This is a genomic window from Streptomyces sp. NPDC093261 (assembly GCF_044753645.1).
Taxonomy (GTDB): Bacteria; Actinomycetota; Actinomycetes; order Streptomycetales; family Streptomycetaceae; genus Streptomyces.
In genome coordinates this window covers 1-53651 of the sequence record NZ_JBIVNO010000026.1, presented here as the reverse complement: position 1 = coordinate 53651, position 53651 = coordinate 1, and the positions used below count along the sequence as shown (strand labels likewise).

The 53651-nt window shown below is 68.8% G+C and carries 57 protein-coding genes and 9 pseudogenes (1 of these 66 running past the window's edge); 35 read left to right on the top strand and 31 right to left on the bottom strand.

Features of this window, described 5'->3' with window-relative positions:
- Positions 1-582, bottom strand: partial view of a class I SAM-dependent methyltransferase gene (locus tag ACIP94_RS34580; protein ID WP_402434749.1) — the 5' portion only. 93 nt of this gene lie to the left of the window's left edge; only the first 582 of its 675 coding nucleotides appear in the window; it begins with the start codon at positions 580-582; its stop codon lies off the left edge, out of view.
- Positions 583-1034: 452 nt separating this feature from the next.
- Here ACIP94_RS34580 and ACIP94_RS34575 point away from each other — a divergent pair, with 452 nt between their 5' ends.
- The 4 genes and pseudogenes from ACIP94_RS34575 to ACIP94_RS34560 all read left to right on the top strand — a co-directional run.
- The gene (locus ACIP94_RS34575; RefSeq protein WP_402434746.1) at positions 1035-1688 is read left to right on the top strand and encodes a hypothetical protein; all 654 of its coding nucleotides are present in this window, start codon (positions 1035-1037) and stop codon (positions 1686-1688) included.
- A 364-nt stretch (positions 1689-2052) separates the two neighbouring features.
- Complete coding sequence (locus ACIP94_RS34570) at positions 2053-2745, top strand: lysophospholipid acyltransferase family protein (protein ID WP_402434865.1); 693 nt, start codon at positions 2053-2055, stop codon at positions 2743-2745.
- 177 nt (positions 2746-2922) lie between these two features.
- Positions 2923-3360: a VOC family protein gene (locus tag ACIP94_RS34565; RefSeq protein ID WP_402434743.1), complete on the top strand. Its 438-nt coding sequence runs from the start codon at positions 2923-2925 to the stop codon at positions 3358-3360.
- A gap of 36 nt (positions 3361-3396) precedes the next feature.
- Positions 3397-3634: pseudogene (locus ACIP94_RS34560) on the top strand (IS1380 family transposase); the annotation flags it as partial.
- Between the two features lie 1132 nt (positions 3635-4766).
- On the opposite strand, the gene ACIP94_RS34555 reads toward ACIP94_RS34560, so the two are convergent.
- Entirely contained in the window at positions 4767-5198 is a 432-nt protein-coding gene (locus ACIP94_RS34555; protein WP_402434740.1) for a hypothetical protein, read from the bottom strand.
- Positions 5199-5513: 315 nt separating this feature from the next.
- On the opposite strand from ACIP94_RS34555, the gene ACIP94_RS34550 reads away from it, so the two are divergent.
- Positions 5514-6188, top strand: coding sequence for an LAETG motif-containing sortase-dependent surface protein (locus ACIP94_RS34550; protein ID WP_402434737.1), 675 nt, complete (start codon positions 5514-5516; stop codon positions 6186-6188).
- Between the two features lie 218 nt (positions 6189-6406).
- On the opposite strand, the gene ACIP94_RS34545 is transcribed toward ACIP94_RS34550, so the two are convergent.
- Complete coding sequence (locus tag ACIP94_RS34545; RefSeq protein ID WP_402434734.1) at positions 6407-7237, bottom strand: NAD(P)H-binding protein; 831 nt, start codon at positions 7235-7237, stop codon at positions 6407-6409.
- A gap of 82 nt (positions 7238-7319) precedes the next feature.
- On the opposite strand from ACIP94_RS34545, the gene ACIP94_RS34540 reads away from it, so the two are divergent.
- The 7 genes from ACIP94_RS34540 (at position 7320) to ACIP94_RS34510 (ending at position 14558) form a co-directional block, all read left to right on the top strand.
- Positions 7320-8261: a cupin domain-containing protein gene (locus ACIP94_RS34540; protein ID WP_402434731.1), complete on the top strand. Its 942-nt coding sequence runs from the start codon at positions 7320-7322 to the stop codon at positions 8259-8261.
- 280 nt (positions 8262-8541) lie between these two features.
- On the top strand, positions 8542-9060 hold the full coding sequence (locus tag ACIP94_RS34535; protein WP_402434728.1) for a nuclear transport factor 2 family protein: 519 nt from the start codon (positions 8542-8544) through the stop codon (positions 9058-9060).
- Positions 9061-9941: 881 nt separating this feature from the next.
- Positions 9942-10097 (top strand): DUF6131 family protein, encoded by a 156-nt coding sequence (locus tag ACIP94_RS34530; protein ID WP_086173352.1) that lies wholly within the window; start codon positions 9942-9944, stop codon positions 10095-10097.
- Between the two features lie 617 nt (positions 10098-10714).
- Positions 10715-11872 (top strand): PP2C family protein-serine/threonine phosphatase, encoded by a 1158-nt coding sequence (locus ACIP94_RS34525; RefSeq protein ID WP_402434724.1) that lies wholly within the window; start codon positions 10715-10717, stop codon positions 11870-11872.
- A 258-nt stretch (positions 11873-12130) separates the two neighbouring features.
- Positions 12131-12934 (top strand): alpha/beta fold hydrolase, encoded by an 804-nt coding sequence (locus tag ACIP94_RS34520; RefSeq protein WP_402434721.1) that lies wholly within the window; start codon positions 12131-12133, stop codon positions 12932-12934.
- Positions 12934-14223, top strand: a complete 1290-nt coding sequence (locus tag ACIP94_RS34515; protein WP_402434862.1) for a PP2C family protein-serine/threonine phosphatase — start codon at positions 12934-12936, stop codon at positions 14221-14223. The genes ACIP94_RS34520 and ACIP94_RS34515 overlap by 1 nt, the downstream gene beginning before the upstream one ends.
- The gene (locus ACIP94_RS34510; RefSeq protein WP_402434718.1) at positions 14220-14558 is read left to right on the top strand and encodes an STAS domain-containing protein; all 339 of its coding nucleotides are present in this window, start codon (positions 14220-14222) and stop codon (positions 14556-14558) included. Before ACIP94_RS34515 ends, ACIP94_RS34510 begins: the two co-directional genes overlap by 4 nt.
- 153 nt (positions 14559-14711) lie before the next feature.
- Here ACIP94_RS34510 and ACIP94_RS34505 read toward each other — a convergent pair.
- Positions 14712-14884: pseudogene (locus ACIP94_RS34505) on the bottom strand (CsbD family protein).
- A gap of 138 nt (positions 14885-15022) precedes the next feature.
- Between ACIP94_RS34505 and ACIP94_RS34500 the strand changes: the two are divergent.
- Together ACIP94_RS34500 and ACIP94_RS34495 are read left to right on the top strand one after the other, a co-directional pair.
- The gene (locus tag ACIP94_RS34500; RefSeq protein ID WP_402434860.1) at positions 15023-15193 is read left to right on the top strand and encodes a hydrophobic protein; all 171 of its coding nucleotides are present in this window, start codon (positions 15023-15025) and stop codon (positions 15191-15193) included.
- Positions 15194-15452: 259 nt separating this feature from the next.
- Positions 15453-16058 carry a DUF6461 domain-containing protein gene (locus ACIP94_RS34495; RefSeq protein ID WP_402434715.1) on the top strand — a complete coding sequence of 202 codons (606 nt, stop codon included), beginning with the start codon at positions 15453-15455 and terminating at the stop codon, positions 16056-16058.
- Positions 16059-16133: 75 nt separating this feature from the next.
- Here the strand turns inward: ACIP94_RS34495 and ACIP94_RS34490 are convergent, their stop codons facing one another.
- Positions 16134-17096, bottom strand: coding sequence for an alpha/beta hydrolase family protein (locus tag ACIP94_RS34490; RefSeq protein WP_402434712.1), 963 nt, complete (start codon positions 17094-17096; stop codon positions 16134-16136).
- A gap of 468 nt (positions 17097-17564) precedes the next feature.
- Positions 17565-18137, bottom strand: a complete 573-nt coding sequence (locus tag ACIP94_RS34485; RefSeq protein ID WP_402434709.1) for a dihydrofolate reductase family protein — start codon at positions 18135-18137, stop codon at positions 17565-17567.
- A gap of 466 nt (positions 18138-18603) precedes the next feature.
- On the opposite strand from ACIP94_RS34485, the pseudogene ACIP94_RS34480 reads away from it, so the two are divergent.
- Positions 18604-18744: pseudogene (locus tag ACIP94_RS34480) on the top strand (SpoIIE family protein phosphatase); the annotation flags it as partial.
- A 138-nt stretch (positions 18745-18882) separates the two neighbouring features.
- Here the strand turns inward: ACIP94_RS34480 and map are convergent.
- Complete coding sequence (gene map / locus ACIP94_RS34475) at positions 18883-19650, bottom strand: type I methionyl aminopeptidase (protein ID WP_402434706.1); 768 nt, start codon at positions 19648-19650, stop codon at positions 18883-18885.
- A gap of 59 nt (positions 19651-19709) precedes the next feature.
- On the opposite strand from map, the gene ACIP94_RS34470 reads away from it, so the two are divergent.
- Entirely contained in the window at positions 19710-19985 is a 276-nt protein-coding gene (locus ACIP94_RS34470; RefSeq protein WP_402434704.1) for a helix-turn-helix domain-containing protein, read from the top strand.
- A 214-nt stretch (positions 19986-20199) separates the two neighbouring features.
- On the opposite strand, the gene ACIP94_RS34465 is transcribed toward ACIP94_RS34470, so the two are convergent.
- Positions 20200-20442, bottom strand: coding sequence for a helix-turn-helix domain-containing protein (locus ACIP94_RS34465; RefSeq protein WP_402434701.1), 243 nt, complete (start codon positions 20440-20442; stop codon positions 20200-20202).
- A 111-nt stretch (positions 20443-20553) separates the two neighbouring features.
- Positions 20554-21477, bottom strand: coding sequence for an AraC family transcriptional regulator (locus tag ACIP94_RS34460; RefSeq protein ID WP_402434699.1), 924 nt, complete (start codon positions 21475-21477; stop codon positions 20554-20556).
- 107 nt (positions 21478-21584) lie between these two features.
- Between ACIP94_RS34460 and ACIP94_RS34455 the strand changes: the two genes are divergently transcribed.
- Together ACIP94_RS34455 and ACIP94_RS34450 are read left to right on the top strand one after the other, a co-directional pair.
- The gene (locus ACIP94_RS34455; RefSeq protein ID WP_402434696.1) at positions 21585-22505 is read left to right on the top strand and encodes an NADP-dependent oxidoreductase; all 921 of its coding nucleotides are present in this window, start codon (positions 21585-21587) and stop codon (positions 22503-22505) included.
- Between the two features lie 201 nt (positions 22506-22706).
- On the top strand, positions 22707-23129 hold the full coding sequence (locus ACIP94_RS34450; protein ID WP_402434693.1) for a pentapeptide repeat-containing protein: 423 nt from the start codon (positions 22707-22709) through the stop codon (positions 23127-23129).
- A 269-nt stretch (positions 23130-23398) separates the two neighbouring features.
- Here ACIP94_RS34450 and ACIP94_RS34445 read toward each other — a convergent pair whose 3' ends face one another.
- Positions 23399-24442, bottom strand: coding sequence for an alcohol dehydrogenase catalytic domain-containing protein (locus ACIP94_RS34445; RefSeq protein ID WP_402434690.1), 1044 nt, complete (start codon positions 24440-24442; stop codon positions 23399-23401).
- A 134-nt stretch (positions 24443-24576) separates the two neighbouring features.
- Here ACIP94_RS34445 and ACIP94_RS34440 point away from each other — a divergent pair, with 134 nt between their 5' ends.
- On the top strand, positions 24577-25470 hold the full coding sequence (locus ACIP94_RS34440; protein WP_402434687.1) for a LysR family transcriptional regulator: 894 nt from the start codon (positions 24577-24579) through the stop codon (positions 25468-25470).
- 354 nt (positions 25471-25824) lie between these two features.
- Positions 25825-26259 carry a VOC family protein gene (locus tag ACIP94_RS34435; protein WP_402434684.1) on the top strand — a complete coding sequence of 145 codons (435 nt, stop codon included), beginning with the start codon at positions 25825-25827 and terminating at the stop codon, positions 26257-26259.
- A gap of 78 nt (positions 26260-26337) precedes the next feature.
- Here the strand turns inward: ACIP94_RS34435 and ACIP94_RS34430 are convergent.
- A pseudogene (locus tag ACIP94_RS34430) lies at positions 26338-26436 on the bottom strand (IS5/IS1182 family transposase); the annotation flags it as partial.
- Between the two features lie 403 nt (positions 26437-26839).
- Positions 26840-27013 carry a CsbD family protein gene (locus tag ACIP94_RS34425; RefSeq protein WP_402434680.1) on the bottom strand — a complete coding sequence of 58 codons (174 nt, stop codon included), beginning with the start codon at positions 27011-27013 and terminating at the stop codon, positions 26840-26842.
- Positions 27014-27151: 138 nt separating this feature from the next.
- Between ACIP94_RS34425 and ACIP94_RS34420 the strand changes: the two genes are divergently transcribed.
- A complete protein-coding gene (locus tag ACIP94_RS34420; protein ID WP_030648148.1) occupies positions 27152-27322 on the top strand; it encodes a hypothetical protein in 171 nt (56 codons plus the stop codon).
- Positions 27323-28003: 681 nt separating this feature from the next.
- On the opposite strand, the gene ACIP94_RS34415 is transcribed toward ACIP94_RS34420, so the two are convergent.
- Positions 28004-28693: a VC0807 family protein gene (locus tag ACIP94_RS34415; RefSeq protein WP_402434677.1), complete on the bottom strand. Its 690-nt coding sequence runs from the start codon at positions 28691-28693 to the stop codon at positions 28004-28006.
- Positions 28694-29358: 665 nt separating this feature from the next.
- Here ACIP94_RS34415 and ACIP94_RS34410 point away from each other — a divergent pair.
- Genes ACIP94_RS34410 through ACIP94_RS34400 form a run of 3 tightly spaced genes read left to right on the top strand, consistent with a single transcriptional unit; the run spans position 29359 to position 31837 of the window.
- Positions 29359-29964: a DUF1453 domain-containing protein gene (locus tag ACIP94_RS34410; protein WP_402434674.1), complete on the top strand. Its 606-nt coding sequence runs from the start codon at positions 29359-29361 to the stop codon at positions 29962-29964.
- Positions 29965-30005: 41 nt separating this feature from the next.
- Positions 30006-31166, top strand: coding sequence for a sensor histidine kinase (locus tag ACIP94_RS34405; protein ID WP_402434671.1), 1161 nt, complete (start codon positions 30006-30008; stop codon positions 31164-31166).
- On the top strand, positions 31163-31837 hold the full coding sequence (locus ACIP94_RS34400; RefSeq protein WP_402434668.1) for a response regulator: 675 nt from the start codon (positions 31163-31165) through the stop codon (positions 31835-31837). The genes ACIP94_RS34405 and ACIP94_RS34400 overlap by 4 nt, the downstream gene beginning before the upstream one ends.
- A 705-nt stretch (positions 31838-32542) precedes the next feature.
- Here ACIP94_RS34400 and ACIP94_RS34395 read toward each other — a convergent pair.
- The 6 genes from ACIP94_RS34395 to ACIP94_RS34370 all read right to left on the bottom strand — a co-directional run bounded on the left by ACIP94_RS34395 (position 32543) and on the right by ACIP94_RS34370 (position 40661).
- A complete protein-coding gene (locus ACIP94_RS34395) occupies positions 32543-32890 on the bottom strand; it encodes an STAS domain-containing protein (RefSeq protein ID WP_402434665.1) in 348 nt (115 codons plus the stop codon).
- A 698-nt stretch (positions 32891-33588) separates the two neighbouring features.
- Positions 33589-34065 (bottom strand): (2Fe-2S)-binding protein, encoded by a 477-nt coding sequence (locus tag ACIP94_RS34390; RefSeq protein WP_402434662.1) that lies wholly within the window; start codon positions 34063-34065, stop codon positions 33589-33591.
- Positions 34066-34072: 7 nt separating this feature from the next.
- Positions 34073-36415, bottom strand: coding sequence for a molybdopterin cofactor-binding domain-containing protein (locus tag ACIP94_RS34385; RefSeq protein WP_402434659.1), 2343 nt, complete (start codon positions 36413-36415; stop codon positions 34073-34075).
- Positions 36416-36568: 153 nt separating this feature from the next.
- Complete coding sequence (locus tag ACIP94_RS34380) at positions 36569-37789, bottom strand: PucR family transcriptional regulator (protein WP_402434656.1); 1221 nt, start codon at positions 37787-37789, stop codon at positions 36569-36571.
- A gap of 506 nt (positions 37790-38295) precedes the next feature.
- Positions 38296-39297 carry an acyl-CoA desaturase gene (locus ACIP94_RS34375; protein ID WP_402434654.1) on the bottom strand — a complete coding sequence of 334 codons (1002 nt, stop codon included), beginning with the start codon at positions 39295-39297 and terminating at the stop codon, positions 38296-38298.
- A 479-nt stretch (positions 39298-39776) separates the two neighbouring features.
- Positions 39777-40661 carry an SDR family oxidoreductase gene (locus tag ACIP94_RS34370; protein ID WP_402434652.1) on the bottom strand — a complete coding sequence of 295 codons (885 nt, stop codon included), beginning with the start codon at positions 40659-40661 and terminating at the stop codon, positions 39777-39779.
- A 112-nt stretch (positions 40662-40773) separates the two neighbouring features.
- Between ACIP94_RS34370 and ACIP94_RS34365 the strand changes: the two genes are divergently transcribed.
- Positions 40774-41346 (top strand): TetR/AcrR family transcriptional regulator, encoded by a 573-nt coding sequence (locus ACIP94_RS34365; RefSeq protein ID WP_402434649.1) that lies wholly within the window; start codon positions 40774-40776, stop codon positions 41344-41346.
- 167 nt (positions 41347-41513) lie between these two features.
- Here the strand turns inward: ACIP94_RS34365 and ACIP94_RS34360 are convergent.
- Together ACIP94_RS34360 and ACIP94_RS34355 are read right to left on the bottom strand one after the other, a co-directional pair.
- Positions 41514-41813: pseudogene (locus tag ACIP94_RS34360) on the bottom strand (substrate-binding domain-containing protein); the annotation flags it as partial.
- A 21-nt stretch (positions 41814-41834) separates the two neighbouring features.
- Positions 41835-42020: a hypothetical protein gene (locus tag ACIP94_RS34355; RefSeq protein ID WP_402434646.1), complete on the bottom strand. Its 186-nt coding sequence runs from the start codon at positions 42018-42020 to the stop codon at positions 41835-41837.
- A gap of 668 nt (positions 42021-42688) precedes the next feature.
- Between ACIP94_RS34355 and ACIP94_RS34350 the strand changes: the two genes are divergently transcribed.
- From ACIP94_RS34350 to ACIP94_RS34340, 3 genes and pseudogenes are all read left to right on the top strand, one after another.
- On the top strand, positions 42689-43033 hold the full coding sequence (locus ACIP94_RS34350) for a MerR family transcriptional regulator (RefSeq protein ID WP_402434643.1): 345 nt from the start codon (positions 42689-42691) through the stop codon (positions 43031-43033).
- Between the two features lie 323 nt (positions 43034-43356).
- Positions 43357-43581 (top strand): annotated as a pseudogene (locus ACIP94_RS34345) (DUF899 domain-containing protein); the annotation flags it as partial.
- 52 nt (positions 43582-43633) lie between these two features.
- The gene (locus ACIP94_RS34340) at positions 43634-43780 is read left to right on the top strand and encodes a hypothetical protein (protein WP_402434640.1); all 147 of its coding nucleotides are present in this window, start codon (positions 43634-43636) and stop codon (positions 43778-43780) included.
- 9 nt (positions 43781-43789) lie between these two features.
- Here ACIP94_RS34340 and ACIP94_RS34335 read toward each other — a convergent pair whose 3' ends face one another.
- Together ACIP94_RS34335 and ACIP94_RS34330 are read right to left on the bottom strand one after the other, a co-directional pair.
- The gene (locus tag ACIP94_RS34335) at positions 43790-44269 is read right to left on the bottom strand and encodes a hypothetical protein (RefSeq protein WP_402434638.1); all 480 of its coding nucleotides are present in this window, start codon (positions 44267-44269) and stop codon (positions 43790-43792) included.
- Positions 44270-44665: 396 nt separating this feature from the next.
- Complete coding sequence (locus ACIP94_RS34330) at positions 44666-45085, bottom strand: GNAT family N-acetyltransferase (RefSeq protein WP_402434635.1); 420 nt, start codon at positions 45083-45085, stop codon at positions 44666-44668.
- Positions 45086-45418: 333 nt separating this feature from the next.
- On the opposite strand from ACIP94_RS34330, the gene ACIP94_RS34325 reads away from it, so the two are divergent.
- The 5 genes from ACIP94_RS34325 (at position 45419) to ACIP94_RS34305 (ending at position 48098) form a co-directional block, all read left to right on the top strand.
- The gene (locus tag ACIP94_RS34325) at positions 45419-45733 is read left to right on the top strand and encodes a hypothetical protein (protein WP_402434632.1); all 315 of its coding nucleotides are present in this window, start codon (positions 45419-45421) and stop codon (positions 45731-45733) included.
- The gene (locus ACIP94_RS34320) at positions 45730-46743 is read left to right on the top strand and encodes a WXG100 family type VII secretion target (RefSeq protein ID WP_402434629.1); all 1014 of its coding nucleotides are present in this window, start codon (positions 45730-45732) and stop codon (positions 46741-46743) included. The genes ACIP94_RS34325 and ACIP94_RS34320 overlap by 4 nt, the downstream gene beginning before the upstream one ends.
- Positions 46740-47429: a hypothetical protein gene (locus tag ACIP94_RS34315; protein WP_402434627.1), complete on the top strand. Its 690-nt coding sequence runs from the start codon at positions 46740-46742 to the stop codon at positions 47427-47429. Before ACIP94_RS34320 ends, ACIP94_RS34315 begins: the two co-directional genes overlap by 4 nt.
- A gap of 204 nt (positions 47430-47633) precedes the next feature.
- Entirely contained in the window at positions 47634-47912 is a 279-nt protein-coding gene (locus ACIP94_RS34310; RefSeq protein WP_402434624.1) for a hypothetical protein, read from the top strand.
- A 36-nt stretch (positions 47913-47948) separates the two neighbouring features.
- Complete coding sequence (locus ACIP94_RS34305; RefSeq protein ID WP_402434621.1) at positions 47949-48098, top strand: DUF6207 family protein; 150 nt, start codon at positions 47949-47951, stop codon at positions 48096-48098.
- Positions 48099-48150: 52 nt separating this feature from the next.
- Here ACIP94_RS34305 and ACIP94_RS34300 read toward each other — a convergent pair whose 3' ends face one another.
- The 6 genes and pseudogenes from ACIP94_RS34300 to ACIP94_RS34275 form a co-directional block, all read right to left on the bottom strand.
- The gene (locus tag ACIP94_RS34300; RefSeq protein ID WP_402434618.1) at positions 48151-48813 is read right to left on the bottom strand and encodes a hypothetical protein; all 663 of its coding nucleotides are present in this window, start codon (positions 48811-48813) and stop codon (positions 48151-48153) included.
- Positions 48814-48972: 159 nt separating this feature from the next.
- Positions 48973-49041, bottom strand: a pseudogene (locus ACIP94_RS34295) (hypothetical protein); the annotation flags it as partial.
- A complete protein-coding gene (locus tag ACIP94_RS34290; protein ID WP_402434615.1) occupies positions 49038-49334 on the bottom strand; it encodes a hypothetical protein in 297 nt (98 codons plus the stop codon). The gene ACIP94_RS34290 and the pseudogene ACIP94_RS34295, both read right to left, overlap by 4 nt.
- Positions 49335-49481: 147 nt before the next feature.
- Positions 49482-49934 (bottom strand): annotated as a pseudogene (locus ACIP94_RS34285) (IS5 family transposase); the annotation flags it as partial.
- A complete protein-coding gene (locus tag ACIP94_RS34280) occupies positions 49931-50782 on the bottom strand; it encodes a putative RNA methyltransferase (protein ID WP_402434612.1) in 852 nt (283 codons plus the stop codon). The pseudogene ACIP94_RS34285 and the gene ACIP94_RS34280, both read right to left, overlap by 4 nt.
- 316 nt (positions 50783-51098) lie before the next feature.
- Positions 51099-51812 (bottom strand): SAVMC3_10250 family protein, encoded by a 714-nt coding sequence (locus ACIP94_RS34275; RefSeq protein WP_402434609.1) that lies wholly within the window; start codon positions 51810-51812, stop codon positions 51099-51101.
- A 337-nt stretch (positions 51813-52149) separates the two neighbouring features.
- Between ACIP94_RS34275 and ACIP94_RS34270 the strand changes: the two genes are divergently transcribed.
- Entirely contained in the window at positions 52150-52425 is a 276-nt protein-coding gene (locus ACIP94_RS34270; RefSeq protein ID WP_402434606.1) for a hypothetical protein, read from the top strand.
- Between the two features lie 232 nt (positions 52426-52657).
- Positions 52658-52783: pseudogene (locus ACIP94_RS34265) on the top strand (transcriptional regulator); the annotation flags it as partial.
- Between the two features lie 68 nt (positions 52784-52851).
- On the opposite strand, the gene ACIP94_RS34260 reads toward ACIP94_RS34265, so the two are convergent.
- A complete protein-coding gene (locus ACIP94_RS34260) occupies positions 52852-53112 on the bottom strand; it encodes a hypothetical protein (RefSeq protein WP_402434871.1) in 261 nt (86 codons plus the stop codon).
- 313 nt (positions 53113-53425) lie between these two features.
- A partial coding sequence (locus ACIP94_RS34255) for an integrase core domain-containing protein (RefSeq protein WP_402434603.1) occupies positions 53426-53651 on the bottom strand: 226 nt, incomplete at its 5' end.

Sequence of the window (53651 nt, the reverse complement as noted above, 5' to 3'; positions counted from 1 at the left end):
CACCATCCGGGCTACCTCGGCCAACCCGGCCTTGCGCAGCATCCCGGCGAGGTGGCCCGGCGACCACCGATAGGCCGGCGCGACGGTGTGATCGAACACCTGCGTCGGCTGAGACGGATCATCGCTGGCCGAAAAGCCGACCAGAAGGTGGCCGCCAGGTGCCAGCACACGGTGGAACTCCGCCAGGATGGCGGGGAGTTCCTGCGGCGGAGTGTGGATGATGGACCAACGTGAGAGTACGCCGCCCAGCATGCCGTCAGCGATGTTCAACGCGGCCATCGAGCCCACGTCGAACCGCAGACCCGGATAGGCCCGTCGAGCCAACTCGATCATCATGGAAGAGGCGTCGACGCCAAACGGCGCCAGCCCCAACTCATCCAGGTGAGCGGTGATATGACCAGGCCCACACCCCAGGTCCGCGACCTGACGGACCCCACTCGCCCTCACGACCTCGGCGAAGGCACTCAAGATCGCGCGGTCCAGGGGCCTGTCACGCAACTCCTCGCGGAACCGCTGCGCATACATGGGGGCAGCAGCGTCGTAGGCCTCGCGGGTGACACTGAGGGCATCGTGTTCGACCATGCTCGCGACCGTAGTCCCCGGCGCCGAGGCGAGCCGAGAGAATCACGATTTCCCTCCCGACCGTTCGCCCGGACCATCGGAGGTCACTTCGGGCAGGAACCCAGGTGGATACAGTCGCGCGGGTTCGCGCGGCCGACCAGTGGGATCTTGCCATGACTTCCTTCCCCGCCCGCTGATCAACGTCAGCCCCGCCGGGCGCCGGGCACAGGCCCCGAGCGCTTGACTTCGCCACGGAGAAGTCACTGACTGGTTCAGTTGACCGCTCTGGCCGACTGAGCGGCCCCTCCCTCCTTGCGGAGGTGATTCCGGTCCTTGGTACGGCCGGAAGACCCACGGGGCCGGGCGGGAAGGCGGGAAGTACTCGCGCCGCGGCCCGCGCGAATCGATGCAGCCCCACCGGGTACCGGTGAGGCAGGAGGCCGTCGAACAGCGCCGCCGGACGGGAGGGTGCCATGTCGCCCGAGGTGCGGACCCATGGTTGGTCACTGGCCTCCCCCGCTGTCGCTGAGCAGCTGATCGAGGCGGTTTCGCATGTCCGGGTCCGCGATCTGGACACGTTGCGTCGGCACTTCCCCGGTCTGGGCCCGGAGGAGATTGCCGATCGCCTGGTCAGCGGGGCGGTGCGGGGCACCGAGGTCATCGGAGCGGGCGTGGGTTCTGCCGCGGCGTTGCCCACTCCTCCGGCGATGCCCGCCGAGCTCGCCGCAGGCATCCTCGGGACGGCGTCCGTCGAGCTGAAGCTCATCGCCGAACTTCACGAGGTATACGGTCTGCCTGCGACCGGAACCACTCGACAGCGCGCCGCACTGTATCTCGCGGAGTGGACGGAAGGGCACGGCCTGAACATCACGCAGCCGACCTCCGCGGTCAATCTCATGCTCAGCGTCCGGGTCAGAAAGGAACTGCGGCGACGGCTCCTCACGCTCGCCGTCCGCAAGATCCCCACGCTGACGCCCTTCATGGTCGGAGCGGCCATCGGCGCCTTGCTGAATCACTACGACACCACAAGGCTCGCCCGGCGTATCCGTTCCGACCTGAGCGCGCGGCAGGTCCCCTGGCAGACGCCGCCCGGGCAGGAGTCCGCATCCGGAGGCGCAGACTCCTGAGCCCCCGCCACTCGATGCACGACCCGATTTCCACCCTGTCGCACACGACATCCGACGCGCCTGGACACGCGAGCGCGCCCCAGGGCTGACAGCGACGCGGGCGGCGTAGGCCCGCGGCAAGCAGCCGGCGGGCTTTCTCCCCGGCTGAGGGACGGCGCTCGGACGGCGGAGATGTGGGTGAGGGGCCGCTCTGGCCGGCCACGGCAGCTTCAGTGCCCCGGCCGTCGGGTGGCTTGCCCGGGGCCAGGCCGGTGCGTGACTGGCGAGCCGCCACCGGCCGGGGGCTGTGCGGTCGGCGTGGGCGAGGAGGATGTGTCCGCGGGAGACTTAGCGGGGGGCCGATTCGGTAGTGGGGAGCCCGCTCGTGTTTTATTGCGTGCTCAAGTACATCCTTCTGGGGCCGTTGCTTCGGCTGTTGTTCCGGCCGAGGGCCGAGGGGCTGGAGCACGTTCCGGCGGAGGGCGCGGTGATCGTTGCCGGAAATCACCTGTCCTTCGCGGACCCCCTTCTCATGCCCGCGGTCCTGAAACGGCGCGTCACGTTCTTGGCCAAGGTGGAGTACTTCACGGCGCCGGGTCTCATGGGCCGGCTGACCGCGCTCGTTCTCCGCGGTGCCGGGCAGATTTCGCTGGACAGGTCGGGCAGAGCCGCGGGGCAGGGGGCGCTCCGGGAGGGGCTGGGGACGCTGGCGAAGGGAGAGGTGCTCGCGATCTATCCGGAGGGCACGCGTTCCCCGGACGGCCGGCTGTACAAGGGCAAGGTCGGGGTGGCGGTGATGGCACTGGCTGCGCAGGTTCCGGTGGTTCCGTGCGCGATGGTGGGGTCCTTCGAGATCCGGCCCGCGGGGCGTGTCCTGCCAAGGCTCAGGCCGGTCACGATCCGTTTCGGGGAACCGCTGGACTTCTCGCGCTTTGCGGGTGTGGCGGACCAGAAGCCGGTGCTGCGGGCGGTCACCGACGAGATCACATACGCGATCTTGCGGCTGTCGGGCCAGGAGTACGTGGACCGGTATGCGGCCGACGTGAAGGCAGGACAGGCGAAGGAGCGGCGGGAGTGAGGTCCTGCCACCCCCTGGCTGCCACCCCTTGACGGCCATCCGGTCCGGATGGCCGTCGGTTACCAACACGCTCCGGAGGCCGGTGGACAGGTCGCGGTCGACCTCGACGGTGCCCTGGCACTCGGCTGCGTCCTTGCCGGGAGCACCCGATCGGCCCGGCTCGATAGCATGCAACGCATGGCCATCAGACTTGAGAACGTCGGCATCTCCGTTCGCGACCTCGAAGCGGCGATCTCCTTTTTCACCGACCTCGGCCTCACGGTCGTCGGCCGTGACACGGTCAGTGGTGAGTGGACCGACACCGCCGTCGGCCTTGATGGCAATCACGCCAAGATTGCGATGCTCCAGACGCCAGACGGTCACGGTCGCCTCGAGCTCTTCGAGTACATCCACCCCGAAGCGATCGAGTCGAAGCCCACTCGTCCCAACGAGATTGGCATGCATCGCGTCGCCTTCTCGGTCGACGACATCGACAAAGCCCTTGAGGCAGCCGCAAAGCACGGATGCCGTCCGCTTCGGGGCGTGGCCACCTATGAGGACGTCTACAAGCTCACGTACGTCCGCGGGCCCAGCGGCATCATTGTGATGCTCGCCGAGGAGCTGAAGAAGAACTGACGGCTGATCGGGTCAATTGGCCTCGCGCCTACCCAAGGCGGGCTGTCCGACTGGTGGCCAAGAAAGCAGAAAGCACGATGGCTGTCCTACTCGGTCGGCATGGTCATCACCGAACAGATTCACCAGCACTTTGCGAAGATCCCGGCGTGGCCTGGGCGCCAAGGCCGTCGAGGCCGACGGCACGGTCCGCGACGGGGCCTGGGCCGCCGAGGTCACCGGCAAGCTGCTGGACGGCCGGCCGAAGGGCATGCGGTTGATCGTCCGCAAGGAACGAGCGCGGTTCGCACCCTCACGCCGCAAGCGGGGTGACCACTCGCCGAACTGACGGGGGCTCAGCCCGGTGAACGGAGCTGTCCAGGACGGCTCCGAAGCCGTGATCACGAGCCACGACAAGATCATCTCACCCGCGACCGGCAGTTACGGGACAGCCCTTGGCCTCGCGCTTTCACGAACGGGACGTTCGAAGGAGATAGAGTGTGTAGTTCCGGGCCGCCCCGTTAACAAGAACGTAGCCGCGAGCATTTTCATACGCACCCGTGCCGCCGGTGATAGCCGTTTTCCATGGCGGTGGAGTCCCCTGACGCGTGACGGAGAGCGTGTTTTGCCAGGTCACCTGCCCATTGCTAAGGTTGTAAACGCCTGAACACAGCTGAGTGGTCGGACTCGCTGGGGTAGGATTCAACGACCCTCCGACCTGGGTGCACATTGTCGCCGAAAAACCGTCCTTTTTCCCGTTGCGGAAGAGCCTTTCGGTGATGAGGACCTGATTGCCTACCCCGGTTGTTCGATCTCCATCGTTGAGCCTCTTGTTCTGTGTCATCTCCCCGTGGAGGTGGACTACGTCGTAGGTCCCTCCTCCCGTATTGTCCTGAGCCTGGGGGTTCGAGGACGCAGCGGCGTAGCATCCGCTATTTGACAGTGCGAGCACCGAAGTGGCGGCCACCAGACACCATTTTGAAATAGGCATGACCGTTTCCTTTCTGGCAGTGATTGCCTACTGGGATGCGAGCAAGTGTCACCGTACACGGTGGGGTAAACACGCAAACGCAATTAGTGACGCTGAACCTTCGTGTCGTATTGGGCTGACGGCTCGACATCCGCTGCGGTTCCACCCGAAGGCGTGCGCTCCGCACAAGGGGCCGCGCTAACTACCCCGCCCTTTGGTGGCCGACAGGACATCGCGGCCTTGGCTCCCCTGATGGCCGACGGACCGGGCATGGATCGCCCATAGGCCTTCACCGAGTTTCTCCACCACCTCGACAGGCTCCTGCCGCCCGGCAAGAACATTCACGTCGTCCTCGACAACGGACCCTGGCACACCGCGAAACGCACCCTGGTGTGAATATCGTTCGTCCCGACCTGGTCCGTCTGCACGGTCTTCGGGTCAGGGGTGCAGTGATCCTTGATCACCGGGCCGGCGTGGCGGTGGGAGTCGGGTCGTACGTGCAGCCGTCGTAGAGCGTGTCGGTGGAGCTGTCCAGGAACCACTGACCGCTCGTCAGAAAGCCCCGGGCGCCCTGGATCCTGGCCGGCGGCTGCGAGGTGGACATCGACGGCGGGCCGCCGCTGCCCTGGCTGAACGGGGCGATGTCGGTGACGTTGGTCCAGCAGGGCTGGTCCATGACCAGCGTGCTGCCGGACAGCCGTGCGACCGCGCACTTCGAGTCGGTCCACGCGCCGTTGCCGGCGGGATAGTCGAACTCGACCTGCGCCAGTTGCGCGGGCGTGAGGTGTGCGAACCAGTCCAGGGCCGCGGCGTCGTTCGACAGGTCGTACCCCATGGCCGACCCGGCCCAATTGCCCGTGAAGTGCGGGGTCGCCGGGGTGGCCTGGACCATGGGGGCTTCCCTGCCATCCACGTAGAGCGGTGGGCATGCCCCTGATCGGCGGTCCGTCGCCGCCTCGGAGCGGGTGACACCACCCCAGGGCCATCCGTTCGAGGGGGACAGTCATGCCGGCTCCAGAGGCCGGGAGCCCCACTGCGGGGCCACAGAGAAGGTAAGGGGGGCGGTGCGTTGGCTGATCGCCGGGATGCAATGATGAGCCGCTTCGACCGGGCCCTGCCCCTCGAAGCCTTCCGCGGGTGTGCGCCCGCGGCGAGAGGGGTCCCGGATCCGGATACCCCTCGTGGAAGCGCTCTCTGGGAGGGACCCGTGACATTCACGCGCGCCGCCACCGCTGCCGCTGCGGCCGCAACAGCTGCCGTGCTCCTGGCCTCCGGTGACGCCTACGCCTGCAGCATCAGCGACTTCACCGCAACGGCGACCTGCGACACCAGTACGGGCGAGGCCCGGGCCGCCATCACGGTGACGGACAAGGATCCCTCCGGCACGCCCGCGGACATCACCGTGCGGATGCGGATGGCGGTCGGCAGCGACGGCGAGACCGTCGGCACCGGGCACATCGGCCACCCCACCGCGGCAGGTGCGAGCACGACGATCCTGGTGCCGTGGCTCCAGGGGTACCAGTGGAACATCTACGTGACGGCGGGCAACCTCGTCGAAGAGCCGCTGACGAACCTGCCGATCTCCCCGGACACCCCCTGTGTGGCCGGCGGCTCCCACTCGTCCGGCACCCCGGCCACCCCGGCCCCTTCGATGTCGCCGACCGCCACCGCGACGCCGCCGTCTCCGGCTGCCACGCCGGCCACCTCGACGTCCCCGGTTCCCGCCACGTCCGCGTCCTCGCCCGTCACGGGGACCAAACTCGCTGAGACCGGTGGCGGCAGCGACGCCACTGTGATCGCCGGGTCGGCCGCCGTGGTGCTCGCCGCCGGCGCCGGCGTGCTGTTCGCGGCGCGCCGCCGCACGGCAGCCGGACGTCACTAGCCGCGAACTCGCGCCGGACCCCTGGGGCGTGCGCGTCCGACGATGCGTACGCCCCCTGCGCGTCGACCACAGGCTTGCACGGTTTCAAGCCGTAGACCGTGACAAGAGGTCAGCCGTAGCCATCACGGAGGTGCGGTCAGAAGCCGTCAGTCGGCCCGGTGAGCGCTTTGGCCGGTGACTTCGGGGCTCAACGTCGACGTGGAGGCGCCGGGGGAGCCTCAGGTCCAGTGGCCTGCGGCGGCGGCCTGGGCGACGAAGTCCTCAAAAGCCCGGGGCGGTCGGCCGAGGGCTCGTTCCACGCCGTCGGAGAGCGCGGCCCCCGAGCCGTCGCCGATGGCCGCGAGGACGTCGGCGAGCAGTCGCGCGACATCGGATGAGACGCCTGCCGCGACCTGGCGCTGGACGAAGACATCGGGATCGATGTCGGTGTGTCGGATCGTGCGTCCGGTGGCCTCGGCGATGAGGTGCGCCGCCTCACCGAAGCCGATCGCCCGTGGACCGGTCAGCTCGTAGGTGTGGCCGCTGTGGCGGTCTTCGGTCAGCGCCGATGCCGCGACCTCGGCGATGTCCTCGGCGTCGACGAACGGGGTGCGGCCGCCGCCGGTGGGCAGAGCCAGGGTTCCGGCGAGGATCCCAGGCAGCCAGGGGCCCTCGCTGAAGTTCTGTGAAAACCAGTTCGGGCGCAGGATGGCCCAGTCGACGCCCGAGCCGCGCACGGCCTGCTCGGCGGCGTGCAGGGGGTGAGCCGTTTCACCGGCGCGCGGGGCGGACAGCAGCACCAGCCGCCGTACGCCCGCGGTCACAGCCTCGGTCACGAACTGGGGGATGCGCGCCTGGCGGTCCTTGCTCATCCGCAGGTTGGGCTCCACCAGGTAGGCGGCGGTGACGCCGGCGAGCGCGTGCTCCCAAGTGGAGGGGTTGTCCAGGTCGAAGGGGATGTCGGCACTGGTGCGGGACGCCGTGCGGACGGGCCGGCCGGCGGCCTTCAGGCGCCGGGCGATGCGGCTGCCGGTCTTGCCGGTGCCACCGAGGATGAGGATGTTCTTCATGCCGTCCAGACAACTCCATGGGCGCGTAGACGTTCCATGAGAGAACGTCGAAACGACCTTTGTGATCGTCTAGCGTGGGGATGTGGATGTCCTGAGCGATCTGCTGCACCGGGCCCGTGCCAGGAACGCGTTGGTCAGGCAGCTGATCCAGCGTCCTCCGTGGGCGCTGACCTTCGCCGACACTCCACCGCTGACGGTCGTGACGACGCTCGCCGGCCACGCCTGCGTCCGGTTCGACGAGGCGGGCGCTGCACCGATACGCCTCACGGCCGGGGACATCGCCCTCATCACCGGACCTGGCCGTTACACGATCGCCGACGCGCTCTCCACCCCACCTCAGGCTGTGATCCACGGGCGGAACAAACACGTCGTCGACGGGAACGAAGCGGCACCGGGCATTGCCCGAAGCCTGGGCCCCCGTACTTACGGCGACGGTTTGCCCGGGGCCACGATCATGCTCCGGGGCGCCTACGAACTCCGCGGCGACGTGGGGGAGCGCCTGCTGGGCATGCTCCCGCCCTTGGCAGTCGTGCCCTCCGGGCCCGCGACCCGGGCGGCACTGGATCTCCTTGCCACGGAGGCCGCCCGCGACGAGCCGGGTCAGGACACTGTCCTCGACCGGGCGCTGGACCTCGTGCTCGTGCTGGCGTTGCGGGCATGGTGCGCCAGAGCGGAGGGAGGGCCCGCCTGGTACCAGGCGCTGGCCGATCCCGCGGTCGGCGTCGCGCTTCGACTGCTGCACGAGGCTCCCGCCCGCCGGTGGAGGGTCGCCGAGTTGGCCGCCGAGGTCGGTATGTCGCGGGCCGCTTTCGCCGCTCGCTTCACCGCGATGGTCGGGGAACCCCCGCTTACCTACCTCACCGGCTGGCGGATGACGTTGGGGGCGGACCTGCTCCGTAACACCGAGGCGACCGTCGCTGCCGTGGCTCACGCAGTGGGATACGACGATCCCTTCGCTTTCAGTGTGGCGTTCAAGCGCGCCCGGGGCGTCAGCCCCTCGATCTGGCGACGCCAGGCCCGTTGACTGCCGCGCGTAGAGGGGTTTGCGTCCCGAGGCCGGCCGTGACGCTCCGAGCGGACGGCTGAAAGCTGTTGACCGCGCTTCCGCGCTTCCGTGCGACCCGCGATGGGACGCAGCAGGGCGCCGACCAGGCCGCCGCTGCCGGCGATCACGCTGGCGTCGGGGTCGTGAGGTCCGTCCCGTCGCCTCACATTCCGACTGGCCGCGTTGTCGTACCCGACAGACGCACCTTCCGAACGGCTACTGCGTTGTCGTACCCGGCATACGGAACGAAAGGAAGCCGATGAGCGACTTTCAGGCAATCGTCGACCGCGTCGAGATCGAGGCACTGCGCGGTGAGTTCACCGACGCGGCGATGATGCGCGACGGCGTCCGCCTCGCGAAGCTGTTCACGCCGGACGGCGTGCTACGGATGCCCAACGTCTCCATCGAGTTGATCGGCCCGGAGGAGATCCGCACGGGTGGCGAGCGGCTCCAGGAGCAGTGGGACTTCTTCGTGCAGAACACGCATCCGGGAGCGATCCGCATCGACGGTGACACGGCGACCGGCCGCGCCTACATGCAGGAGATCGCTCGTGCGCGGGATGGCCGCCAGGGACTCAACTACGCCATCTACCACGACCGCTACCGGCGCACCGCGGACGGCTGGAGGTTCAGCGAGCGGGTCTACGAGGTCAGGTACCTCGACACCACCCCACTCGCGGGCTCTGCTCCGCGCATGGTGGGTGCGCCCGACGACCCGTCGGCCGGTGACCTCCGCGCCTCGCGCCCCGGCACACCACAGGCAACCCAGGAGGCATGATGACCATTTCGGCTTCGGCGACACTGTTCACTGATCCGGCGCCCGCGCTCTCCTCCTGCAGTTACAGGAGGGCTTGCTCATCGAACCCCTCGTGCATACGGCTTCGCCACTGGTCGAGCTGGACGCAAGTCCCCCCCTCGGCAGCATCACCAGGACTCGGCCTGCAGGAACAGCACGATCACCTCCGCGCAGAACCAGATTGCGAACACCAGACAGGCGAGCCACAGTCCCCACAGAACCCAGCGGATCTCTCGTCGTATGCGCATGAGCGGATCATGCCCCTCGCGGCCTTGGCGCTGCGCTGGGTCGGACACACGATCACCGCGATGGCCACCCCACGCTGTGGGGGCGTCAATTCTGCGCCACACCTGCCTGAGCTGCCCGCGGACAAACGGGGTCCATCGCGGTTCGGGAAAGAGTGGCTTTCGAGTACCCGTCTCGGCACACTTCGGTTTCTGACTGGACCGGGTGGAGGCGGGCTTTTGCCGGCACGGCGTCCCCGGTCGCCCCGGTGAAGTGCTGCACACCGTGCCCGGAGGGGGCGTAGAGAACAGGGCCGCCGCGGTGGGGTGAATGAGTGGCCCGCCTGTGACCTGTCGCTGACGGTGTCTGCTGCAATTCTCTCCGTGCAGCACTGTGTCCCCGGGGGAAGCCATGGGGGCAGCGGGCCGCAGGCCGCAGGCAGCACCGACACCAACGGTGTCTGCGCATTGGGCACCCGTGACGTGCGCAGATGGCCGGTGCCTGAGCCATCCACCGGCGTGGGACCAAGGATTCGTCCCGCGGTCACGCCTTGGAGCCCGGGCAGCAGACGCCGGTACTTCCCCAGCCGGGCGCTGCGGTCCATAGTGGAAGCAGTACTACTACGGCAGGAGGCGATCATGCTCCTCCTTGGCATAATCCTGCTCGTCGTCGGATTCGTCACCGGGATATCGATCCTGTGGACAATCGGGATCATCCTGGCGGTCATCGGCGCGATTTTGTGGATCATGGGCTCCATGGGGCACGCAGTCGCCGGCCGCCGACACTATTGGTGATCCGGCTCCCCACGCGGCCCTGCGCTGTCCTTCCGTACGCTGCCGCTACAGCGCTGCGTCTCGCCGCATCGGGACGAGCCGGCCGGTAGCCGCATTAGCGCGTATTTCGCTCCTGAACGAGCCGGACGGCAGCGTGGCCGGCCACTGCCCCGCCTGACGTACGCCCCCTCCGCCGCCGCGTGTACCCGGCCATGGCTGGGTCACCGCGCGCCCACCCAGGTCGCCTCCTGCGCACGGGAGGTCAGCGTGGAGTTCGACCGGGAGCGTCGCGAACGGGGCGGCGCCCTGCCCGCTTGATGATCTGCTCGGCGATCGAGGACAAGTCTCAACCGCCCTTGGCCTTCAGCCCATAGCCGATGGTGTCGGGGTGGGGGGCGGTCATGTTGGTTGGGGTGGGTTCCACCTGGGCGGCACGCCCCTTGCGGTAGGTGCTGCAGCAGTCCCTCGGTCTTGCAGAACGCGATCGTGCGGCCCCGGCAGGCGGCGCGGTGAGCTGGTGATGCCTGCGCGTCACCGTCGGTCACCGGGTTATTCGTGGGTGTGGGCGAACGGCGATAAAATTAGCCAGATCGCTGGCCTGGCTTTGGGGCCGGGGCTGCCGCTCGGCCTGTGCGATCTTGGAGCGGCACGGCCTGTGCGATCTTGGGAGCGGCACGGTGGCGAGGTCTCCTGAGGAACGCGGAGTGACGCACAGTGCTGGTGCGCGGGGCAGGTTGTTGCCCGTGCTGCCTGCTCTGCTGCTGTTCCTCGGCCTGTTCGTCGGCTTGGTCACACCCCGGGATGTCAGGCCGGATGCCTTCCTCGCCACGGCCATGATTTCTGCCGCCGCGTTGCTGCCCCTGTGGGGGACGGTGCTCATCGGAGTGGGCGCGTGCGCCGTCTTTGTCGGTCTGATGGTGGACTTTGGTTCGCTGCGGGATGTGACCGCCTACTCTGAGCTGGCCACCCTTGCAGCGATTGCGACATTCGCTGTCTTCTTCAACCGTCTGCTCGGCCGGCGCGCTCACCAGCTGGTTCAGGTTCGCTCGGTGGCCGAGGCCGCCCAGCTGGCGGTGCTGCATCCGGTACCGCGACACCTCGGGCACGTCAGGCTGGAGGGCCTGTACCTGGCTGCCGCGGCGGAAGCACGGATCGGCGGCGACCTGTACGAGGCGATACGCACCCCGCATGGCGTACGGCTGCTCATCGGCGACGTGCGCGGCAAGGGCCTGCTCGCGATCCAGACGGCCGCGACGCTGCTCAGTGCCTTCCGTGAGGCCGCCCACGACGCGCCCGACCTACCTCACCTCGCGTGCCGCCTGGAGACGAGCATGAGCCGCCACGCTTCCCAGTACCCGGGGGTCCCTGGCTCGGAGATCGCTGAACGGTTCATCACCGCTCTCCTCGCCGAGATCCCGGACGATGAACCGGTCGTGCGGACCGTCACCTGCGGCCACCCGCCCCCGTTGCTGCTGCACGGCGGCGAGGTCCGGGAGCTGCGACCCGCCGCTCCGTCGCCGCCGCTCAACCTGGGCATGCTGGTGAGCGACGGGTACCATGTCGACCTCGCCCCCTTCCACCCTGCAGACCAGCTCCTGCTGTACACCGACGGAGTCACTGAGACCCGCGACCGCTCCGGTGCCTTCTACCCCCTCGCCGAACGTATCCGCTCGTGGAGCGGCGAGGCGCCGCATCAGCTCCTCGACCATATCCACCGCGACCTGATCGCCTACAGCGGCGGCGAGCTCGACGACGACATCGCTGTCCTCATCGCCTGGCGGAGCGCGAGCCGCTGAGCCTGAGATGAGGCTCTGGCCTGCCAAGGTCTGCCGCAGGTGGTTCGAGGTTCCTGAAGCCGGGGCGCCCGTGCGCCGACTCGCCCCGGACGCCCGCTCCGTAGCTCCACCCGGCGCCCGCAGGCCGCGGGACAACGCGCACCTGGCGCGTGCTGGAACTGGCGGCAGGTTCCTCTCCACCGCAAGCCGGTTTGTGAAGGTTGTGGAGGATTAGGGTCTGGCTCGGAACACTGGGCGGGGCCTGAGAGACTGCCGGGTATGGATATCGCTCGCAGGAACAATGTCACCGTCACCGGCAACCCTCAGGGGCGGACGGTGGTGCTGGCTCATGGTTTCGGCTGCGATCAGAACATGTGGCGGCTGACGCTGCCTGCCCTGGTCGAGGACTACCGGGTGGTCCTCTTCGACTACGTCGGTGCGGGCCGCTCGGATGCGGCCGCGTTCTCGGAGGACCGTTACGCCTCCTTGGACGGGTACGCCCGGGACGCGGTCGAGGTATGCGAGGCGCTCGACGTGCGCGACGCGGTGTTCGTGGGCCACTCGGTCAGCGCGATGATCGGCGTGCTGGCCGCCGACATGGCTCCGGAGCGGATCGGGGCGCTGGTGATGGTCGCCCCTTCTCCGCGGTACATCGACGACGACGGCTACCGAGGCGGCTTCAGCGCCGAAGACATCGATGAGCTTCTGGCGTCGCTTGAGTCGAACTATCTGGGATGGTCGGCGGCGATGGCGCCGGTGATCATGGGGAACGCGGAGCGCCCCGAACTCGGCGAGGAACTGAAGAACAGCTTCTGTGCCACGGATCCGGACATGGCCCGTGTCTTCGCCCGGACCACGTTCCTGTCGGATTCGCGGGACGACCTGAAGAGCGTGAGGGTGCCGACCCTCGTGCTGGAGTGCACCCAGGACGTCATCGCCCCTCGGGAGGTCGGCGCCTTCGTCCACCAGGCGATCCCCGGCTCGACACTGGTCACTCTGGACGCGACCGGACACTGCCCGCACCTGTCCGCCCCCGAAGCCACCAATGAGGCGATACTGAGCTTCCTGGCGGACTCGCGATGATGTGCCGCGCCGGGCAGCAGTCCGATCCGTACAAGGCCGACGACGACAGAATCTCCAGCGCGGCGTTTGCCACTCTGCTGGAGGACAGCGCGGAGGAGCTGTACGAGAGCGCGCCGTGCGGCTACCTGTCCACGCTCATGGACGGCACCATCGCGAAGATCAATGCCACGCTGCTGAACTGGCTCGGTCTGGAGCGTGAGGCGGTGGTGGGCCGGATGCGGTTCAGCGACCTGCTGACCGTGGGCGGCAAGCTGTACCACGAGACCCACTTCGCGCCGCTGCTGCGCATGCAGGGCGAGATCAGCGGCATCGCCCTGGATATCAAGCAGACCGGCGGCGGCCGGATGCCGGTGCTGGTCTCCTCCGTGGTCAAGCACGGCAGTACCGGCGAGCCCCAGCTGACTCGCACCACCTTCTTCGACGCCCGGGACCGCCGCGCGTACGAAGAGGAACTCCTGCGCGGCCGGAAGGCGGCCGAAGAGGCACGCAAGCAGGCGGAGGCGGACCGGGCCCGGCTGCAGGACGCCCTCGCCGTGCTCCAGCAGTCGCTGCTGCCCGACACTCTGCCGCCGATACCCGGCGTGGAGACGGCCGCCTACTACCACACCGCCGACCCCGACCGGCTGGGCGGCGACTTCTACGACGTCTTTTCCATCGACGGCGAACGCTTCGGATTCTTCCTCGGTGATGTGTGCGGCAAGGGCCCCCAGGCCGCCGCGGTCACCTCACTCACCCGATACACCCTGCGCGCCGCCGCCCTGCACGACCCCGATCCCGTCTCCGCGCTGACCACCCTCAACAAGGCGCTCCACGAGCGCTACGCCGCCAGCGGAGATCCGCGTTACTGCACCGCCATCTTCGGCATCCTCGAACCCGACCCCGAGACCGGGCAGGTCGGCCTCCGTCTCGCCTCAGGCGGTCACCCTCCGGTCATCGTTGTGCGTGCCGACGGCACCGCCGGCTTCCTGCCCACTTCCGGTGGCCTCCTTGTCGGCGTCCTGCCCTCCGCACGCTTCGCCACCGCCACAACCGCCCTCGCCCCCGGCGACAGCGTTCTGGTTTACACCGACGGCATCACCGAGGCCCGCACCGGCGAAGACCGCACCAGCCTGTACGGGGACGAGGCCCTGCTCACATTCGCCGCCGGCCATGCCGGCAAGCCTGCGTCTGCCCTGATCGAGGCCCTCACCGGCCTGCTGAACAGTTTCGGCGACGGCCTCGACGACGACACCGCCCTGCTCGCCCTTGGCGTGCCGGCCCCCGACCTCCAGACGAGAAACAGCCGATGAGCCCACTGAAGATCACCGCCCGAGACGCTGCCACCGGTCCCGTTGTGGAAATCTTCGGCGAGCTCGACTACGCCAGCGCCACCGAACTGCGTGAACTGATCCCCACGATCGACCTCCGACCGGGTCAGCGCCTCGTCCTGGACCTGAGCGGCATGGAGTTCTGCGACTCCAGCGGCATCACCGCTCTGATCGCCGCCCACAACCACGCTCACGCCGCCCGGGCGGACATCGCGCTCGCAGCCGTACCCGCCCATACTCTGCGCATCCTGCGCATCGTCGGCCTCGACCAGATCTTCCCCATCCACCCCGACAGCGATACCGCCACCCAGTACTGACACGTCGCTGGCGCAGCGGCACGCAAGCAGTCAAAGGCGTGCTGGGAAACGGCGACTGCTGACGACTTCCCCGCCTGAGGATCTGGTCCACGTCGAAGGGCCTTCCCGCGTCATGCGCGAGAAGGCCCTTCGAAGAGAGGGGAGGGAGCGACGTCAGTGCTCGAGCGCGTCCTTGGCCTTTTCCTTGGCTTTGCGGGCATCGCCCGTGCTCTTCTCCGCCTGCCCTTCGGCAGCCATGCGGTCGTTGCCAACGGCGTTACCCGCAACCTCCTTGACCTTGCCCCGGCCCGTTCGGTATTCGCCTTCGCCTACTCGCCGGCCGTCATGGAATGCGCCTCCTCACAACGTGGGCGCCGCTTTCGCGGTAGCCACTCGTGCCCCGGCTTTCCCCGGACAAACAAGGCAACAGCCGGGGAGTGAACGAGGAAGTGCGGGGCAGACGGCGGGTCAGGAGGTTGATGACTATGGTTCCCCTGCTGCTCGTTCTTCTTCTGGCACTCATCCTTTTCGGCGCCGGTTTCGCCCTCAAGATTCTGTGGTGGGTCGCGGTCGCCGTCCTGGTGCTGTGGCTGCTCGGCTTCGTCATGCGCTCCACCAGCGCCGGCGGCGGCCGCGGCCGCTGGTACCGATGGTGACCTGACCCCGCGCCCCTGTGCCCTCTGGGAGGCCCGGCCGCCATGACGGCCGGGCCTCCCAGCATGCAGGGCGAACCACCCCGCTTGACCATGACGACGAGGAACCAGGGCTCGATGTGGCGAGATGGTGTGGGAGGTGGCTACGGTGACCGCGTCATGTTGTTCCCCCGCTTGGGGCTTGCCTGGCGCAGCATCTCCGCGACATCCCCGGTGGCACCGCTGCCGGGGACACCGCACGCGCCGGTAGCCAAAGAGGTCGATGATGCCTACGCCTGGTTTTCCGCCGAGCACGCTTGATTCACAAGGAACGCCCATATGGATCAGCGATCTGGCCGCCGGCGATCCGAACCACATCCTGCATGTCGTGCGCGGCATCGAACCGGCGGAAGCGCTGGAAGCACTTGGCGCCAAGCCGGGGTTGATCCAACCCTGCGAGCTGCCTGACGGCAAGCCTGATGAGTGGACGTCACTGCCCTGCGCGGCTCTTGGCATCGAGCCGGGAACCTCTGCCGCGCTCGTGTCGGGACGCATCGGCGAGTGGACCTTCGTCTACGAAGACTCCGGGTTCACCTACGACGACGCGGCGACGAAGGCACTGTCCGCCGGTGGGCGGACGGCGGCCACGAGCGTGTACACCATCAACGGGGACGCCGGTCTCACCTATGCAATCGACGGCGAGCAGGTCGAGTGGCTCAACGTCGACGACCTCCTTCTGGAGGAGGACCTTCTCGGCATGCCTGCCGAACTGCGTGCGGCATTCGAGGCTGCCGGCACCGTCGAGATGGAGGACTTCGAGCCCGGTGAGGCCGATGGTCTGATCGCCATGCGTGCCATCTGCGCTCTGGCGGGCCTCACGTGCCCCTGAGCGACGTACGTCGAGTACCGCTGCTGGTCGTGCCGCTCGGCTGACGTACCCGCGGCGGTGACGGTGCCTGTTCGGCTACTTGGTCTCGACTCGTCCGACCGGGTTGGGGCCGACCGTCAGCGCGTCACACACTGTCCGCCAGGCGGAATCTCCGGGGTAGAGGCGAGTGCGGAGGTAGGCCCAGGTGAGCCGCCCCACCGCGGCCACCCGCTCAGGGTTCTCGTCGGTGGTCTCGGCGACGTCGTATCCGGAGATCCCGCCGAGTCCGTGCTCCGCGTCGAACAGGGTGAGCAGGGCCTTGGGGCCGGGGGCGAGAGTGTAGGGGTCGGTGTGCCACTTCGGACCCATGTCCGTGAAGTGCCGGGAGTCGTCCTTGTCGCCGGCGACGATCAGCGCGGGTGTGGTCATCGTGGAGAAGTCCGTGGTCCGGAAGAACGGCACGTTCTCGGCCCACGGCCCGTTCAGGGCATCGCCGCCCCTGCCGGGTGCGGCCAGCAGCACACCCGTCTTGATGCGGGGCTCGATGAGGTTGACTTCCTCTCCGTCGTCGGGGTCGGTGAGCCGCGCGCCCAGCAGGAGGCTGGCGGTGTGGCCGCCGAGTGAGTGTCCCGCAACGGCGATCTTGCTGTGGTCCACGCGCCCGGCGAGCTGCGGGACGGCGGCCTCGATTACGCCGAGCCGGTCGAGGATGTGCCGCATGTCCTCGGCGCGTGAGCGCCAGGACAGGGATGCCGCGGGGCTGTCGGTGTGCAGGTGGCTGAGTGTCCTGGAGCTGAGGTGGGTGGGCTGGATGACGACAAAGCCGTGTGCCGCCCAGAAGTTGGCGAGCGGCGCGTAGCCGTTCAGAGAGGAGAGGTTGTTCGAGGGACCGTGGCCGTGGGAGAGGAGTATGACGGGCAGTCCGGTTCCGGTCAGGGGTGCGGAGACGCGCGCCTGAAGGTCCACCGGACGTCCGGGCACGGGCAGCACCACTGGGCTGAACGAGAGGACGGGAGCGGGGGAGCCGAAGACGTCGGATGTGGAGATCGATTCACTCATGATGCGTACGTCCCTTCGATGGCCTCTGCTGCCGGTCTGATTCGGCCGGCGGGGGAAGGCGCTCAGGAGCATCCGGTTTCAGCCGGGCCGATAAGCGGAGCGTTGTTCCACTTAAGATACGGAGCGGTGTTCCGCTTGTCAATCGGCGCCGGAAGGAGAGCGTCGCGCCCGGCATGGGTCAGTCCGCGGAGGTGCCGGACCGAAGCAAGCGAACCGATGCCACGTGCAACCGGCAGACGCTGCCTGCCGCCGCCAAGGTGTTCGTCTCCTCCGGCATCGACGCGCCCACTGTGAGAAGTGCGGGTACTGCCCTGCAAGGTATGACGGGGCTGTGTGCGGAATGGAGGTCGCGGTCGGTACCCGATCAGTGCAGGCACCGCGCCCCAGGATCCGGATGTGTATCGGTATCCAGGGCCGGCATCCCGTTCTCCCGTGTGCTGATGGCGGTAGCGGGGTGCCGGGGGCTGGTCAGTGGATGACGTCGAGGACCTGCTTCTGCAGGCCGTTGCTGTAGACCTCGTGCTCGACGAGCTTCAGCTTCTGGGTGTCCTTGTCCGCGGTGCTGAACAGACGCTTGCCGGCGCCGAGCAGCAGGGGGAAGACGAGGAGGTGGTAGCGGTCGATCAGGTCGGCGTCGGAAAGGGCATGGTTCAGCCGGGCGCTGCCGTGGACGATGATCGGGCCGCCGTCGGTCTGCTTGAGGGTCGCGACGTCGTCGAGGGAGCGCAGGATGGTGGTCTCGCCCCAGTTGGAGACCAGCTTGTCCTCGGTGAGGGTGGTGGAGACGACGTACTTCGGCATCGTCTTGTAGTGCGCGAACTCCGCCATGTCCGGCCACACAGGGCTGAACGCCTCGTAGCTGATCCGGCCCATCAGGATCGCGGTGGACTCCTGCTGTTCCCGCGCCTTGATCTCGTACGCCTCGGGGACGAACTCGACCTCCTTGAAGGTCCATCCGGAGTTGCGGTAGCCGGGTTCGCCGCCCGGTCCCTCCATGACGCCGTCGAGCGAGACGAAGGCCGTGCTGATCACCGTACGCATGAGAGTGATTCCTCGGTGTCTTGGTTGTGTGTTGTGTGACTGCGGCGGTCCGGCGGTTCTGGGGCACTGCGGATCCGGGGGCCCGACGGTGCGGCCGTGCGCCCGATCACAGCGACGTCCAGCACCGCTCCAGGATGGTACCGACAAAAATAATTGTCAAGAAGAGGAAAGTTGTCGGCCCGGGTGACCGCGGCGCCTGACGGTCGCGGACGTAGACGCGCCCGGGCCTGGCGGCTCAGGCGTCGGTGGGTGCGGGAAGAGGAAGACGGCACGCCCAGCCAGGAGGAACGCCGGATCGCCGCGGCGCCCGGAAACGGCTGCACGCCGGGGGAGGCGATGAGTCCGGCAGGGGCACGACATCGGGCTGGGAGGCCCGTTCGCCTCCGGTGCGACTGATCCCGGCAGCCGACGAACGACGCTTCGGCCCTGAGGGTGGGCCAAGCTGCCGATCGTGCAGCGCTGCACCATGTCCAGTGCCGGACATCCACCACCCGTCCTGGTCCGGCCCGACGGAACCGCCGAGGCCGTCGAGATCTGCCCGGGGCCGCCACTGGCCATTGGCGGCATGTCGTACGAGCCCACGACGGTCGACCTGGCGCCGGGCAGCGTCCTCGCGCTGGACCGGTGTTGCCGCCCCCGCCTGGCCGGCGGGATGCGACCACTGCGCGACGCGAGCGCAACGGATGGGGCATGCCGTCGGGCATCGATCGGTCCGGTCCCGGATCCGGCAGCGTCTGGGAGAACGTCAGGGCAGGGTCAGGATGCGGGGGCCCTGGTCGGTGATGGCGACGGTGTGCTCGATGTGGGCGGCCCTGCTGCCGTCGGTGGTGCGCAGGGTCCAGCCGTCGATATCGGTGCGGTAGGTGTTCTGCCCGCCGGCCATGAACATGGGTTCGATGGCGAGAACCAGGCCGTGGCGGAGGGGGAAGCCACGGCCGGGGCGGCCCCGGTTGGGGACATGAGGGTCTTCGTGCATGCGGCGGCCGATGCCGTGGCCGCCGAAGTCGGCGGGCATGCCGCAGCCCGCCTTGCGGGCGACGGTGTCGACGGCGTGGGAGATGTCGCCGATGCGACCGCCCACCTGGGCGGCGGCAATGCCGGCGTCGAGGGCTTGCTGGGTGGCGTCGATCAGATCGAGGTCGCCGGGGCGTGGCGTTCCGACGGTGAAGGTGATGGCCGCGTCGCCCGTCCAGCCGTCGAGCTCGGCGCCGCAGTCGATGCTCACCAGGTCGCCGTCGCGCAGCCGGTAGCCCGTGGGGATGCCGTGCGAGACGGCGTCGTTGACGGACGTGCAGATCACGGCCGGGAAAGCGACCGGGGCGAAGGACGGCCGGTATCCCAGGAATGGGGAGACGGCTCCGGCCTCGGCCAGAACTGACCGGGCCGCTTCGTCCAGTTCTTGCAGGGACACCCCCACGCCGGCTGCTTCTCGGACTGCGGCCAAGGCGCGGGCCACGACCCGTCCGGCTTCCCTCATCGCGTCCAATGCGGCATCGGTCTTGATCTCCACCATGTGCCTGACTCCCCGCAGCGCGTCGACCCAATACTTATACCGGTATTAGTATCACGGTCATGGTGAGGACTCCTCTGACACCGTGGGAACGGGAACGCGGCGAGCGGTTCGGCGCGCTGCTGCGTCGAGCGCGCGGCAGCCGCAGCATGGCGGAGGTTGCGGCCGCGGCGGGGGTTTCCGCGGAGACGCTGCGCAAGATCGAAACCGGCCGGGCCCCGACCCCCGCCTTCTTCACCGTTGCGGCCCTGGCCGCCGCGCTGCACGTGTCGCTGGACGAGTTGGCGGCCGCCTGCGCGCATGATCCGGACTGGCAGGAACCGGCGCTCTCGGCTTGAGGAGTGGGCAGCAGCGCCGCACCTTGTGTCGCTCAACCAACCTTCGGTCGCAGGAACGAGGCGGGCCAACCTCGTCCCGTGCAGCATGGACGAACTCGCCCACTGGCCCGCACCCGTGTCAAAGGCGTGCAGTACCCCCCGGCCTGCTCGACGGCTTCATCGCCGAGAGCGGACTCATTCCAGCCCTGCCATGACGTCACCCCGCACGAAAACCTCAGTAGCCGCTGCCCGGTGTGGCGTTTGCCGAGGCAGCCCATGCGATTTCGAGCGCTGCGCGCAGTTCCAGGGAGCTGCCCGCTGTGGTGGTCGTGGGGAGCAGTTCTTCCGCGCGCTCGACGCGGTAGGTGACGGTGTTTCGGGCGACGTGCAGGAGTTCCGCGGCGGTGCGCAGGCTGCGTTCTTCGGCGAGGTAGACGCGCAGGGTTTCGCGTAGCTCGTGCAGCCGGCTCGTGCGCACCCTGCCCGGAGACCGGCGGCGCTGGCATCGTGGTCCTGGACGTCGCCGATGACGGCGGTGGCCTCGGTGCCCGACGACGGGCTTACGGGCCGAGTGCCGGCCGGGTGCGGTTCACTTCGAGGTCGCCGCGGTCCGCCAGCGGCCGGGTGGGATGCCGTGGTGGCGTTTGAAGGCAGCGGCGAAGGAGAACTCCGACGCGTATCCCAGGGAGCGCGCGACCGCGGCCAGGCCGGCGTCGCCGTCGCGCAACTGCTCCCGCGCCAGGGCCATTCGCCAGTCGCTGACGTAGGTCAGCGGGGCCACGCCGAGCAGCGTGGTGAACCGGCGCGCGAACGTCGCACGCGACACCGACGCTTCGTCGGCCAAGTCGGCGACCGTCCAGGCGCGGTCCGGGCTCGCGTGGACGGCGCGCAGCGCGGCCCCGACGGCCGGATCGTCCATTGCGCGGAACCAGGCCGGTGCGGCCGCCACATCGGCGGCGAGCTGTTCCCGCAACGCCTGCACCAGGATCACGTCGAGCAGGCTGTCCAGCAGGGCCTGCTGCCCGGGAGCTTCGCGGGGCAGCTCGCCTGCGAACAGGTCGAGGCTCGCGCGCAGGCTCGACCCGGCGCGCGAGCGAACCACGGTCAGGTCCGGCAGCCCGGCGAGCAGCCCCGAGCACAGGTCCCCCTCGAACGTGTACGCCCCGCAGAAGAACGTGGTCGGATCGCCGGCCCCGCTGCCGAACACCATCCGCCGCGCGCCGCCTGGCGGGCCGGAGGAGGGATGGCCGACGAACGGGATCACGTCGGCGCCCGGCGCATGAGCCATGAACTGCTCGGAGGGCCCGCGGACCAGGATGATGTCGCCGGGCAGCACGCGGCGGGACCGGCCGGCGTCGTCGGTCCATATGAACGCCTCGCCGCCGAGGATGCCGTGGATCGCCAGTTTGGCGCCGGCCGGGAAGCGCACCCCCCACTCGCCGCGAGCCGTCGAGTGTGAGAACGCGGCGCCGCGCGCACGTGAGCGCTGCAGGAGATCGGTCAGGACGTCCATGCCATGAGACGCTCGCATATTTCTTCGCGCGGATCCAGCATGGATCAGATCTCTGTGGGCTGGTTGTCTGCTGGGGAGGGAGAAGAACATTCGAAGGGAGGGGCAACATGCCCCAGGCAGTGCAGTTCGACGAGTACGGCGACATCGACGTGCTGGAGGTCCGTGACGTGCCCCGGCCGCAGCCCGCTGCCGACGAGGTGCTGGTGCGCGTGCGGGCCGCCGGGATCAACCCCGGCGAGAACGCGATCCGGTCCGGCGCTCTGCATGACCGCTGGCCCGCGACATTCCCGTCCGGTCAGGGCAGCGACCTGGCCGGCGTGGTGGAGGAGACCGGCTCCGCGGTGCACAACTGGTCGGTCGGCGACGAAGTGATCGGCTGGGTGGACACCCGCGCCAGTCACGCCGAGCTGGTCGCCGTCCCGTCCGGTAACCTCGTGCCGCGCGATCCCGCCGTGCCGTGGCAGGTCGGCGGCTCGCTGTTCGTCGCCGGAACCACGGCGTACTCGAACGTACGCGCCGTCGGGGCCGGTGCGGGCGACACGGTCGTCGTCTCCGGCGCCGCCGGCGGGGTGGGCTCGCTGACGGTCCAGTTGCTGCGTCGCGCCGGGGCCACCGTCATCGGGCTGGCCGGCGAGACCCACCACGCCTGGCTGCGCGAGCGCGGCGTGATCCCGGTGGCCTACGGCGACGGCGTGCTCGAACGGATCCGCACGGCCGCGCCCGAAGGTGTCAACGCGTTCGTCGACACCTTCGGCGACGGGTATGTCGACCTGGCACTCGAACTCGGCGTCGCCAAAGACCGGATCAACACGATCATCGACTTCGCCGGCGCGTCCCGGACCGGCGTCAAGAGCGAGGGCATGAGCGGCTCGGCCAACGCCGTTGTGCTGGCGGAGCTCGTCAAGCTGGTCACGACCGGCGACCTCGAAGTCCCGATCGCCGCCAGCTACCCGCTCTCCGAGGTCCGCGCCGCCTACCGCGACCTGATGCGGCGTCACACACGTGGAAAGATCGTGCTCGTGCCGTAGAGCACCGTTCCTGAGCAATGGCCCGCGCCGGCCGGCGGACGACACCGCCGGTCGGCGCGGCACTCGTATGACCACGCGATGCCGCCGGATCCGGGCCGGCTTGCCGGTTCTCCCACATGCAGGTTGCGAGACCGTTCGGGTCTCCCCGCGCCGGCCGCTCGGCGACGACCCCCCTCCTCCGGAGCTGGCACGATGTCCGGCATGGACCGACTGATAAGAGTGAAGGACGGCCTCGCATCCCGTCGTCAGCACGCGACTGTCCATCGGGAGTCCTTCGCCGGCGCGGATCTCGCTTCGCTGCGCCTGGAGCCGCTGTGGTTCATGAGGTGCACATTCCGCGGCGCCGATCTCCGCCAAGCGACCCTCGACGGCTGCCACTTCAAACTGTGCGATCTCGGCGGGGCTGATCTGCGCGGTGCCTCCATGAGGGGAGTCACTCTGGCGGGCTGCGATCTGAGCGGCGCCGACCTCCGGGCAGCGGATCTGACCGGCGCCCGAATCGGCCAGGTCCTCACCGGCACCCCACCCCATGGACTGACCGACGCCACCGGCATCAAGCTGGACAACGCTGTCCTCCGCGATCTCCAGCTCGACCAGGTCGTCGGCTGGCCTATCACCGGGTGAGCCGGCCCGAGGCAGGGGCACCGGCCACAGGCGTTTGGCCAAGCCTTGGAATTGATCATTCAGGTGGCAACTCGGCGGTGTCCGGCAATTGATCTTGTGGTGGGCCGGGGTGAGGCGACGGAGATGCGGCGTGGCAGCAGACGGCCCGGCTGCAGTCGGGTGCCGATGGCCGGGGGTGACCGTGGCGGGATCGCCGGCAGGTGATCGCCGGGGCCCGGCTGCGGCTCGTGGGACTTGAATTGAGGCCAGGGCCTCCATGGTCGACCTTGTCAGCCGGCGGGCGGGGTGAGGATGGTGCGCTCGAAGGGCCCGCCGTGCGCGGCGTACTCAACGGCTTCGTCGACGGCGTCGAGACGGAAGGTCCGAACCCGCTCGAGATCGAGATCGAGCGCACCTGACGCGATGAGCCGGATCATGCCGACGTTTGCGGCGCGAGGGTACATCCACTGTCCGCGCACGGTGACCGAGTTACGCATGATCCACGGATAGGGGAGCGCGAGGTCCGCGCCGCCGAGCATGCCGACACCGCCCATGAGGACGACACGGCCGTACTCGCGGACGGTCATGGCCGCCGCACGCGACGCCGAGCTGGGTGCGGCGGGCGGTAGCAGGTCGATCACCATGTCGATCGGACCATCAGCCGCGGCGGACATGGCCGTGCGGTCGGCGGCCTCGTCCCCGGTCAGTGTCACGGGGCGCACGCGTCGGCCGAACCGGTCGACGAGCAGGTCGAGCGCGGCGCGGTTGCGGCCCGGCGCGATCACCTGGCCCGCCCCCATGGCCAGCGCGACGGCGACGGCGGCGCCGCCGAGGTTACCGGTGGCCCCGCTGACGAGGAGCGTCTCGCCGGCTTCGAGCCCGCCCGCCAGCAGTCCGCCGTAGGGGATGGCGTACACGCCGAGCGAGGACCAGCGCGCTGGGTTGTGCCCCGCCTCCGCGGGCAGGGGGTAGACGTTCTCCGTCGGCACCCGCATGAGTTCGGCGAATGCCCCGTCGTGCAGGTGCCGGGCGAGCCTGGCGCCGCCGTCGCCGCGGGAGCTCCAGCCCTGCAGCGTGATGTCGGGGGTCAGCGCGTCATCGCGGGAACGGACGGTGCAGTCGCACCACACCGGGTCGCCGACGCGCAGCCGGGTGGCGTCCGGTCCGACGCCGACGACCCGTCCCACGCCGCCGGGACCGGGAACCACCGGGAGTTCGAGCGGGTAATTCCGCCGGCCGCTGAAGACCTCTTCGGCGTACGGCGGGACACAGGTCGCCAGGACCTCGACCACCACCTCGCCGCCGCTCGCCCCGGGATCGGGTATCTCCCGCACGGTGAGCGGGGCACCGAACTTCGTCAGGGCTGCTGCTCACATCTGCTGACCTCCTTGATCGCTCGTACCGAGGCTAGGAGCGCGGACGGCATGCGCCAAGCGACGATCTGACATCTGTGGTATGCGTAGTGCGCATGGACTTCTCCAGTACGGCTCTACGGGTTCTGCGGCAGGTCGCCGAGTCGGGGAGCTTCACCGCGGCGGCCTCCCGGCTCGGCTACACCCAGTCGGCGGTCTCACGCCAGGCGGCAGCCCTCGAACGCAGCGCGGGCGCCGTCCTGTTCGAGCGCCGTCCCGACGGGGTGCGGCTCACGTCCGCCGGCCTGACCCTGCTGCGGCACGCCCGCACGATCCTGGACTCCGTCTCGGCGGCCGAGCGCGACCTCACCGGCTCCGCCTCGCAGAGCGAACTGGTGCGGGTCGGGTTGTTCCTGAGCGCCGGGGCAGTGATCCTGCCCACCGCCCTCACGCGGCTCGCAGAGGCCAGCCCGCAGGTCACGGTGACGACGCGTGAGGGCACCACGCCCGGTCTGATCCGGGCTCTGCGGGCGGGCTCGATCGACATCGCCGTGCTGACGTCCCGCCCGCCGCACCGGCCGTCGGACGGCGAGTCGCCCCGGCTGCACATCGACACCGTCGAGGACACCGAACTGCTCGTGGGAGTGTCGGCCACCGGCGTGTTCGCCGGCCGCACCTCCGTGCACGTCGACGAGCTTGTCGACGCCCCCTGGATCGCGACCCCGTCGTCGAACTCCGAGCCCCTGCTGGGCGTCTGGCCCGGCCTTCCCGGGCGGCCGCGCATAGTCCACACCGCGCGCGACTGGCTGACGAAACTGGAGCTGGTCGCCGGCGGTTTCGGCGTGACAACTGTCCCATCCCGCATGTCGACAGTGCTGCCGCCAGGCGTGAGTCTGCTGCACGTCGACGGCGTGCCCTCCGAGGTCCGCCGCATTCTGGCGGCGCGGCTTCCCGGCCGACCTTCCCCAGGAATCCTGGCCGTCACCCGAGCGATCACCTCGGCCGCCTGACCCGTCGCCGTAGAGGCCATCTCGTTCGGCAGTACGTGTGGTCCGGCCGCGTGTTGAGAGTCGAGCGCCTGGTGCTGGACGAGTTCGGGGCGCGAGGCGAGATCAGGGCCGTCCCGTGACTGATCTTTGGCATGAGGAGGGTCGGTCGGGAGGGGATCCTGGACCCCTCCGGTGGGCTGCGCCGCCAGGGGCTGCGTCGTTCTCGCGGGCTGTTCGGTTTGGTCACTTGATGTCCAAGGTGGCCAAGGGCCTGCGGGTTTACGACACAGCAGTGGCTCTCAAGGGCGACCCCCCGTCAACCAGCCTATGGCGACCGGGAGATGAGCAACGGAGTCCCCCTGCTATGGTGCGCCGATGTCATCGATCAAGCAGTTCCAAGTCACCTTCGACTGCGCGGAACCTGAGCGCGTCGCTCGTTTTTGGTGCGAGGTATTGGGGTACGTCGTACCGCCGCCACCGGAGGGGTTTGGCACGTGGGACCACTTCGATCGCTCGCAGCCGCCTGAGGATCAGGGTTCACGCTTCGCCTGCATTGATCCCTCAGGTGTGGGCCCGCGACTGTTCTTTCAGCGCGTTCCCGAGAGCAAGGTCGTCAAGAATCGGCTGCATCTTTGCGTGCGGGTCGGCACCGGGCTCGTGGGTGAAGAGCGCCTGGCCACGCTTGAGGCCGAGTGCGCACGACTGGTCGCGCTCGGCGCGGTCCGCGTGCGACTGCTGCTTGCCGATGGCAACAACGAGTCGTGCATCGTGATGCAGGACATCGAGGGCAACGAGTTCTGTCTCGACTGAGCATCTTCCCGGACGGCAATGTGGGGAGAGCCGTCTCCCTTGTGCCTCTCTCAAAGGTGGTCCCGTATGGGGCGGGAGTCATCCCGTGAGGGCGAGGTCGTGAGGTCGGGCGATGCCGAGCATCGCCGGGTGAACGCCGTCGCCCCTCAGACGGCAGCCGTGCAGGATCTCCCAGGTCAGGTTGCCGGTGACCGCCGGCCGACGGCGACGACGGGTGCGTTCGGTGGCGGCCGTGAGCGTACCCGGGCAATGCCCCGGCTGACCGTTGGCCGTCGGCTGCACGGTGTCACACCCCGCGCTGACCGAGCTGGTCCAGGCCCAGGTCGGCTCGGACGGCCTCGTCGTCTTTCATCGCGGTTCCTCGGCTCGACCTCGCACGAACGCATCGCGGCCGATTCGTGGACAGCGCAGGCACCGGGGGTCAGGAGGGGGAGTAAGCGCCGCGTCATCGGCCGTTCACTGATCGTTTCAGAATGGGCTGAGCTGCGAGTCTGCGCGCTCTTGGGGATGCTCCTTCGCGATGAGGAAAGGGCCTCCCTGGCTCGCGCTCAGGGAGGCCCTTTTCACATTGAGAGGCTACTCAGTGCTTGAAAACGTCCTTGGCCTTTTCCTTGGCCTCACGGGCGTCGCCCGTGCTCTTTTCCGCCTGTCCCTCGGCGGCCATGCGGTCGTTTCCGAGGGTGCTTCCCGCGGCCTCCTTGGCCTTACCCTTGGCCTGCTCGGTCTTCGCCTTGGCCTTCTCGCCGGCAGTCATGGAATGCGCCTCCTCATAGCGTGGGTGCCGCTTGCGCGGTAGTCCCCTCGTGCCCCGGCTTTCCCCGCACAAACAAGGCGCTGTCTGGGAATGAAGGCAGAATCAGGGGGCACACGGCGGCTCAGGAGGTTGATAACTATGGTTCCCCTGCTGCTTGTTCTGCTTCTGGCGCTCATCCTTTTCGGCGCCGGCTTCGCCATCAAGATCCTTTGGTGGGTCGCGGTCGCCGTCCTGGTGCTGTGGCTGCTCGGCTTCGTCATGCGCTCCACCACCGCCGGCGGCGGCCGCGGCCGCTGGTACCGATGGTGACCTGACCTGACCTGACCTGACCTGATATCCGCGCACCCACCGGTAGGGCCCGGCCGTCATGACGGCCGGGCCCTACCAGCATGCCCTGACGAGCAGGCGTACGGAGCGCGACGGACCGGCCGAATGAGTCTCAAAGGGGGAGAGGGGGTAGATGTGTTGCAGTCGGGGGCGGGACGGGCATGCGTGAAGGAACCGCGCCACCTCCTGCCGCGTTCCCGCCCCCGGCTTCACCCACGGCCGTTTACGTCGGGCCGCGCGGTCGTGGGGACTCAAAGCAGGCAGTGACGCCTTTGCCGCGGGGACAGCGATAGGCCTGCCGGCTATCGGCCAAGAGCAGCAACCAGCAGCAGAGCACGCCCTCCCGGAGCTCGGATGCCTGGGTGCCGCTGCTCGGGCGGCCGAGGTGGGGCATCATGCACGGCCACGTGCGGGCATTCTCATCCCAGGTAAGGAGCGACTGCGCCGTACTCCGGGGGCAGGTTGGCGTGTACCTCATCATGCTGCTGCGGTACACGCCGACGTACACCGTACCTGGTCGTACTCCAGCGACTCCTCGCCCCGGAACCGGTACGCCTCCGGCGCCGCGTACACGCACTGCCCGTAGCTCTGGCAGCGGTTCGGATCGACCAGGGACCCGCATGAATGTCTCCACCTTCTCCGTACGGGTGACCGCTGAGTTCGTCACGCCTGGGCCTGGACCCGCATCGTGGCTTCGGTCTTCTTCGCCGAGACGAGGGTCCACACGAACAGCAGGGTGTAGACAGCGACCATGAGTACCTGTGAGACGTTGGCGGCGAGCCCGATCGGCAGCAGATAGACGGCCGCGATGCGCAGGCTCGCATCGACCAGTAGCGAGACGCCCCACACCAGCGAGACACGGAACCAGCGGGCCCGCATGGTTGCGGACTTCGAGGTGGACTGGAACTCCCCGTGCTGGGTGCCGTCGGCCGAGCGGGCGAAGCGCAGGGCGGCGTAATAGGCGAGCGGGCGCTTGACGAGGCAGCTCGTGACCAGGACGAGGCCGGCGGTGGTGGACATCGCCGCGTCCTTGGCGAGGATGAACCGAGGATCGCCGGTGGTGAAGCTGAGCGCGAGGCCCGCCCCGAACAGGGCGAGCAGGAACAGGGCGAACGGATCGACCCTGCGCTGCCGCACCGCCACCCAGCACACACGCAGACCGGAGGCGACGGTGCCGGCCAGCAGCGCCACGTAGTTGCTTGCCCCGAGCAGTTCGGCGGCGAAGTAGGCGATCACCGAAAGACCGATGTCGTAGAACAGCAGAGAGGCCATCCCACGAGCGGCCGGGTTGAGTCGCCGTCCGCTGGACCGGTTGTCGGTGGAGGCGGTCGGGTCAGGCGAGATCTGTGGCATGTCGACTCCCAAGTCATCGAGTGGGAAGCCATTTCGAGCGCATCCCAAGCCGGAAAAAGAATGAAATCGCCGGCAGTCGCGGACGTTCCCTTTTCGATGATGTCGAAAGTACGTTTTTCTGCGGTGCTCGTCGTGCGGCCGCCGCCGTAGATCCGGGTGGAGAAGTGTCTCCACGCAACGGCCGCAAGTACGGCACTGGTTGGAGGCAGTGCACCGGTGGCGGCTCTACTGTGTGGGCGATGTGTCTCGTGGGACTCGGCCTGTTCACACAGGGCCGTCCTCGTCGGCGGCTTCGCCACGAAGGGCATGGTGCCGTTGGTCACGCGGATCGTGCGGGGCGCCGGGACCTGGCATCCTGTCGTCGCTTTCGCTCTTGCCCACAGACCTTCACCGAGGCGCCCCGCGAACCCGGTCCGAGCAGGCTGGACCTGCCCGGTGCCTGACCGCGGCCGTCGCCTCGGCACGCTCGTCTACGGCGCCTCGTGCTGCTCGAGATCGGGATCGCACTGGTCATCCGAGGCTCGGTGTGGCGGAGTCCACCCGGGTGGAGAGGCATCTCCACCCGGAGATACAGCCCTCACCGCACGACGCCGACGCTGGTCAGCCGTAGCTTTCCGAGCATCAGGAACACCGTCGAACGGAGGACAGCGAGGATGAGCGGTCCGATGGAGATCGTACTGATGGCGGCCGCGGTCGGTTACCTGCTGATCCGACGTGTGAGGGGCGAGCCCGCGCAGGCCAAACGGATGCTGATCCTGCCGGCCGTACTCAGCGTGATCGGCCTCAACGACGTCTCCGGACAGGCCCACACGCCGCCGTCGCTGGTCTTCCTCGTCGCCACCGCCGCGGCCGGCATCCTCCTGGGCGCACTGCGCGGAGCCAGCGTGCGCATCTCCCACCGCGACGGCCTCGCCTTCGTCCGCTACACCGGCATCACCGTCCTCTTGTGGGTGCTCAACCTCGCCATCAAGCTCGGCGCCGACCTCGCCCTCCACGCCATCGCACGCAACGACGCGGGCGTCGCCGGCAACAGCCTGCTGTTCACCCTCGGCCTGGGCATCCTCACCGAAGGACTCGTCATCTTCTACCGCGCACTGTGCAGCGACCACCGCGTGATGTTGGCCCCCGGCCAGAACGGCACCCCCCACCAGATGTCCTCCTTCCTGGACAACCTCCGGCACAACCTCACCGATCGCGGCAACACCCCCCACGATCGCCACGCCTCCGAATGGGACACTCACACCCACCAGCTTCGCAACCACCGGCGATGACGACGCGACCACCGGCGACGACGATCGGAACCCCCAGCCTCATGACCACGGCGGACCAGCGACCATCAGCTCCATCCGAACGCTTCCGGGACGAGCTGATCCAGCCGTTCCTCGTGTTCGCCATGATCGCCGGCACCATCGCCCAGTGGCCAGACAGCAGCATTCTGTTCCCTGCGCTCGCGCTGCCGCTGTTCATCTGTGCCTCGATCAGCGCCGTCGCCGCGCTGCCATCCTGGACACGGCTGAGCAACCGGCAGCGGATCGCCGGGATGACCGCGTACATGCTGCTCGGCTCGCTGCTGTTGCCGCTCGCGCACGAGACGACGTACGCGGCGTTCTTCCCGTACGTCGCCGCCAGGGCGGTCGGCGTGAAACTGGCCTCCCGCAGGGCCGCTGCCAGTGTCGCGATGACCGGTGCGCTCGTCGCGGCGGGTGCGACCCGGCTCATGGAGGTGCTTGCGCCCCAGGCGTCGCAGTGGCCGTGGTGGGTGACACTGACCGTGGGCCTGCCCGTCTACATCGGCATATCCAACCGGGACCGACTCGACGCCCTGCACAGCGCCCAGCTCGCGGCCGAAGAGGCGCAGCACGCCAGGGAGTTGGAGACTCGCGAGGCGGCGCTGATCGAACGCGGCCGCATCGCCCGCGAGGTCCACGACGTGCTCGGCCACTCCCTGTCCGGCATCGCGCTGCAACTGGACATGGCCGACGCGCTGCGCGACAGCGGCCGCGAGGACGAGGCGACCGCGGCCATCCGCCGGGCCCGCGCACTCGCCGTGGACAGCATCAGCGAGACCCGCCGCGCCGTGCACGCGCTGCGCGAGGACACCCTGCCGGTGCCCGACGCCCTGCGCCAACTGGCCGAACACAACACGGTCGACTTCACGCTCACCGGCGAGGCCGGAGAACTCAGCGCCGAGGCGAGGCACGCGCTGGTCCGGGCGACCCAGGAGGCAATGACGAACGCGGCCAAGTACGCGCCGGGCGCGGAGCGCAGCATACGCCTGGTCTTCACAGACGACCGGGTCACCCTGACCGTGGACAACGGCCCCGCCGCCGAGGACTTGCGCGCCGAACTGGCCGACGGCAGCGGGGTCGGCCTCGTCGGCATGCGCGAACGCGCCGCTCTGCTGGGCGGGACCCTGCAAGCCGGGCCGACCCGGGAGGGCGGCTGGACCGTGGAACTGGAGCTTCCCCGATGACCGAGAACCGCACGATCACCCTGGTCGTCGTCGACGACCAGGCAACCGTCCGCGAGGCCCTCGCCGTCATGCTCGGTCTCGCCGAGGACGTGACCGTCGTGGCCACCGCCACCAACGGCGCGGAAGCCGTCGAAGCCGCCGAGCAGAACCACCCGGACGTGATGCTCATGGACCTCAACATGCCGGTCATGGGCGGGGTCGAGGCAACAGGGCACATCCGCCGGGCCCAACCGCACACCGCGGTCCTCGCGTTGACCACCTTCGACGACGACGAGTCGATCCTGGCCGCGCTGCACGCCGGCGCCAGCGGCTACCTGACCAAGGACGCCGACCGCATCACGATCCTGCACGCCGTGCGCGCCGCCGCCCAGGGCCAGGCCGTGCTCGCCCCCGAGGTGCAACGCCGCCTGCTCGCCCTCACCTCCCGGCCCGCGCCCGCCACACCGCCCAAAGACGAGGATTTCAACCTGACCGCGCGGGAGCGCGAGATCCTCGGGCTGATCGGCGAGGGTCTGCGCAACCCGGAGATCGCGGCGAAGCTCGTCATCAGTGAGGCCACGGTGAAAACGCACATCAACAACATGTTCGCCAAAGCCGGTTTTCACTCCCGAGCCGACGCGGTCCGCTACGCCCTGCGCAACCGGCGCTCCCCGGAGGACCCCCAGCAATAGGGCACCGTAGCTGGGCGGATGGCCGGGAGTGGCCCTACGGTTGGGACTGTAAATCGTCCCGCTCTGTTCCGGAGTCGGTGCTGACCTTTCGTCGTCATGTGAGGAGGACGCGGTGGTGGAGGAGGTCGAGTCCGGCTCGGCCGTGCATCTGCCGGCACACGACAAGCAGGGTCCGCCGCGAAGACGCGGTGGACCTGGGGGCAGAGGCGGAAGGAAACGGGTCACCGTGCGCATGCGACAGCTGGGGCGGACCGGTACCGCACGCCGCGCTTCATCCTCGCACCCGCCCTCCGCGAGGAACTCGAAGTCCTCGCCCCCGAAGACCGCGGCCCCGGACGGCCGTGGAAGCCGGCCCGCCCGTCGAGGCCGCCGCGGATGCGCCGGCCGCCGTGGCGACCCGGATCGGGTACGCTCGCTGCCCCACCCGCCCAGCAGGAACTCCGGAGCCATCTCCACGCCCTCGGACCGGTCCGCAAGCCTGATCTTCTTCGTGGCTGTTCGGGGAGCGGGGACGCATCCGTCGGAGCAAGCGGGGGGATCCATACGATCACCGGGGAAGGCAGCGGAGCAGGGCGTCGTGGTGCACCTGCCCGGCTCCTGCCTTCGGCGGCAGCCGGAGGCCCGGAGGACTCGGCAGAGCTGGTTGCGAAACCTGCCGTGGGGGAGTAACCGCCGGCGTCTGCCTATTACGGGTCGCCCCCTGGTTCATCCGCTCACGGCAGATGACGCGTCCGCCGCGCTTGAGGTGTCGCAGACGAGCAGGTCGTAAGTTCCCGTCAGGTGGAGCAGTCGGGCGGCCTGGTCCTGGAGCCCCGTGAGGACCAGTCGTCCGCCCTCGGCGTGGAGGCGTCCGCGCAGCTGCAGCAAGAGATTGAGACCGGTGGAGTCCATGAACGACACCCCTGACATCTCCAGACGCAGTGTCTTGCCGCCCAGAGGGATGTTCAGGGCGGCCCGTGCGAGTGCGGAGCACGTGTTGAGGTCTATCTCCCCGGCTACGGTGATCACGGTGCCGTCTGGGTGCTGCTGGGTGGTCACGGTGAGATCGTTCATTGTTCGCCCGTCCATTCCGGGATCGAGCCCATCACACCCCTCAAGGGGCATCAAGCGCGCGGCGACACGGGGCCGCGCACAGTCGAGCGAGACCACCCGTACCGCGCCCCGACCATCGGAATGGCCTTCAGGGGCGGCGCGGGGTCTCCCACCAGACCAGGCTGGTCGTCCATGCAGCGTCGCACACACAGGTCCCACCTCACCAGCCCTGTGGTCAGCCAGACAGGACGGCCCAGGCCACCTTCCTACGCAATGTGGGGAGGATCTCAGGAGAGTCGAACGCGCACCTCATCGGTCTCCCGGTCGACCTGCGCTACACAGCCCGGCCTGTGTGAGAATCGCCACCAGCGCCTGACGGGGAGCAGTGCGAATGCCCTGATACGCCTCTGCCCTGCCTCCCGGCAGGGCTCAGATGTGGGTCGTTGCTCGAGGCCATGACCCACCCAAGCCCACAGACGATGTCGTCCGGTCGCAGAACAGGCGGACTCGCAGCCGGACTTTGACCCGGCGCGAGCCCAACGACCGCTCGTTCAGAGTGCGTGAATATGTGCTGTGCACGCACTTCGCCCGCTTCCGTCAGTCCGGACACCGACCCGGACAAGCCGTCGACACCGCCTCACCACCCGGGCGCCGGAGGGCCGTGAGGAGGTCGCCCGGCTCGCCGGCGTCGGCACCGGCTGCCACGGACTCAGGCCCGGTCACATGCTCTTCGCGCCGGCTTTGATGGCCTCGCGGATGCGGGAGTAGGTCCCGCATCTGCAGATGTTGCGCAGTTCGTCGATGTCGGCGTCGGTGATCTCACGGCCGGCGGCACGGACCTGTTTGACCTTGGCGACGGCGGCCATGATCTGGCCGGGCTGGCAGTAGCCGCACTGGGCGACGTCGTGGTCCAACCAGGCCTGCTGCATCGGGTGGAGTTCCTGGCCGACGGTGGCGGGAAGGCCCTCGATGGTGGTGATCTCGTCCGTGGGCCGGATGTCCTTCACCTGCACCGAGCACGGGTTGAATGCCTTGCCGTTGATATGACAGGTGCAGGCCTTGCAGACGTCGAGCGCGCACCCGTATTTCGGACCGGTGACGCCGAGCAGATCGCGCAGGACCCAGAGCAGGCGGACGTTGTCCTCGGCTTCCACGGTGATCTGCCGGCCGTTGAGCTTGAACGTGTGAGTGGGCATGGCTTCCTCAGAATGTGTGATCGAGTCCATCGGTGGGGGATTGCGGCGTGGACGGTTCCAGCGGGAGCGGCTCGAAGCCGAGAGTGCCGTGGTTGATCGGGAATCGGGTGGGCATGGTTCCGGTGGCCCGGGCATAGGCGCAGGCGACCGCGGCGAAGGACGGCGCGACCCCGAGTTCGCCGGCGCCGCTGGGGCTGTCGCTGGTGTTCGGCATGACGATCACCTTCAGCTCCAGCGGGGAGTTCCACTCGCGGGTGTAGAAGTAGTTGTCCCAGCTTCCTTCCAGCGGAATGCCGTCCTTGATGTGCAGGCTGGAGGTGAGAGCAAGCGCGATGCCGTCCTGCATGCCCCCGATCATCTGCGCTTCCAGGCCTCGAGGATTGATCGCGAAGCCCGCGTCGACCACGACGAGCGCCTTGGTCACCCGTGGGCCGGCGACGCCGTCGCGGATGGGCCGGTTCACGGTCTCAGGTCGGCAGTCGATCTCGACGAGTGCCGCCGCCGCGCCCCGGTACTCCGAGTGCAGCCCGATGCCTTGGGCTGTTCCGGCCGGCATCGCCCTGCCCCAGTCGCCTGCCTCGGCCGCCTTCTCGAGCACCGCGAGCAGCCGCTGGTCCTTGAGGAACTCGCGGCGGAACTGAACGGGGTCCCTCGCCATCTTCTCCGCGAGCCGGTCGACGACGAGCTCCTGCGCGCACACCACGTTCGGCGAGTAGATGTTGCGCATGCTGCCGGTGTTGAACCGCAGCGGAACCTCGTTGAGCAGTTGCGTGGTGACCCCGAAGTCGTAGGGCGATGACTGCGTCAGCTGGAAGATCGTCTCCGCGAAGCTGAGGTTGCCGGCGACCGGCAGATGTGCGGCGGTCGCTGTGATCATTTCGCCGAGGCCGTGGCCGAAGTCGGTCTGGACGCTGGTGTGCCGCTGCTCGTAACTGATCACATTGCCCAGCGCATAGGCGGCTCGGACCCGGGAGATGCACATCGGATGCGTACGGCCCTGGCGGAAGTTGTCGGTGCGGGACCAGGACAGCTTCACCGGCTTGCCCATCTTCTTCGAGGCCTCGGCTGCCTCGGCCGCCACGTCGTGGAAGAGATGCCGTCCGAACGAGCCACCTGCCTGGACGACGTGCACCTTCACCGCGTCCACCGGCAGTCCGAGCTGCTTGGCGATCTCCTCCTGGGCGACGATCGGCACCTTCAGGCTGGCCCAGATCTCCGCGCTGTCCGAGCGCACATCAGCGATCGCGTTGTCCGGCTCGAGCGGACTGTTGCTGGCGAACGCGAAGGTGAACTCGGCGTCGATGGTCTTGGCCAGCAGCGACGGTACGGTCATGGGCGGTAGTGCCGCCCGCAGCCTGCTCTCTACGCCGGCATCGGACTCCCCGTCCACCGTCCCCGGTCCCCAGGTGACATTCAGGGCCTGGATCGCGTCGATGCACTGGCCGAAGGTCGCTGCACGCACCGCCACGCCGTGGGTGATGACAGCGATGTCGGTGACTCCCGGCATGGCACGCACAACGTCGGCGTTGTTGACCGACACCACCGTGCCGTTGATCGTCGGCGGCCGGGCCACCATGGTGGGCTTCGCATCCGGGATCTGCATGTCCATCCCGAACTGCTTGCGGCCGGTGACGATGTCGTAGGCGTCGATACGGTTCCGCGGTGTGCCGAGAACGTTGAACTCGGAAGCGGGCTTGAGCTTGGCCGTCACCGCGACAGTCTGATCGCTGGCCGCCGAGACGGCGAGCGAGCCGTAGGTCGCGGACCTGCCACCGGGACCGGTGACGACGCCGCCCCGGGTGCTCAGCTCGGAGGCGGGCACGCCCCATTGCGTGGCGGCTGTGTCGACGAGCCGCTGCCGGGCAATCGCGGCGGCGGTGCGGACCGGTGTGTACATGCTGCGCATGGAGTTCGAACCGCCGGTGAGCTGGTTCATGAGCAGTTCGGGCCGGGCGTCGGCCAGCGCGATGGAGACCTTGTCCATCGGCAGGTCCAGTTCCTCGGCGACCATCATCGCAATCGCCGTGGTCATGCCCTGGCCGACCTCGGCGCGGGGGACGGCGAAGAACGCGGTGCCGTCCGTGTTCACTCGCACCGAGATCAGATCCGAGGTGGGTGCCGCTGCGAGGTTCTGCAGGTCCCCGAGGTCGAATAGCTCCTCCGGTTCGGGCAGGGACGGGACGGCTGCCCGGGCCTGTTGCGCGTCGGTGACGTCAACCGCCCAGTCCACGGCCACCGCGAGGGTGGGGGCGGCGATGAGGTATCCGAGGAAGCGACGGCGGCCGAGGCCGCTGCGTTCGTCGGTCGGCCCCTCACCGGGATCGCGCGGCGAACGACTCTGTTCTGCCATGGACGTTCCTCTCCCACGAGCATGTGGTGGATCAGTGCTGCGGGGGAGGGTGCCACGGCTGCCGCCGCTCGGGGATGGCCACGGTGCCCATGCTTATCCGCTCCGGTTGTGCAGAGGGCACAACCGGAGCGGATGCGACCGGAAACACCGGGCTCAGTCGTGCTCGGGCGGCATGAACAGGCGGGCGGCGCGTAGCGCCAGCGCAAGGTCCACGTGGAAGGCGGCGCCGGTGAGGTCATGCCCGGTGATCTGATGGATCCGGTGCAAACGGTTGAGCACGGTGTTGCGGTGGCAGTGCGCCAGCTCGGCGGTGCGCCGGACGGAACCGGCCGCGGCCACCCAGGTCTCCAGCGTGGCAAGGAGCACATGGCGTTCCGCGGCGGGAACCTTGAACAGGGGGGCGAGCCAGACCTGGACGAGCTGCGCGGCTAGCTCCGGGGAGCTCACGAGCAGCGCCTCGGGCAGCCGCTCCTTCAGGGACGCCACTTCGTTGCGGCCGGTCGGGACGGTGCGCCGGGCCAGGGTCGCCTGCCGGTAGGCGACGTCGGCGTCAGACAGCCCGACCACCACACCGGACAGTCCGGCGGGCGCGTCCACCGCTTCGTCCAGCACGGCGAGCGCCGTATCCAGCGCCGAATCGCCGAGAGCGAGCAATCCGACGAGAGTGTGGGCGCGCACCTGCCAGGCCGAATCGATGCGAGCGGCGGTCAGTCGTCGTTGCAGCAGTGCTACGGAGCCGTGGTCCTCGGCACGGACATCGACGGTCACCACGGCGTACCGACCGTCCACGGGCACACCGATGATTCTGGCGGCCTCGTGCGCGAACGCAGGGTCCTTTGCCGTGCCGTTCAGCACTCCTTCCCACAGCGCCGCTCGGCGCTGTTCGTCGGCGCGGAGGAGTCGACGTTCCGCGTGGTGGTAGGCGACCGCGACCTCCGAGGAGATGGTGTCGATGATCTCCCAGACCTTGCTCGCCACGTCCAGCAGCGCGTCCATGTCATCCACGCCTTGGCCCCGGGCCTGATCGATCAACGCCTCCCAGACGATTCGGCCGCCGATGCGGAAGGACCGGAGCACGTCGTCCAGCGGCATCCGCTGCCCGGCCCGGCGCTGTCCGGTCGCGTGCGCGGCGTCGAAGTAGGCGTCGCCTGCGGGCTGCTCGGGCCCGGGCGCCCTGTCGGCGACCAACTGCACCACCCGGGTGATGTTGTCATGACAGGACTGCCACAGGTCCTCTGCCGGGACCGAGGTCGGCAGGCGGTAGCCGGGGTTCTGCTCGTAGATGGTGCGCACCAGCACGTCGGCCAGGGCCGGCACCCGCAGCAGCACGCTCGCGGCCAGCGATTGCGCAATCGAAGTGCCCGTGTCGCTCATGGCCGGATCAGCATCTCATACCTGATGGACTGGGTGCAGAAACGGCCTGTACGGCGGAGTGCAGCCAGAGGCGGCGCACGCCGGCGGCGATGAGCATGGCTGCCGCAGCGGCCTCACCTGTAGGATCCGCTCAGGTGGACGGGCCCAACTCGAGGCACGCCGAGTTAAGTTCACTCCCGAGTACCCGCGCTTTTTCGCCACGCTCGGTGAGCGGTCGGCCGGACCGCTTCGGCCGGGGTGATCATTGGGTAGGCGGGGCACGACAGCCGGATGGGGCCGTACCAGTCGCCGCCCATGCCGGCCCCGTTCGCGTGCCCGTCGGACGAGAGGGGGAGGAGATGTGTCCTCCTGGGGGACGCGAGACACACTGAATAACTGAATATCAGGTAGGCCGCCCCCGCTGCTCGGCCGAGCAGCGAAGCGCAGACCGGCACGCGAACGTCCCGCGCCGGCTGCTGTGTCTCATCGGCGCGGAACCGCGCGGCGACGCGCCGCCCGAGGGGGCGTCAGGCCGCGGACTCGTGCGGAGCGGCCGGTTCGGGCAGCAGGCGAGCGCTGAGACGGTCCGCGCTCGGCCACCGCACGTCGTGGACCCAGCCCAGCTTCTCGAACACCCAGATCAGGCGTGCCGACGGGTCGACCTGGCCCGGCAGGACGCCGTGGCGCGCGCCCGTGGGGTCGGCGTGATGTGAGTTGTGCCAGCTCTCACCGAAGGACAGCAGCGCGAGCGGCCAGAAGTTGGTGGCCTTGTCCCGACTGGCAAAGGGGCGCCTGCCCGCGACGTGGCAGACCGAGTTCACCGACCACGTGATGTGGTGCAGCAGCGCCATCCGGATCACGCCGGCCCAGAAGAACCCGGTCAGCGCGCCGGTCCAGGTGCCGGTGACGAGTCCGCCGACCAGCGCCGGGGCCAGGAGCGAGAAGGCGGTCAGCGGCCCGAAGAGCCGACCGACGAGCCGCAGGTCGGGATCGGCGGCGATGTCGGGCGCGAACCTGGCCCGGTTGCTCAGCTCACGCTTCAGCATCCACCCTGTGTGGGCGTGGAGGAGTCCCCTGAGCAGCGCGCGGGTGTCGGTTCCATAGCGCCAGGGCGAGTGCGGGTCGCCCTCGCGGTCGGCGAAGGCATGGTGCCGGCGGTGGTTCGCCACCCACTGGACCGGCGAGCCCTCGACTCCCAGCGAACCCGCGACGGCCAGGGCGATCCGCAGGCCGCGCCGCGCCTTGAACGAGCGGTGGGTGAAAAGGCGGTGATAGCCGACCGTGAGGCCGAAGCCGGACACGAGGTAGGCGACCACCGCCATGGCGATGTCCAACGCGGACAGGCCCCATCCCCACATGAGCGGCACCGCGACGATCAGGCAGATCGGCGGGCCGACGACGAAAATCCACATCGCCACCCCCGCCGCGGCCGTCTGCGGGGCGTCCAGCAGCGGCTTGGCCCCGTTCGTGGTGGCGGCGTCGTGTTCGGCGGTGGCCTGTTCAGGACGGTCGGCGTCGCTCGGGTTCATCGGTTCCTCGCCATCGCTCAAGCCTTTTCGGACGCGGTGCCGACCGACCGGGATCACGCGTGCGTGCGCGCGCTTTCGAGCGCGTTCGGCGGCCCAGGGCACAGGATCGCACCGGACGGCATCCGCGCAGGTCGTCGCTGATGTCCAGGGTGTGAACGTAGCGGGACTGGGCGCGGACGGAGGTCGCTTGGCGCGAGGCGAGGCCAGGCGGCGGCAGGCGAACTCCTCGGCGGGCTGGCGGGGGAGCGGCAGCGGCGGCTGTCGGCGCTGGGCGTGACGCCCCGTCACCCGGCGCCGGCAGCAAAGGCTGGTGCACAGCCGCGTTGGGTGAAGCTCACTCGGTGGCCGTGCCTTGATGCCGTGGTTCTTCGGCTCCGCCGGCCGGGCCGTCCGCCGCTGGGCGCCTCCTGGCCGCCGGAGCCGACCTGCATGTCCGGCAGGTCACGTTCGCCCCCGGGCAACAGCCCGAAGAGCGGAGATCATTCTGCGGTGAAGTAGTGGCCTTCCTCGAGGTCGGCGATGAGCCCGGAGTGGACCGGCTGCCAGTCCAGCAGCTGCCGGGTCTCCGCGTTGGGCATCGTGATGTCGAGCGTTATGAACGGGAAGGTCTTGAAGTGGTCCGCGGCCCGCTCGGCCGGGATGCTCGTGGCGGGGACGCCCAGGTGGCATCCGATGGTCTCGGCGATCTCGCGCACCGTGATTCCCGCTTCGGTCGCGGCGTACAGCTGCGCTCCGGCAGGGGACTTCTCCAGCGCCAGCCGGAAGAGTCGGGCGACGTCCAGGACGTGACCGGCGGGCCAGCGGTGGGCGCCGTCGCCGACGTAGCCGGACACGCCCGTGTCGCGGGCGATCCTGATGAGCGTCGGGATGAAGCCGGCCTTGTCCCGCGTGCTGTGGGTGACCGGCGGGATCGCGACGAGCAGGGTCCGCACGTCCTGTTCGGTGAAATCGGCGATCGCGCGTGCGACGGCGGACCGGGGATTGGCGTCGATCGCCGCGTCGCGTTCCGGGTCGCCGGTGCGGGTCATGCCGACACCGACGAGGGTCTTGCCCGTGCCGGCCAGCGCGTCGCCCAGCGCCCGTACCACGGCCAGGTCGGTGGCCGCCGCTTCGGCGAACTTCCCGGCGGCGATGGCGCCGTGGTTGAACGCGAGATGGATGACCGCGTCCGCCTCGGCGGCGGCCTCGCGCAGGCCGTCCAGGTCGTCCAGGTCGCCGCGGCGCACCTCGGCGCCCAGGGCCTTCACCGCGGCGGCCGACGTCTCGGACCGGGCCAGGCCGACGACCTCGTGCCCGGCCTGGAGCAGTTCGGGGATGACGGCCGAGCCGATGTGACCGCTGGCGCCGGTGACGAAAACGCGCATGGTGACTCTCCCATGGATGAGCCGCCCCGCAGGGCGGGACGAAGTGATGTGACTCGGTACCATCACCATAGCAGGAGTGACGGTACCGAGTCACATCACGTAGGCTGCACCTATGGGTCGATGGGAACCGAACGCGCGGGAGCGACTGGTGCGCGCCGCACTGGAGCTGTTCACGGAGCAGGGGTACGACAACACCACGGTCGCCCAGATCGCCGAGCGAGCCGGACTGACCAAGACCACCTTCTTCCGGCACTTCCCCGACAAGCGGGAGGTGCTGTTCGCCGGTCAGGACACGCACGCCCGACTCCTCGCGGACGGGATCGAGACCGCGCCCGGCACCGCCACGCCGCTCCAGGCGATCGCCGCCGCCCTCGACGCCGCCACCGCCACCTTCACAGCCGAGCAGCGCGACTTCGGGCCCCGGCTCCAAGCGGTCATCGCCGGCAACAGCGAGCTGCAGGAGCGCGACGCGTTCAAGCGCGCCCGCCTCGCCGCGGCGATGACGGACGCGCTCCACAAGCGCGACGTACCGGACCCGACCGCGAGCCTCGCCGCCGACCTCGGCGTCCGCGCCTTCTCCGACGCCTTCGCCCGTTGGAGTGATCCAGCCAGTGAGCAGACGTTCACGGAACTCGCGCGCCAGGCACTCCACGAGCTGCACGCGGCGGCCACCGCGCTCGACTGAGACACCGTGTCGGCTCACGCGGTGGCAGCGTCGGCACAACACCGCCCACGGCGAGACACGCCGCGTCGGCGCGCCAACCGCATCACCGAGGTCGTGAGGGCGTCCCCGTCCGGTCGGCGCGCAGGACACGGCGGATCGGAGTGCGGATCGCCCGGAAGGGCATTGAGTCCAGCGAACGCTTGGGGCGTCGCCTCCACCGCCCATTCACCCACCTCGGCGGACGGGACGGCGACGGAGGTGAGCGGGACCCGGGCACCCGCGGCCTGCTCGTCCGGGCAGCGGTGACGGACGGATCGCCGGGTACGTTCAGACCGAGCGACCCGAAGGCGTCGATCAGCGGCTCGAGGACCGCCTCGTTGTGCACGACCACCCCGGTCAGCGGCGGGCTGCTCCCCCAGCAGCCGCTTGGCGACCCGGCGGGCGGCGGCCGGCGCGGCCTCGCAGGGGTGCACCGACGACACCAGCCCGGTCACCAGCTCGCTGACGACCTACTGCACCATGCCCTTCGCCCGCCTCGACACCGGCAGCCCGTGCACGGCCTGCGGTGAGGTGGGAAAATGCCGGGCCATGTACCGGGCGGCGGCGATCTCCGCACTGTCCTCGGAAGCGGCGGAGGCAGAGATCAGCCGGTCGGTGCGAGGCTCGGATCCCTCGTCTCGGCCAGCCAGGTCCATACGGTCCGCCTCACGTCCGAAGCGAGCCATTTACCGCCCACTTACCCCCGAGAACGTCAAAGGCTCCCTACGTTCGCACCCCGCTCACGGAGCCGGCTCACGAGGTGGCGTGGGAGCCGCGCTGCCGCCCCGATCCGGAGCGGTCGTGCCGCGGCTCGGGCACTGCCCGCCGGGCTCGGATGCACCCCGGGCAACACTCTTTCGGGTGTATCAGCGGCAGAAGTACACGCATCGGCCCTGAAGAAAATCTGTCGTGGTGGCGGTAGACATCGGCCCATCGCGGGGTTACTGTTGTGACGTACCCAGGAAGTCGAAGTGGGCACGGCAGGCATGAACTGCCGTGCGTGCAGGTCAAGAAGGACACGGCCCCAGGGGACCGTGAGCAGTACCCGCAGTATCCAGCAGTACAACCGAGTAACCGAAGGTAAGGAGCCGAACGCCATCAGGATCGCCCGGGCGAGGAACAAGTCCGCCCGGGTACCGCAGGCCCCGGATTGGAAGGTGGTCCCCGGTCACGCATCCGCGATCCCCGCAGCCCCGCCCTCCCAGGCGGCACCTGCGGAAAGAGAAGACCGGCACAGTGTGCCGGTAGATGGTGTTGAAAGCTCGGGGCCCGGGTGCCAGTACGGCACTCGGGCCCCCCGACGCGTCCCCGGAAGAAGAGGTCTATGCCCCCTCGCAGTACCCGCCCCGCCACCCCTCTCGATGACGACGACTATCCCGCCTACACCATGGGCCGGGCCGCCGAGATGCTCGGCACCACCCCCGCCTTCCTCCGCGCCCTCGGCGAACACCGCCTGATCACCCCCTTGCGCTCCGAAGGCGGCCACCGTCGCTACTCCCGCTACCAGCTGCGCATCGCCGCCCGCGCCCGCGAACTCGTCGACGAGGGCACCCCCATCGAGGCCGCCTGCCGCATCATCATCCTCGAAGACCAACTCGAAGAAGCCCAGCGCATCAACGAAGAACTGCGCGCTCAAGGCCGTGAGTCGCGGCCGAAGACCTCATCTTGATCAGGACGCCGGGCGGCAGCTGAATTCTGAATCGGCGGACGAGGCCGCCGCCTGGTCGCGGCGGCGCAGCCGGGGCACTCACCGTGAGTGACCGGGGTTGACGCTCACCGTGGCGGCTTCCCAGCTGGTGGAGGGGACCACGGCCGTGGGTGATGGGCAAGGGGATACGCACGACTGCTGACGGCGGCGGAAAGGGCGGCGCCGGTGGAGGCCGTCGACGAGGTCGCGGAGGACCTGCGGACACCCGGCAAGCCTCATCCGCCCGCACGAAGCATCAGCCGTGACCGGGGGCGCTTCCCGGCAGGCTGCCAGGCGGCCGGCGAGTAACACTATCCCTCGGCCTGCTCGACATGACGCCCTACGGCCGCGGCGAGACCTGGGAGGACGACCCCGAGGGCTGGCCCGAGGGGCGCAGCGCGTGCTGGTTTTGGCGCTCGGACGCGGACGGGAACGCCACCTGGGGCACGACCAGCCGCCCCGTGCCGCAGTGGACCCGCCCCGGCGCCACGCCCGTGGAGACCCTCGGCCGACACGGCCACCACCACTGACGCGCCTTGTCGACCTTCACCGTCCTGATCGGGGGCCGAGGAGCAAGGGAGCGTGATCGGCGGCCGGCTCGACGAGGAACTGCGGAACGTCGAAGACCAGGTGGCCGCTCCCGGCCGGACGCGGGCGTCTGCCCGGCGTGTGCTGGATCAGCCTGCGTTCTCCGGCACCGTCCTGGACCTCTTCAACGAGGCGGTATAGCCGGCACCGTCACTGTTCCGGCACCTGCCCTTTCGCAGCCCGTAGTCCCGGCGTGGCTTCGATCAGGCTGTCGAGGCCCGATGGCGGGCGGCCCAGGACTTCCGTCACATCATTGGTCAGCCGGTCGTAGCGGTTCTCCCTGTGCAGCCGGGCCATCGTCGCGATGTGGCCGAAGACATGCGGTGTCAGGCCCAGAGGCTTGAGGTCGTGCTCGATCCATTCGTCGTACGGCACGTCGAGGTACGTCACGGTGCGTCCCAGCGCCTTGGAGAACTCGGCGGGGATTGCGGTCATGTCGCGGGAGGCGGCGCCGGTCAGTTCGTAGATCCGGCCGACCGGTGGTGCAGGGTGGAGCAGCAGCCGGGTGACCACCGCGGCCACCTCACGGGCGGCCACCGGAGCGGTGCGTGCGGTGCCGAAGGGAAGGCGGATGGTGTCGTCGCGTTGGATGGAGGCCACGGCCAGCACGCCGAAGAGTGGGTTCTCCATGAACACCGTCGGCCGGATGTGGATGACAGGCAGCCCCGACCAGTTGAGGACGTGTTCGGAGAGCCAGTGCAGTCGCTGCTGGTGCGACTCCGCGCTGCTGGTGAGTTCATCTGGGAGACGGTCATCTGTGAGATGTCCACCAGCAGTTCAAGCCGCCCGCTCTCAAGGCCCGCTGCCGCCACGGTTGCCGTGGCCTCCAGGTAGTCGGGCGACGCGCTCATCCCGAAGTAGGCCCTGCGGCAACCCTCCAGTGCCGCGACCACGTCCGCACCACGCGTGAGGTCACCGACCACCACCTCGACTCCGCGGCGCTGGTCAGGCTCGACGGCCAGTCGGTACAGGTGACAGCGCCGGCGTCGCATCCTGGCTGCTCACAAACATCTCGCTGCCCCGTATCTACAGGGGCTTGACCCAGCGTCGCCAGTGCTCCTCGCGATGGTAGCCAGTGGCGGCCCACGCGTGGTGGGCCTGTGCGTTGACTTCCAGGACCATGGCGTCGACGCGTCGTCCGCCCAGGGCGGCGAAGCGTTGTTCTGCGGCTTCCAGCAGGGCGGTGGCGATGCCTCGGCGTCGGTGGTCGGGGTGTACGGCCAGTCGGTAGGCGGAGCATCGCCATCCGTCGAAGCCGGCTATGACGGTTCCGGTGAGGATGCCGTCGCGCTCGGCGAGGAGCAGGGCTTCGGGGTCTCGTGTGATGAGTAGGGCCACTCCGTCGTGGTCGTCGCTGATGCTCGTACCTTCTGCGGCGTCGCGCCAGAACCGCAGCACTGCGTCGATGTCCGAGAGGGTGGCGCAGCGGATGTGGAGATCGCTCATGGGGGGAGCCAAGCAGAGCGCCGGTCTGTCTGGCGAGCGGTTTCCGTGCCGAGGGTGGACACCGCGGGCTGCTCACCGTCCTCGGCAGGGCCAGGAGGAGAGGGGCGGCTCCTCCTGGCCCTGCCGAGGACATGAGTCCTGCGGCTACTCTTCGGCGGCTTCCTGTTCCCTGACGGCGCGGACCGCCGGTATTGGGGGTGGTCGAGGTCCAGCTGTTTCGCTGCGTGCAGGGGCACGGGGTAGGGGACAGCCTTGACCGCGGTCGGTGCAGGTCCAACTGCCTAACGTCCAACAAGTATGATGATGTGCCGGTTCCGCGATCAGGGAGAAGCTGTGGGGGATCAGGGATTTCGGGTCCATCCGGGCGCGCTGAAGTCCTACGGCAAGGTCATTCAGGCCCAGGCTGAGCAGATCGCGCGGATCTGGCCGAGGCTGGAGTCGGTGCCGCTCTCGTCGAACGACTTCGGCAAGCTGCCGAACGCACAGAACCTTTACGAGGCGTACCAGGAGCACGTGCAGGCCGAGCGGGACAACTTCGCCGACCTGCTTGAGATCCTTCGCGACACCTGTGAGGGTCTCCAGGACTCGGCGATGAACTACGAGAGCCAGGACGTGCATATCGAGGCCTCCTTCGGAGGCGGACGGTGAGCGGCGGTACTTTCCACCAGGTCGGCGACGCGTACAAGTGGACACGGGACTTCGTCGACGAGCCGTTGATCCCACTGCCGGAGATCGAGAATCCCGTCGCGGACGGCTTGGACGCAGGTCTGGACAGCATCGTCAAGGCGGCGCTCGACTCCACCGGGCTGATGGACATGCTGGAGGAGGTCACCGGCAACCTCGCCGGACTCACTGCGGCCTCCCACGAGTGGCAGTCCCAGGCGAAGGCGATGCGGGCGGTCAGCAACGCTCTGCGCGAGGGCGGCGGCACACTCGCCGGGCAGTGGGAAGGCGTCGCGTCGAACGCGTTCGGCAGGCACATGGGCCAGGTGGTCGAGGCCATCGACGGCACCGCCAAGGACATGGACGAGATCGCACAGATCATCAGTCAGGCGGCTGCCGCCTGCCAGCTCGCCGAAAGCATGATCATCGAGATCATCCGGGAGGCGATCGAGGCGCTGATCGTCTCGCTCGCCGCGATGGTCGCGGTCGACATCCTGACCCTCGGCCTTGCAACCGCTGCCGACGCCCTCGTGGCGGATGCCGAGATCGCCGTGTTCATCGCTCGGGTGGAACGGGTCTCCGCCCGCCTGGCGAAGACGCTGGAGGAGCTGATGGCGGCGGTCCGCAAGATCAAGGAGGTCGGCAAGTCCTTCCGTACGATCAAGGACGGCCTGAAGGCGGCGAAGACCGTGCGGAAGATCGGCGGCATCGGCAACAGGGGCAAGAGCACCTGGGACCTGGTTCGCTCCCCGTCGATGGAGAACCTCGGAGAGTTCGCGGCCGCCAGGGGCACCAAGGCCGTGTTCGGCGCCGCGAAGGGCGCCATCGCAGGCGGCATCGGACTGGTGGTCGGCGCCGAGGGCCCGACGAGCGCGGTCAAGGACGGACTGAGCAAGGACCCCGCCGTCGACGCCGTGACCGGCCAGCTCGACGGCCGCAGGAACGAGGCCCCGTACCATGTGCCGAAGACACGGATCGAGGAGGACTTCGGATGAGCGCCGGCCAGTACGGCCCGCCAGAGCCCATCTTCGAACCGCGCCTGTTCGGCGGCGGCTCCCATGTGCCGCTGATGGCACCGTGGCTGCAGCCGCACGAGCGACTGCTCGGGATCGTCGACGTGAAGCTGAGCGATCTGATCCGCCGCACCCTCCCCCGCGAGTTGCGGCCCGACAAGCGGTGGAGCGACACGCTCGGCGCGGTGGAGGCCGCCGTCGAAGCCGCCGCCTCGACTGCGGATGCCGTCGAGAACGTCGACTTCGGCGTCGTCCGCAGGCTCCGGCGCATCGTGCGCGGGGCCGGTCTCACCGGCGGATGGCAGAGCATGGCCGGCCAGTTCGTGATCGCTGTGCGCACCGGGCCCCGCACCCCGAGCACCTACGACAACGAAAAGGCGCTGATGGTCTTCACCGATCGCAGGATCCTGGTGATGTGCACGGTCTCTGCCAAGAAGGTGCCCCTGTTCGGAAAGGTCCCGCCCGGAACGCAGCTCAGGGAGGCCCGGCGTCTGGCCGAGATCCTGCCGGGACAGCTTCGTAGCGTCGCCATCCGGCACACATCGCTCTCGGAACGGGTGGACCTGCACTTCGCCGACGGTTCCCTGGCTGCCGTCGAGGTGGCCAAGGAGCAGGCCCGGGCTCTGGAGGCGCTGAGCCAGGGCATCGTCCCACCCCCGCGAGCCTGACCCGACGCGCCAGTGGAAACGGGGCGCGTCTGGGTGCAGACCCTGTTCAGCGGCCAGTGAAGGTCCAGGCAGTCGCTGATCACGGCGCGCACCAGGACCAGGCCGTCGCACCCACTCCGCCGCAGCAGACTGGCGGTCGGCTCTCCCGCTTTCGGACAGTCGGGCAAGCCGACGCTGTCAGTGGCGGCCGGCAGGGTGGACGGCATGAACGGCGACGATGAGCTGCTGCTGCGGGGACGGGTCTACGGCTGCGACCACGACGACCCCGACCCGGGCCCGCGGCCGGGACGGAGCTACGTCGAACTCACGGGCGGCCCGCTGGACGGGCTGCTGCTCGACATCACCGGCTGGACGCGGGACGAGGTCGGCACCGGCGTCGCCCTCGAGACGGAGCTGGGGAGGTTCGGCGCCGGCGGCCGCACCATGTATGACCCGCGCCCGGGCGACTCGCGCCGATTCGACTGGACCGGCGACACTCCCTGACCATCGCTCTCGGTCGGGTGAACCTCACTGTGCTTGGTGAACCGGCGTCGGCATCGCGGCGTCGACGAGGGCATGAGGCCGATCAGGGACGAGCACGTCGGGAAGCCGGAACTGGCCGTGTTCGACGTCGCGTCCGTGGACGACGAAACGGCCCCCGCCTTCCAGACGGCGCTTGCCGCACGCTGAACCACCGCGTCTGCTGACCGGACGACCAGGGCGCCGGGCGAGCCCGGCGTCTCTACCGCCCGGCGGCGTCGTCCTCACCGTCAATCTCGTAGATGCGCCCTTGAAGCCGTTCACCAGCCCAGTCCAGCCCGACGCCCAGGTCAAACCAGTGCCGATCCTTGCGGACTTCGGGCTGCGAGAGGTTCACCGCCGCCCAGGAGAACACCCCCAGCAGGAGGGAACGCCCGTGCTGCGCTGTGCGCACGGACAACGCAAACGGCGCGGCGAGTGCCGCGCGGGTGACCAACATGACCTGTTCGTCCTCGGAATGTCGACGCCCACCCGTGAGAAACCGAGGCGTTTCAAGGATTTTGACCCACTCGACCACTGCATCTGCCACCTGGGCGCGCAGGGACTCTTCGATGCCCTTCCGGACGGCGGTCGCGGGATCATCGCCGAGCCAGCCAAGCCAATGATCAGGATCCGTGAGCTTGCTGAAGTCGTCATGTGGCACACCGTGACGGGGATTCTCCTGGTACTCACCTGTCAGTTTCCCGCTGCTATCCACCAACCACGCACCGCGGATTGCTTCGGGAGGTACGTAGCCGTTCGGATCGTCGATATACGTCGGGTCGATCTCGGCGACGCTGCCACCGGGATTCTCAGCAGCCGCAGCCAGTAGCGCCGGCTCGTTCGGTATGCCCTTACGTCGGCTTCGCGAGCCAAAAAGCCCCACGTTCCCCCCCACAGTTGCCTGCCCAGTCGACCCCGATTGTGCCGCACCGGTCACCTCCGCATGAGAGGGGCGTGCGCGTGACGGCGACGGGTGGGGAATCTCAGCGAGCACGGGCTCAGCGCCTTCGCCCGCCACGTTGGCGTCCGACTTGTTGTGGGCGCCTTCGGCGCTGACGTAGAAGGTGTGAACGCCGTCGACCGTCAGGTCGTAGACCTCCCGAGGCGTCAGACCAGCCCGTCCTTCACTGCCGTCACGGTGCGGAACGTACCGTCCGGCGTCCGCAGGCTGTCACCCACTCGCAGGACGGAGACCAGCGTCCAGCCGCGATGCTTGACGAAGAAGCGGTGGCCTGCCGTGCTGGAGAGCACCCCGCCGGCCACGGTGATGTCCACCAATACGGCGTGCCGGTACGAACCGGCCAGGCGCAGCGAGTGCGAGAAGGCCCAGCCTTGCGGTGCCCGGCCGACGACCCACCCCGGCCCGTCCTCGACCGCGGCGAACCACTCAGCCCGCCAACTCAAGCGGGTGGCTGTCGTATGGGTCTGTCATGCGGGTCGGCTGCCGGCGCGTCAGATGCCCTGCGACCTGCGGTGCGCCCGGCTGCTCCCCGTGGTGGGTTCGAACGTGACAGCTGACCGCGTGCCCGGTCCGGGGCGCGCGTGTGCGAGGCGGGATCGGCCTATTGCGTGGCCCACCGGCTCACTCCTGGTGGCAGGAGCTTCGCTCTTGCTGCGGCAGGTTGCGGCGACGGTGTCCTTCTCCGGCCGGGCCGTGTTCGTGGCGTGCTGGTGGGCCCGGTTATTTGTCGAGTCGACGGAGACCGTCCAGTCGATTCCATCGATCGAGTCCGCCTGGGCGGTCACCTGCGCCAGAACCGTGTGCCACGTGTCGTCAGCTGCCCACCGGCGATGGCGAGTCCAGACCGTCTGCCAGGGCCCGAACGCTTCGTGGGGCAGATCTTTCCAGGGGATCCCAGTGCGGTCCCGGTGGATGATCCTGTCGACGACGCGACGGTGGTCGGCGAACGGACGCCCTGGCTTCCCGGCGTTGTGGGGAAGGCAGGGCGCCAGGCGTGCCCACTGCTCGTCGGTCAGCAGGCCCGTGCGCCCGCTTGTGGTCACCGAGGCTGGTAGGCGGTGGCCAGCACGGAGACGGTGACCTGATCGGGCAGGAGGCCGTCATCGTTGAGGTCTGCTCGGTTCAAGTGGCGTGCGCTCGGCGTCATCGCCATCAGGTCCAGGGCATCCAGCCTGGTCAGGGTCGCGGGGTACTCCACCTGTTCGGTAACGACAGCATCGAAGAAGGGGTCCAGTGCCCGGTGCTGGCGCTGTTCCTTGGCCGGGTCGACCGTGACCATCGCAGGCAGCCGGCGGCGCAGCTCGGCCAGGTGCCGCCGGGTGGGACGGACGACGATCAACCGGCCGGTCGGGCGCAGCACTCGGCGGAACTCGGCCGGGTTGCGCGGGGCGAACACGTCCAGTACGACATCGGCCACCCCGTCGGCCAGGGGGAAGGGCCGGAAGACGTCCCAGGCCACTGCGGCGGCTCGTTCATGGGCTCGGGCTGCCGAGCGCAGCGCGCGCACCGACGTATCAAGCCCCAGCCCACGTGCGCCCGGCAGCTGTTCGAGTACGCCGGCCAGGTAGTAACCCGTGCCACACCCCACGTCCACAACCGTGGCCTGCTCAGACTCGGCGGCAGCCGCTAGGCGGGCCCCGACTTTGCGGATGGGCGCATAGGCGCCGGTGGACAGGAATCGGCCCCGGGCCTGGACCATGGCCGCGTCGTCGCCGCTGGTGGCGCGGGTGCCTGTCAGCAGGCCGACGTAGCCGTGGCGGGCGATATCGAAGGTGTGGCCCACCGGGCAGCGCAATGCGCCGCGGTCGGGGTGCAGGTTGCGCGTGCGGCACGTCGGGCAGCGCAACAGGTCGAGGGACAGTTCGAGGGCAGGGGGAAGCGAGAGGGGCACGAGGCACTCCTGGCAAGGGTGAAGGAAAGAGACCGTGCCTGCACGCGCGCTCAGAGCATCACTGCCTCAGGAAGGAGCGGGCAGCGTCGGGAACGTGGTTCACGCAGCAGGCACACCAAGGAGGGCGACGCCGTCCGGCGTCGCCCTCAGCGCCTTCCGATCACAGGAAGCAGCAGTGCGGGGTGCTCATGAATGCCACACCACGAGTCTACGAGCACCGGCGAAGCCCTCATGCCGCGCCGAAGTTGAGAGACACGACCTAGTACCGCCAAGGATGCGGCTGAAGTCGGGGACAAGGTGTGGCAAGGCCGACGCCCTACCACTTGGGGTTCCAGGGGCCGACTTCCACGTAGAGCGGGGTGCCGACCACAAGCCTGCCCTCGGCGTGCATCCCAAGGCGGGGAGGATCGGTGGCGGGAGGACAGACGTAGAGCGCCCTTGCCAAGCCGCTGAGTCGCAGGTTAACCAGATAGTGGCCGCGGGTGCGGTCGAGTTTGTCCACCAGACCCCCGATGGCCCGTCGGACAGAAGAGGCGGTGTCGTCGAAGCGGTGAAGCCCCCGCTCGTCCTCGTCGATCCTTCTGAACAGCCACCTGAGGTTCGAGGTGCCGTTGGCTGGCCGACCGAGGTCTGCCTGCGGGAACGTCAAGTGGCCGGCGGAACCACACAGGACCGGCCCATCCCACCACAGGCCCGAGTCCGTCCGGTCGGGGTAGAAGAGCGCGACGTGTGGGAAGTCCCCCGAAACGACCTCGGCCGTGCCACAGGACATCTCGTGGTCAAAAAAGAACCACTCGCCGGGGCTGAGCGACGGGTCGGTCGAGGTCTTCGCCTCCTTTCGAAGACGTTTGGCGACTTGAGTGAGTTTGGCAGACATGTCAGCCCCCTGCGCGTTGTCAGGGGGACTGGACACCCGTATCCGGGCCGCGGGGAGAGACAGTTCAACTTCGCTGCCCAGCCTGGCAAATTTCCGCGGTGGCAAGTGGAAGGTGTGCAACTTCGTCTGGGACACATAGAGCAGTTCTCGCACGTCCCCATAGTGCAGGCGCCGTCAACCACTATCCATGCGATTCATCGAGACGCTCGGCTACACGTGCGAGCACCTGTCCTCCACACCAGTCGGAATCCGGGTGTCGCGCTTCTAAAGCAGCAGGTCGTGAAGTGTGCTCCCCGCACCTGCGGGGATGGTCCCGGGGAAAGCGGTACAGCGTATGCTCGTCGCCCGCTCCTCGCACCCGCGGAAATGGTCCCTCGTACATCTCCAGCGGGCCAGGTTCTGGCACGCCGCGTCAGCTTGTTCTTCGTGGTCTGAGCTGCCTTGAAAGCATGTGCTGAGGCCCGACCGAACGCTGAGTAGGGTTGTCGCCATGGCCAAGGAAATGGGGCGGCGCCCCAAGGTGGACCTGGACAGCGGCGTCGAGGACGTGACGCTGCTCGTCTTGGAATGGCTCGGCGAGCAGGGTGTCGGTGCCATGATCCGGGTCGACGCGGAGCGCATGCGCGACGGTCAGCCGGCGTGGACATTTGCCGCTTCCGGTGGGCCGCTGGACGGTGGGATGAGGGCCGACGGGGCCTCGGTCGCTGAGTGCGTGGGCATGGCACTGCTTCGATTGAGGGAAGCCGGGCTGGCCGTTCCCTTCTGAAGCCGTCTTCAGCGTCTGAGTCGGTCGCGTTTGGCGATGGTCTCGGGGTGTTGGGCTGATTTGCCCACGTCGTAGCGGGTGGCGGGGTGCCGGTTCTTCGAGCCGAGCGGCCTCCGGCCCCAGGTCTGGTGGGTTTCGTGCACGGCCCGGCAGGGCGAAGTTCCGGCGGTGATTCCTGAACCCCCGGCGAACCCGGGCGGGGGTGAGCCGACCGGGTTCGGTGGAACTTTCGGACGACAGCGCGGAAGCCGCCCGAGCCCGGGTCGAGCGCTCCCGCGTCGTCCACGACCCGGGACACCGCTTCTCCTTGCTCATCGAAGAGCCCGTGCTCCACTACCAACTGGGCGACGCAGAGGCCACGCCGGTCTCCTGGCACGACGAAGCCCCCGGCCGCATCTATGAGCGGCCGGACCGTGTGGGGTGTGGTCAGACCCTGCGGAACAGACACACGAGTGCGACGCGTTCGCCGGTCAGTGCCTTGCCCTCGGCGGCCGCCATGTTGGCCGGCATCCAGCCCCCTCGCTCCACGGCCTGGATTTGGTCGGCCATGCCGGTCATGGGCGCCGTGGCCCTGCTGTTGGTGTTGGCCTCAATGAACTTGTAGACGAGGACTGTGTCTCCGTTGTCCCGTGCCTGGCGTGCGCGCTTGCAGGCCTCAGCAGCTTTGCCGTCGTTGATGAACCCCATGGTCCCCCCTGGTGCCCGATAGTGAGGGGCTCAGTGTGGCGCTGCGGCGTGGCGTGTGGGAGGTGTGGGAGGTGTGGGACGGAGTTGTAACACGGCAAAGCCCCGGCCGAGGACGGCCGGGGCGCGCTGCGTGTGGTGATCAGCTCGGACTCGACAGGTCGAGCCAGATCTTTCGGAGCTTCTTGCCCGACGTCTCTACGTACAGTGCGCGTTTCGCGGTTGCGCCGTTCTTGCTGGCGTGCTCGACGAAGGCCCTAAGGTCCTCGATCGTCAGGTGGACCTTCCCCCGTGATGGTGGACACGCGTTCGTGTGTCATGCGGCCAGCGTGAGCTTAGCCGTGTGGTGTCGGTGTTCGTATTCGTTGGGGCTGAGGTGGCCGTTGGCTGAGTGCCGGCGACGGGTGTTGTAGCGGGTCAGCCAGGCGAAGACGGCCTGCCTGCAGAAGGCCGCATCGCCGTAGTCGCGGGCGTCCTGGAGGGTCTCCCGTTTCAGGGACGCGTGGAAGCTTTCGCAGGCCGCGTTGTCCGCGCTTGTGCCG

What these genes read in the sequence shown, in the direction of transcription:
- ACIP94_RS34355 (WP_402434646.1), bottom strand. Translation starts at nt 42,020, where the DNA reads ATGGACCTGGCTGGCCGAGACGAGGGATCCGAGCCTCGCACCGACCGG.
- ACIP94_RS34400 (WP_402434668.1), top strand. Translation starts at nt 31,163, where the DNA reads ATGACCGAGAACCGCACGATCACCCTGGTCGTCGTCGACGACCAGGCA.
- ACIP94_RS34390 (WP_402434662.1), bottom strand. Translation starts at nt 34,065, where the DNA reads ATGCCCACTCACACGTTCAAGCTCAACGGCCGGCAGATCACCGTGGAA.
- ACIP94_RS34510 (WP_402434718.1), top strand. Translation starts at nt 14,220, where the DNA reads ATGAGCCCACTGAAGATCACCGCCCGAGACGCTGCCACCGGTCCCGTT.
- ACIP94_RS34535 (WP_402434728.1), top strand. Translation starts at nt 8,542, where the DNA reads ATGAGCGACTTTCAGGCAATCGTCGACCGCGTCGAGATCGAGGCACTG.
- ACIP94_RS34455 (WP_402434696.1), top strand. Translation starts at nt 21,585, where the DNA reads ATGCCCCAGGCAGTGCAGTTCGACGAGTACGGCGACATCGACGTGCTG.
- ACIP94_RS34555 (WP_402434740.1), bottom strand. Translation starts at nt 5,198, where the DNA reads ATGGTCCAGGCCACCCCGGCGACCCCGCACTTCACGGGCAATTGGGCC.
- ACIP94_RS34440 (WP_402434687.1), top strand. Translation starts at nt 24,577, where the DNA reads ATGGACTTCTCCAGTACGGCTCTACGGGTTCTGCGGCAGGTCGCCGAG.
- ACIP94_RS34530 (WP_086173352.1), top strand. Translation starts at nt 9,942, where the DNA reads ATGCTCCTCCTTGGCATAATCCTGCTCGTCGTCGGATTCGTCACCGGG.
- ACIP94_RS34565 (WP_402434743.1), top strand. Translation starts at nt 2,923, where the DNA reads ATGGCCATCAGACTTGAGAACGTCGGCATCTCCGTTCGCGACCTCGAA.
- ACIP94_RS34460 (WP_402434699.1), bottom strand. Translation starts at nt 21,477, where the DNA reads ATGGACGTCCTGACCGATCTCCTGCAGCGCTCACGTGCGCGCGGCGCC.
- ACIP94_RS34260 (WP_402434871.1), bottom strand. Translation starts at nt 53,112, where the DNA reads ATGGGGTTCATCAACGACGGCAAAGCTGCTGAGGCCTGCAAGCGCGCA.
- ACIP94_RS34335 (WP_402434638.1), bottom strand. Translation starts at nt 44,269, where the DNA reads ATGGAGAACCCACTCTTCGGCGTGCTGGCCGTGGCCTCCATCCAACGC.
- ACIP94_RS34490 (WP_402434712.1), bottom strand. Translation starts at nt 17,096, where the DNA reads ATGAGTGAATCGATCTCCACATCCGACGTCTTCGGCTCCCCCGCTCCC.
- ACIP94_RS34520 (WP_402434721.1), top strand. Translation starts at nt 12,131, where the DNA reads ATGGATATCGCTCGCAGGAACAATGTCACCGTCACCGGCAACCCTCAG.
- ACIP94_RS34330 (WP_402434635.1), bottom strand. Translation starts at nt 45,085, where the DNA reads ATGAGCGATCTCCACATCCGCTGCGCCACCCTCTCGGACATCGACGCA.
- ACIP94_RS34420 (WP_030648148.1), top strand. Translation starts at nt 27,152, where the DNA reads ATGGTTCCCCTGCTGCTTGTTCTGCTTCTGGCGCTCATCCTTTTCGGC.
- ACIP94_RS34350 (WP_402434643.1), top strand. Translation starts at nt 42,689, where the DNA reads ATGCCCCCTCGCAGTACCCGCCCCGCCACCCCTCTCGATGACGACGAC.
- ACIP94_RS34500 (WP_402434860.1), top strand. Translation starts at nt 15,023, where the DNA reads ATGGTTCCCCTGCTGCTCGTTCTTCTTCTGGCACTCATCCTTTTCGGC.
- ACIP94_RS34370 (WP_402434652.1), bottom strand. Translation starts at nt 40,661, where the DNA reads ATGCGCGTTTTCGTCACCGGCGCCAGCGGTCACATCGGCTCGGCCGTC.
- ACIP94_RS34310 (WP_402434624.1), top strand. Translation starts at nt 47,634, where the DNA reads ATGAACGGCGACGATGAGCTGCTGCTGCGGGGACGGGTCTACGGCTGC.
- ACIP94_RS34495 (WP_402434715.1), top strand. Translation starts at nt 15,453, where the DNA reads ATGATGCCTACGCCTGGTTTTCCGCCGAGCACGCTTGATTCACAAGGA.
- ACIP94_RS34375 (WP_402434654.1), bottom strand. Translation starts at nt 39,297, where the DNA reads ATGAACCCGAGCGACGCCGACCGTCCTGAACAGGCCACCGCCGAACAC.
- ACIP94_RS34395 (WP_402434665.1), bottom strand. Translation starts at nt 32,890, where the DNA reads ATGAACGATCTCACCGTGACCACCCAGCAGCACCCAGACGGCACCGTG.
- ACIP94_RS34485 (WP_402434709.1), bottom strand. Translation starts at nt 18,137, where the DNA reads ATGCGTACGGTGATCAGCACGGCCTTCGTCTCGCTCGACGGCGTCATG.
- ACIP94_RS34515 (WP_402434862.1), top strand. Translation starts at nt 12,934, where the DNA reads ATGTGCCGCGCCGGGCAGCAGTCCGATCCGTACAAGGCCGACGACGAC.
- ACIP94_RS34425 (WP_402434680.1), bottom strand. Translation starts at nt 27,013, where the DNA reads ATGACTGCCGGCGAGAAGGCCAAGGCGAAGACCGAGCAGGCCAAGGGT.
- map (WP_402434706.1), bottom strand. Translation starts at nt 19,650, where the DNA reads ATGGTGGAGATCAAGACCGATGCCGCATTGGACGCGATGAGGGAAGCC.
- ACIP94_RS34415 (WP_402434677.1), bottom strand. Translation starts at nt 28,693, where the DNA reads ATGCCACAGATCTCGCCTGACCCGACCGCCTCCACCGACAACCGGTCC.
- ACIP94_RS34410 (WP_402434674.1), top strand. Translation starts at nt 29,359, where the DNA reads ATGGAGATCGTACTGATGGCGGCCGCGGTCGGTTACCTGCTGATCCGA.
- ACIP94_RS34270 (WP_402434606.1), top strand. Translation starts at nt 52,150, where the DNA reads ATGGCCAAGGAAATGGGGCGGCGCCCCAAGGTGGACCTGGACAGCGGC.
- ACIP94_RS34545 (WP_402434734.1), bottom strand. Translation starts at nt 7,237, where the DNA reads ATGAAGAACATCCTCATCCTCGGTGGCACCGGCAAGACCGGCAGCCGC.
- ACIP94_RS34365 (WP_402434649.1), top strand. Translation starts at nt 40,774, where the DNA reads ATGGGTCGATGGGAACCGAACGCGCGGGAGCGACTGGTGCGCGCCGCA.
- ACIP94_RS34405 (WP_402434671.1), top strand. Translation starts at nt 30,006, where the DNA reads ATGACCACGGCGGACCAGCGACCATCAGCTCCATCCGAACGCTTCCGG.
- ACIP94_RS34315 (WP_402434627.1), top strand. Translation starts at nt 46,740, where the DNA reads ATGAGCGCCGGCCAGTACGGCCCGCCAGAGCCCATCTTCGAACCGCGC.
- ACIP94_RS34575 (WP_402434746.1), top strand. Translation starts at nt 1,035, where the DNA reads ATGTCGCCCGAGGTGCGGACCCATGGTTGGTCACTGGCCTCCCCCGCT.
- ACIP94_RS34450 (WP_402434693.1), top strand. Translation starts at nt 22,707, where the DNA reads ATGGACCGACTGATAAGAGTGAAGGACGGCCTCGCATCCCGTCGTCAG.
- ACIP94_RS34380 (WP_402434656.1), bottom strand. Translation starts at nt 37,789, where the DNA reads ATGAGCGACACGGGCACTTCGATTGCGCAATCGCTGGCCGCGAGCGTG.
- ACIP94_RS34385 (WP_402434659.1), bottom strand. Translation starts at nt 36,415, where the DNA reads ATGGCAGAACAGAGTCGTTCGCCGCGCGATCCCGGTGAGGGGCCGACC.
- ACIP94_RS34435 (WP_402434684.1), top strand. Translation starts at nt 25,825, where the DNA reads ATGTCATCGATCAAGCAGTTCCAAGTCACCTTCGACTGCGCGGAACCT.
- ACIP94_RS34470 (WP_402434704.1), top strand. Translation starts at nt 19,710, where the DNA reads ATGGTGAGGACTCCTCTGACACCGTGGGAACGGGAACGCGGCGAGCGG.